Raw genomic sequence first — 49,778 nt, 5'->3', positions numbered from 1 at the left:
GCCGTTTGGCGGCTCCGGCCCCGCGGAACCGCCAACCGGCACGAACCCTGGGGGTGGGGAGGCGTTGGTGGTGCATCTCGGGATGTCGGGGCAGGTGCTGTTACGCGATCCGGCGGCAGCGCGTGATCGGCTGACCCGCATCGTGCTGGATGTCGACCAGCCTTCGCACGGACCGGTGCGGGTGGATTTCGTCGATCAGCGCATCTTCGGGTCGATGGCGCTCGACGCCCTGGTCGACGCGGACGATCACCCCGCGCAGCGCATCCCGAGCCAGGTCGCCCATATCGCTCGCGATCCCGTGGACCCGCTGTTCGACGACGATCTGTTCCTGCGCCGGCTCGCGGCGAAAGACACCGGCATCAAGCGGGCGCTGCTCGACCAGACCCTGGTGAGCGGCATCGGCAACATCTACGCCGACGAGGCGCTCTGGGCGGCGCGCATCCACTACGCCCAGCCGACGCGCACCCTGAGCCGCCCGCGCGCGAAGACCCTGCTCGCCGAGGTGCGCCTTGTGCTCGGCCGCGCGCTCGCCGAAGGCGGCACCTCGTTCGACAGCACGTACGTGAACGTCAATGGCGCGTCCGGCTACTTCTCGCACTCGCTCAACGCCTACGGGCAGCACGGGCTGCCGTGTGCCCGGTGCGGCCGAACGATCGTGCGCGAGAGCTTCATGAACCGCGGGTCGCACTTCTGCCCGTTCTGCCAGCGGCTGCCCCGGCTGCGCGGCTAGAGATTGCGCGGAGGGCGCTGCTGACCGATCAGCCCCGACTTCCGCCGACACGCCGAGCTCCTCGCCGCGTGTCGCGGCGTTCCGGTGTCCAGCGGGCGTCGAGTCGTCACAACTTCTTCTGCCAGGCGCCCTCGTAGGTGAAGGGCACGAAGCCGACCGCTTCGTTCACGTCGAGCATGTGCCGATTTTCTTCGGCGTTGAACGTCGTGATCGACGGGTGCCCCGGGTACCGCTCGGTGAGGTACTGGATGTTGGCGATCTTCAGCAGCATGCCGAGCCGGTGGCCGCGGTGCTCGCGCATCACGATCGTGTCGCCCTGATCCGCCGGGCGCGCCGCATCCGGCGGCACGCTCAACTCGGTGTAGGCGACCAGATGGCCCGACTCGACGTGCTCGACGGCGGCGTAGAGCGTGACTCGCGGGGAGTCCTCCTGCTTGCGTTCCGCATCGCGCCACCGCTCGGGCGTCCAGACGTCTTCCTCTTCGTCGAGACCGCCCGACGGGGCGTCGGTGCTCATCCGGGTCGCGAGCATTGCGAGATCGTCGAGCCACTCATCGGGGGCGATCGCCTCCCAGTGGTGCACGCGATAGCCGCCGGCGCGCTCCTCGGCGACGACGCGACGTTCGGCGAGCAGCTCGGGATCGACGGGCAGCGGCAGCCGGCTGCCGCGCACGACCTGCTCGAGCGAGTAGCCGCGCGCGAGCAAAAACCGCACTTCACGCCCGCCTGCTGGCAGCGAGCCGAAGCCCGTCGGCGGCTCGAGTCGCGGCCCCGGCGCGGGCTGCGATCCGGCGTACACGTGGATCTGCACCTTGCGGTCGTCGGATGCCACCGTCTCGACCGTGTCCGACAGTGCCCGCCCGATGCCACGCTTCGTGAACTCGGGGTGCACCTGCACCTGCAGCCATGCCGTGTTGGCGGCATCCCCTTCTGAACGGGTCTCGTAGCAGCCGCGGGCGACGATGCGACCGTCGACCCGCGCGCCGAACAGTCGTCGGGGCTCATGCACCGACGGCTGCCACCCCGGCAAGATCTCGGTCGCCGGAAAGGAGAGCTCGCTCGTGCCGGTCACGAACTCCTCGGCAGCGTTGCGCGCGTCGACGCTCTGCTCGAAGTCCCGTGCCGCGGGCGAGCCGTCGAGTGTCGCCGGAATGGTGAGTTCTTCGATGGTGAAGGTCATGTCAGATCCTTTCGCCAGGCGCCTTCGACGGCGATGGGGAGGAAGCCGAGCGCTTCGTTGACGGCGAGCATGTGCCGGTTCTCTTCGGCGTTGAAGGTCACGACGCTCGGGTGACCGGGGGATGCCACGGGCAGGTAGTCGAGATTGGCGAGCTTGACCAGCATCCCGAGTCCGTTGCCGCGGTACTCGGGCAGCACCAGGGTGGCGTACTGCATCGCCGCGCGGTGGCTGTGCGGCGGCACCGAGAACTCGGTGAAGGCGACCAGGCGCCCCGTCGGCACGTGCTCGACAGCGCTGGTGACGAGGCGCCGGGGGTTCTCGGCGGCGCGACGGGCGTCTTCGCTGGCGACGCGTTCGGCGGTCCAGACATCCTCGGGAGTCTCGAGCCCGGCATCCGGCGCGTCGATGCTCATGCGGGTGACGAGGGTCGCGATGTCGGCGAGCCAGCGCTCCGGGGTGCCGCCGATCCAGCGGTGGATCGCGAAGTCGGGTCCACTGCGCCCGCGGGCCGCCTCCAGCGATTCGGCGACGGCGGCGACCGGAAGAGCGATGCGGCTCACCCGGTTGACCTGTTCGAGCCGATACCCGTTGGCGTCGAGGAAGCGGGTCGTGCGCGACCCGGCCGCGACCGAGCCGAACCCGGTCGGCGGCACGCGCCGTTCCCCGCCCGTTTCGTGCTCGGACGCGTAGGCGAGGATCTTGCGTCGACCCGCCCGGCGTACGAGATCCTCGATGCCCGCCGCGAGGCCGCGACCGATCCCGCGGCCCTGAACCTCGGGCAGCACCTGCATGACGCTCCATGCGGTGTCGGGGTCGTCGGCCTGCATCTCGACCCACCCGCGGCCGACGATCTCGCCGTCCACTCGGGCGACGAGAAGGTGGGCCGGCTTGTGTGGGTCGTGGAAGCTCGGCAATTCCTCCGCCGGCTCGTAGGCGATGTCCGGGGTGCCGAACGTGATCGCGTCGACCGCGTTGCCGACCTCGACCGCGCGCACGAAGTCGTGCCAGCCGTCGGCACCCGCCGTCTTCGGGATGGCGAGTTCGTCGATCGTGAAAGTCACGACAGATCCTTTCGCCAGGCGCCCTCGTAGCCGATCGGCTCGAAACCGAGCGCCTCGTTGACGTCGAGCATGTGCCGGTTCTCTTCGGCGTTGAAGGTGAGGATGCTGGGGTGGCCGGGGTAGGTCGCGGCAAGGTGAGCGAGGTTGGCGGCTTTGACCAGCATCCCGAGCCGGTGCCCACGGTGCTCCCGCATGACGGAGGGTCGCGTACTGCTGCACCGCGCGGTGTTCCTGTCGCGGCACCGAGAACAACGTGAAGGCGACGAGACGGCCGGAGGGGACGTGCTCGGCGGCGGCGACGAGCGAGCGCCGCGGGTGGGATTCGCGACGGTCGTCGGCGTCGCGCACCCGCTCGACCGTCCAGACGTCAAGCGGGTACTCCAGCCCGGCGCTCGGGATGTCGGTGCTCATCCGTGTCGCCAGCGCTGCACGGTCCTCGAGCCAGCGCTCTGGGGTGCGATCGATCCAGGTGTGCACGCGGTAGTCGGCGCCACTCGCCGCCTCCGCTGCGGCCACGCGGCCGTCGAGATCGGGCACCGGCAACTCGAGTCGGCTGAGTCGTTCGACCTGTTCGAATCGGTACCCCCGGGCGAGCATGAATCGCGTCGCGCGCGCGTCGGCCGCGATCGTGCCGAAGCCGGTCGGCGACGCGAGCCGCTCGCCGTCGTTGTCGCGGCCGGGCACGCAAGCGATCGCCTTGCGGCGGCCGTCGGCCCGCACCGCCGCCTCGACCCGGTCCGCCAGGTCGCGTCCGACGCCGCGACCCTGGAACTCCGGATGCACCGCCACATGCACCCACGACGTGTCGGCCTCGTCGCCGACCGTTGTCTCAATGACGGCCTGCGCGACGATCCGGCCTTCGGATCGCGCGACGAGCATCCGATGCGGCTGGAAGGCGTTGTGGAACTGGGGCAGCTCTTCGGCGGGCTCGTAGACGATGTCAGGCGTGCCGAACGCTTCGACCGCGACGACATTGCCGACCTCGACCGCGTCGATGAAGGCGGCCGCCGACGGGTCGTCGATCGTCGCCGGAACGTCGAGTTCCTCGATCGAAAACCCACTCATGGTGGAACCTGCCTCACGCCACCTCGTGGGCAGCCGACCAGACTACACAGAGCGGGCCGCACGCAACAGAACGGGTACCGTAGGGGCAGTCCCAATGGAAGCGGAGCCGCGTGTATCTGAAGAGCCTGACCCTCAAGGGGTTCAAGTCCTTCGCGACTCCCACGACCTTCGCGTTCGAGCCCGGAGTCACCTGCGTCGTCGGCCCGAACGGCTCCGGTAAGTCGAACGTCGTCGACGCGCTCGCCTGGGTGATGGGTGAGCAGGGCGCGAAGACGCTGCGCGGCGGCAAGATGGAGGACGTCATCTTCGCCGGCACTGCGACCCGCGGACCGCTCGGCCGCGCCGAAGTGCACCTCACGATCGACAACGCGGACGGCGCGCTGCCGATCGAGTACTCCGAGGTCACGATCTCGCGCACCCTGTTCCGCAACGGGGGCAGCGAGTACGCGATCAACGGCGAGCAGTGCCGTCTGCTCGACGTGCAAGAGCTGCTCAGCGACTCCGGCCTCGGCCGCGAGATGCACGTCATCGTCGGGCAGGGTCAGCTCGACGCCGTTCTGCACGCCACCCCCGAAGACCGCCGCGGCTTCATCGAAGAGGCGGCCGGCATCCTCAAGCACCGCCGCCGCAAAGAGAAGACGCTGCGCAAGCTCGAGGCGATGCAGGCGAACCTCACCCGACTCTCCGACCTGGCGGGCGAGATCCGGCGGCAGTTGAAGCCGCTCGGGCAGCAGGCCGAGATCGCCCGCGAGGCCGCGCAGATTCAGGCGACCGTGCGGGATGCCCGCGCCCGCCTGCTCGCCGACGAGGTCGTCTCGCTGCGGGCGGCCGTCGATGATCTCTCGCGCGGCGAGTCGGAGCGCAAGACCGAGCGCCTCGTGCTTCAGGAACAGGTCGACCAGGCCAAGTTGCGGCAGGGGCGTCTCGAGCAGGCGATGGTCGGGGATGCCGTCGATGAGGCCCGGCGGATCGCGTTCGGGCTCGAACAGGTGCAAGACCGGATGCGATCGCTCTACACGTTGGCCAACCAGCGGTTGTCGCTGCTCGGCCAGCAGTCCGAGCTGCCGGGGATGTCATCGACGATCAGCCAGCGCATGGTCGACGACGCACGCGAGGAGATCACGCGTCTCGCCGCCGGGGTCACCGAGGCCGAGGAGTCCCTGGGCCGGGCTTCGGCCGTCACGGCGACGGCCCGGGGCTCGCTGGACTCTCTCGACGAGGAGATCAGCGCGCAGAGCGCCCTCGTCTCGGCACACGACCTCGAGCAGGGCCGCCTCGTCGGCGTCGTGGCCGCGGCCGAGTCGCGGCTCGCGGCGACCCGCGCCGAACTCGACCGCCAGAAGGCCGCGCTGACCCAGGCGGAAGCCCGACGCGACACCGCGCGCGACGAGCTGCTGGCGCTCGAAGGAGACGATGGCGGGGTACGCGAAGACGACTCGCTCGCCGCTGCGGTGACGACTGCCGACAGCGCTGTCGAGACCTTGCGCAGCGAGGTCGAGGCCCTGCGCGAAGAGTTGCATGCGTCGGAGCGCGAGCGCGACGCCCTCGCCGCCCGCACGGGGGCGCTGTCGCTCGCCCTCGACCAGAAGGACGGCTCCGGCGCGATCGTCGGGGCGAAAGGCATCCGCGGCCTCGTCGCCGAGCACATCCAGGTGCGCGCCGGGTACGAGGCCGCGATCGCCGCCGCGCTCGGGTCCCTCTCCGACGCCGTGCTCGCCGACAGCCGGGATGCCGCCCTCGCGGCACTGGACGACGTGCGCGCCGCATCGGCCGGGCGCGTCGAGATCGTCATCGCCGACGCCGCCGAGACCCCCGCGCCGAAGGGACTGCCCGCCGGGGTCGAGTCGGCTGCCGCTCTCGTGACCGGGCCTGACGGCATCCGCGGACTGCTGGCATCCGTCGTCGTCGTCGACGACCTCGCGATCGCGCGGAAGACGTGGCCGGCCGTCGCGAAGCTCGGCGGGCTGACGATGATCACCCGCGACGGCGACGTCATGACCGAGCACGTGCTGCGCGGCGGCTCGGGCGGCGGACGCTCCACCATCGAACTCGCCGCCGAACGGGATGCCGCGCAGGTCAAGCTCACCGAGGTCACGACCGCGATCGAACGGCAGCGGTTCGCACTCACCGGTAAGCGGGAGGCGCTCGACCTCGCGCAGATCGATGCGGCGCAGGCATCCGCCGCCCTCAAGGAGTTCGACACGCGCCTCGCGGAACGCAGCGAAGCCCTCGGCCGGTCGCGGGTCGCCCTCGAAGCCGCCCAGGCCGAGGGGGAGCGGCTCGCCGAGTCGCTGCGCTCCCTGTCGTCGGCCGTCGAAGAGGCGGAGGCGGCCGTCGAGGTCGCCCGCTCCGAGCGCGACGCGCATGCCGCCAACCCCCGCCCGATGCTCGACGTCTCGTCGCGTGATGCGGTGCTCGCCGAACTCGAGACCGCGCGCGCGGCCGAGGTTCAGGCTCGCGTCGAACTCGAGACGGCCCGGGAGCGGGTGCGGGCGCAGCGCGCGCAGGCCGACTCGCTGCAGGCTCAACTCGAAGCCGAGCGCGCCGCCGCCGAAGAAGCGGCACGCATCGCCGTGCAGCGCCAGCACCAGGTCGAGGCGGCGCAGCGGGTGCTCGCCGCCCTGCCGGCGGCTCTGGATGTCGCCGACCGGTCGGTCTCGCAGGCGCGGGTCGCCCTGGCCGCCGCCGAAGCCGCTCGCAGCGCGCAGAACGAGGAGCTCGTCGAGCTGCGCCGCACCGAGAACACGTTGCGCGAGCGCCTGACGGCCCTCAACGACAACGTGCACGGCCTTGAGATGCAGGCCTACGAGAAGAAGCTGCACCTGTCGACGCTGCTCGAGCGCGCCGCCGAAGACCTCGGCCTCGACGAAGACGTGCTCGTCACCGAGTACGGGCCGGATGTCTTGATTCCCATAGAGGAAGCTCACGACCCGACGGCCGAGACGGCCGTCGGCGCGCCCGCGCGCGAAGGCGAGAAATCGCCTTCGCCCGAAGCAAGTGGCCGCGCGTTCGTGCGTGCAGAGCAGGAGGCGCGGCTGGCTAAGGCCGAGCGGAAACTCGGGCAGCTGGGCCGGGTCAACCCGCTCGCGCTCGAGGAGTTCGAGGCGCTCGAGCAGCGGCACCGGTTCCTCACCGAGCAGCTCGCCGACCTCACCGCGACCCGCAAGGATCTGCTGACGATCATCGACGAGATCGACGAGAAGATGCAGGACATCTTCTCGTCGGCGTTCGAAGACACCAAGGCGGCGTTCAACCAGGTGTTCCCGGTGCTCTTCCCGGGGGGCAGCGGCAGCATCCACCTCACCGCGCCGGATGACCTGCTCACCACCGGCATCGAGGTGACGGTGCGACCGGCGGGCAAGAAGATCGAACGGCTGTCACTGCTCTCGGGCGGGGAGCGGTCGCTCGCCGCCGTCGCCCTGCTGATCGCGATCTTCAAGGCGCGGCCGAGCCCGTTCTACATCATGGACGAGGTCGAGGCGGCCCTCGACGACGCCAACCTCGGGCGGCTGCTCACCGTCATGGAAGACCTGCGGGCGCACTCCCAGCTCATCGTGATCACCCACCAGAAGCGCACGATGGAGATCGCCGACGCCCTCTACGGCGTCTCGATGCGCCAAGACGGCGTCAGCGCCGTCGTCGGCCAACGTGTCGCCGCGGAACGCGCCTCCTGACGGCACGTCGCGCGAGCTGACCGAAACCACTACCGTGGCGCTGTGAAGCGCTGGGTGGCCGCCGTCTTGCTCGTGGCACTGTCGATACTCGGGATGCCGTCGGTCACCGCCCACGCGGACGAGGCCGACTGCGCCGACAACCGGTACGTCGGCGCGGGCTACGAGTACTTCGAAGTCGATCGCGACTGGCTGCCGCCACCGATGCGGTCAAGTGGGTGGGATTGCGCCCTCAAGGCCGAGAATCGCGACCTCGATGAAAGCCTTCTGCCCGACGGTCGTTACGCCAGCGCCCTGAACTTCATCCTCTACTACGTCGACATGGACTTCGACGAGATGGTGGCCTTCTTCCGGTCGTTCGAGCAGAGCGGCTTCATGGGCGAGGACGACATCAACATCGTGTGGGATGCCGACGGGGGCACCCAAGACGCGAACATCGGCGCCGACGAGCTCGCCGCCCTCGATCCGGAGCCCGTCTACGTGACCGCGCGGTTCAGTCACCCGCAGGATGTTCCCGCTCCTGGAACGCCGGGCACGAACATCTACTCGATCACCTGGACCGACGGTGTCGTGTATCAGAGCGAGACGGGGATCGTCGGGCGCCCGCAGCTCGTCGCGAACGTCATCGTGACGGTGCCCTTCGTCGACGGCACCGGACTCGACGATCCGAGCACGCTGAGCGGACTGCGCACCATCCAGGAGGCGACTCCGACCGGCGTGCAGTGGGCGATCATCGGCACCGGGTCGCTCATGCTCATGCTCGTCGTGGGGTGGCCGTCGACGCTGCTCAACTCGGTCGTCGGGTCGCGATACCAGTCGATGGTGCAGTGGGTGACATCCCGGTTCCAGCGGAAGAAGGCGGATGCCGCGCCGCCGACCGACGGGACGATCAAACGTTCCGGCCTGCCCGGTTGGCTCATGTGGCCCGGGTTCGCGCTCGCCGCGATCCTCGGTGCCTTCGTCGACCCCGATTTCGGGTTCAACCTCATGTCGCTGCGGCTCGTGGTGACGCTCTTCCTGTCGTTCCTGCTGTTCAACTTCGCGGCGTGGACGATTGTGCGCCGGGTCGCCGTGCGGCTTCAGCCGGAGTCCGACCCGTACCTGCGGTTCCGCTGGGGTTCGCTGCTGCTCGTCATCGTGGCGGTGCTCATCGCCCGGTTGCTGGGCCTGGAGCCGGGCGTGATCTTCGGCCTCGTCGCCGGCATCGCCTACGCCGCCACTTTGCAGGCGGCGAAGAGCGCCGTCGTCACGATCGTCGGCTCGGCGTTCGGGCTCGCGCTCGCGCTCCTCGCCTGGGTCGGCTACTCGCTGCTCGCCCCGGCGCAGATCGACAACTTCGCCTTCGTGTTCCTGGTCGAGTTCCTCGCCGGGGTCACTGTGAAGGGCGTGTCGACCCTGCCGCTCTCGTTGCTGCCACTCGGCAATCTCGAGGGAGCGAAACTGTTCGGCTGGAAGAAGGCGGTGTGGGGCGCCTCGTACGTCGTCGGTCTCGCCGCGTTCATGCTCGCGCTTGCGACGATCCCGAAAGCGTGGGGCGAGATTCCCGACTTTCTGCGCTGGATCTGGATCTTCGGCGCCTACGCCGTCGTCGCGGTCGTCGTGTGGGCCGTGAACGCGCGGATGCTCAAGAAGAAGCCGTTGCCGCCGGAGAGGGAGCTCGGCGACCAGCCCGACGCGATCACGATCGACTGAGCCGCTGCGCTCAGCCGAGTCGGCCGTCGCCCGGGCGGCTGACCCGGAACCAGCGGTAGCCGTAGGCCCCGAGTTCGACCGAGACGTGCCCGCCGTCCAGCGGCATCCGCTCGGGGCCGAGCAGGTCGACGAGGTTCGCGTCCTCGGCTTCGTCATCGAGCCGCAACTGCACGTTCATCGGGCGCTCGGCGAAGTTGTGCAGTGCCACGAATCGACCGAGGTCGCTGCGCATTGAGTGGGCCAGCACGGCCTTCTGGTCGTGTTCGAGCACCTCGAACTCGCCCCAGCCGATCTCGGCCGACGCCCGGTAGCGCGCGATGAGCCGTTGCACGTGCTGAAGCAGCGAGTCGGGATCGTCGCGCTGGGCGACGACGTTGACGTGCTCGGGCGCGTACCCGTCGCCCGGGGGCTGCGCGACGAGTCGCGACGACCGGGCCGACGAGAAGCCGCCGGTCGGCGTGGCATCCCACTGCATCGGGGTGCGCACGGAACTACGTCCCGGGATGTCGGCGTTCTCGCCCATCCCGATCTCTTCGCCGTAGAACAGCACCGGGGTGCCGGGCAGCGAGAACAACAGGCTGTACACCATGCGGATGCGTCGGGGGTCGCCCTCGAGCATCGGGGGCACCCGCCGGGTGATGCCGCGGCCGTAGATGCGCTGTGACTCGTCGGGCGCGAACGCCTCGAACACCTCGTTGCGCTGCTTCTCGGTGAGTTTGTCGAGGGTGAGCTCGTCATGGTTGCGCACGAAGTTGGCCCACTGCGACTCCGGGGCGATCTCGGGCCGTTGCCGTAGCGCCCGAATGAGCGCGGTAGGGTCGCGTCGGGCGAGAGACAGGTAGAGCGACTGCATCCCGATGAAGTCGAACTGCATCGTGAGTTCCGACCCGGCGGCACCGCCGAAGTAGTCGAACTGCTGGCGGTACGGCAGGTTCACCTCGCCGAGCAGCACCGCTTCGCTCGAGCGGCGCTGCAGGAACCGGCGGATGTCGCGCAGAAACTCGTGCGGATCGCCGATCTCGGTGTCTTTCGGGGCCTCGATGAGGAAGGGAACGGCATCCACCCGGAAACCGGATACCCCCATCTGCAGCCAGAATCCGATGGCCTTCGCGATCTCGTTGCGCACCTTCGGGTTGGCGATGTTGACGTCGGGCTGGTGCCGGTAGAACGAGTGTAGAAAGTACTCGCCCGTCTTCTCGTCGAGCTCCCACATACTCGACTCCTCGCCGGGAAAGACGGTGGGCGCGTCGTTCTTCGGCTTCGTCTTCGACCAGACGTAGTAGTCGCGGTAGGGGTTGTCGACGCTCGTGCGTGCCTCGAGAAACCACGGGTGGCGGTCGGACGTGTGATTGACGACGAGATCGACGATGACCCGGATGCCGCGGTCGCGTGCCGTGCGCATGACCTCGACGAAGTCGCCGTGGGTACCCAGGCGCGGATCGACACCGTAGAAGTCGGTGACGTCGTAGCCGTCGTCGCGATCCGGCGACGGGTAGAACGGCATGAGCCACAGGCACGTGATGCCCAGGTCGGCGAGGTAGTCGATGCGGCGGGCGAGCCCGGCGAAGTCGCCCACCCCGTCGCCGTTGTCGTCGAGGAAGGTCTCGACGTCGAGGCAGTACACGACGGCGGTCTTCCACCACAGGTCGCTCGTGTCGGTGATCCTCATGACGCCACCTCCGGCAGACGTTCCCGGAGGGCGGGAAGCAGGTCGGTGCCCGCCATCGTCAGGAACGGCGCCTGATCGCGGCCGACATGGTGCAGGTACGCGCCGTCGAAGCCCGCGTCGACGATGCCGGCGATGCGGTCGGCGAGACGGGTCGGTTCGTGGTCGACGAGCAGGGCATCCCGAATGGCTGCCTCATCGACGTCGGCCGCCCGCCGGTCGAACTCGGCCGGGTCGGCGATGTCCCACGTCTCGGGTGGCTGCACGGCGGGACCGTGGCGCCACTGCTCCAACGCGATCGCGACGGCTTCGTCGTCGGTGGGTGCCCACGAGAGGTGGATCTGCACGACGCAGGGTCCCTGGCCGCCGGCATCCCGGTAGGCACCGATGACGCGTTGCATCTGGTCGCGCGCGCCGACCACCGTGATGAGCCCGTCGGCCCAGGCGGCGGCGCTCGCCGCTGTCTCAGGCGTGACGGCGGCCCCGACGAGCCGGGGAGGCACGTCGGGGCGACTCCACACCTGCGCGCGGTGCGTCCGCACACGACCGTCGGAGGTGACTTCTTCGCCGTCGAGCAGGTCGCGGATGATGTCGACGCTGTCCAGCAGACGCTCCTCACGCTCGTCTTTGGGCGGCCACGGGTCGCCCGTGATGTGTTCGTTGATCGCCTCGCCGCTGCCGAGCGCCGCCCAGAACCGCCCGGGGAACATCAGCCCCAGCGTCGCGATCCCCTGAGCGACGATCGCGGGGTGGTAGCGCTGACCTGGTGCGGTGACCACGCCGAAGGTGTACCGGGTCGTCGCCAGGGCGGCGCCGAGCCAGCTCCACGCGAAGCCCGACTCGCCTTGCCGCGCTCCCCAGGGCGCGAAGTGGTCGGAACACATCGCCGCGTCGAACCCGACCCGTTCCGCGGCCTGGGCCGCGAGCAGCAGCTCGTCGGGAGGGACGTTCTCGTGGGAGCAGTGGTATCCGATGAGGGTCACCCGCTCCACGATTCGCCAGCGACAGCCGATTCGGTAGGGTCTTGCCTTCGCGCCGGATCGTGCCTAGCGCCGCTGGGCTGTGGCGGCATCCTCTCCTTCGCGGGAGGGTTGCCGCGCGGCGTGCTCGATCGGGATCTCGTCGAGCGGGATGCCGTTGACGGTCGCGACCTGCCAGCTCTCGTTCTCGAGGCGCAGCATAGAGATCGAGCCGTTGTCGATTCCCGGCACTGGCCGGCCGGCGAGGCGCGCAAGGGTGTAGCGGATGATCGTGCCGTGGCACACGACGAGAACCGCGCCGTCGGGGATGTCGCGCGCGATCGCGGCGAGCGCCGCCTCGCCGCGGGTGGCGACGGCGTCGAGGGCTTCGGCGCCGGGGTAGTCGCGGTCGGGCCAGCGCTCGATCGCCGCCGCGGCCGAGGTGCCCTCAAGCGGTCCGTAGTCGCGTTCGATGAGCTGCGGGTAGGCCGTGCCGAGTGGAATGTCGAGACCTTCGGCGATGATCTGCGCCGTCTCCCGCGCGCGTTGCAGGGGCGAGCTGACCACGGCATCCCACGGCCGTGACCGCAGGGTCATGAACGCATGGTGCGCCTGCTCGCGACCCGTCTCGTTGAGCGGGATGTCACTCGAGCCCTGAAGCAGACCTCGGCGATTCCATTCGGTCTGCCCGTGCCGGATGAACGCGACGATCATGCGACCATGGTGTCATGGCGGCTGCGTGGTCTCTCGGCTCGGCCCTGCGGGGCATGTTCACACGCGCCACGATCGACGACTCGACCTGGGATGCCCTCGAAGACGCGCTCATCTCGGCCGACTTCGGATCCGACCTGACCGACGCGATCGTCGAGGAACTGCGCGACAAGGTCGCGAAGTACCGCACGACCGATCCGGCGGACCTTCAGCGGATGCTGCGCGAGACGATCGAGGAACGACTCGCCCGCCTCGACTCGACCCTCACGCTCTCGAATCGCCCCGCGGTCGTGCTCGTCGTCGGGGTGAACGGCGTGGGCAAGACGACGACGATCGGCAAGTTCGCGAAGTTCCTCACCAACTACGGCCGCTCGGTCGTCGTCGGTGCGGCCGACACGTTCCGTGCCGCCGCCGTCGAGCAACTCGCCACGTGGGCCGAGCGCGGGGGAGCGTCGATCGTGCGGCCGCAACAACAGGGCCAGGATCCGGCATCCGTCGCGTTCCAGACCGTCGAGAAGGCGCGGGCTGAAGGCATCGAGATCGTGCTCATCGACACCGCCGGCCGGTTGCAGACCAAGAGCGGCCTGATGGATGAACTCTCCAAGGTGCGCCGCGTGATCGAGAAACTCGAGCCCATCGCCGAAGTGTTGCTCGTGCTCGACGCCACGACCGGGCAGAACGGCCTGGCGCAGGCGGAGGCGTTCATCGAACACGCCGGGGTGACCGGGCTCGTGCTGACCAAACTCGACGGATCCGCAAAGGGCGGATTCGTGTTGAGCGTTCAAGAGAAGACGGGCATCCCGATCAAGCTCGTCGGGCAGGGTGAAGGCATCGGCGACCTGACCGGTTTCACCCCGCACGTCTTCGCGCAACAACTCGTCGGCTGAGGCATTAGGCAGCGTCGAAGAACTCCCAGATGGCCGCGGTCGCGTCGAGGGCGTCGCTCGGCTGATCCATCGCACCTTCGCGGGGTACCGATCCCGGCCACTGGTGGCCGGCATCCGCCACCGTCACGAGCACCACGCGACGGTCGTCGGCGCAGTCGCTCGCGCGCGTCGTGACGGGCGGCTCCTCGGTGATCACCGCGGCGTCGCAGGCGCCCGCGGATCGAAACACGTCGACAGCGTCGGCGACCGGCATCCCGTCGACGTCCCCGATGCCGTCGCCGGGCTCGCCGTCCATGCGCACCTGCGAGTCGGTGAGTCCGTGGATGTGCAGAACGGATGTCGGGGCGGGGTTATCGCACGCGGTCACGATGGTGCCGGCAACCGGGGCGATCGCGGCGAAGACGTCGGTCTCGCAGGCCATCCGGTAGGACATCATCGCGCCGTTCGACATGCCCGTCGCGAAGGTGCGGTCGCCGCTCACCCCGAACTCGTTCTGCAACGCCTCGACGAGGGAGGTGATGAACGCGACATCGTCGACCCCGTCGCGGACGGCTCCACCGCAACAGTCGCCGGCGTTCCAGGTGCGGTTCTCACCGTCGGGGTAGGCGACCAGGAATCCGCCCGCATCGGCTTCGTCGTTCCAGCCGTACGCACGCTCGGCCTGTTGGCCAGAACCGACGCCGCCGTGCATCATCACGACCAGGGCCGGGTCGGCGGCGAGTTCGGCGGGGATGTAAAGGCGGTAGGTGCGGGTGACCCCCTCGACCTCAAGCGCCCGACTCTCGGTGCCGGCACGCGGCCCGGGGTCGGGCCGGTCGCTGGGGATACCGCACGCGGTGAGCACGGCGAGCGACGTGACGACGAGAACCACCGAGAGGATGCGACGCGGGCTCATGCCGACAGTCTGGCGCGACCGGTCGCCGGGTCGCGTCCTCTTCTCGCCGCACAGCGGGTACTCCCGCCGGAGTACCCGCTACCCCTAAAGTGACGCCATGAGCGACACCGACGTTTATGTGAGCCCCACCCGCGTTCCCGCCACGACCGCGCTCGTGCTCGCGGTGGTCGGCGCCTCGGTCATGTCGTGGAGTTTCGTCAACGGCATCTCGGCTGCCCTCGACGCGAGCGGGACGGGTGCGACGCCGTACATCATCGCGTTCCTCGCCGCCGCGGTGCTGGTGGTCGCGGCGCTGGTGATCAGCATCGTTTGCCTCGCGCGCGGTCTCGCCCGTGGCATCGCGCTGGTCGCGCTGCTGGTGTCGATCGCGCCGATCGTCGCGGTGATCATCCTGCGGATCGGCGCGACCGCCTGAGCCCTATTCGGCCGCTTTGGCCGCATGACCCGCTTCGCCTGCGGCGTACGACTTCGAGCGCGGCACATACCGCGCCGAGTTGCCGAGCAGCCCGGCGACCTCCTCGTCCGTGAGCTCGCGACGCACCTTCGCGGGCACACCGGCGACGAGCGACCGAGGCGGAATGACGGTGCCTTCGAGCACGAGCGCTCCGGCGGCGACGAGCGAGTTCGCACCGATCACCGCTCCGTTGAGCACCGTCGCGTTCATGCCGATCAGGCAGCCGTCTTCGACGACGCAGCCGTGCACGATCGCGCCGTGCCCGATGCTCACATCGGCGCCAACGATCGTCGGGTTGCCCGACTCGGTATGGATGACCGCGTTGTCTTGCAGGTTGCTGCGCTCGCCGAGCACGATCTCATCGATGTCGCCGCGCAGCACCGCGCCGAACCACACGTTGGCGTCGGCGGCGATGCGCACGTTTCCGATCACCGAGGCGTTCGGGGCGATCCACGCGTCGGGGTCGATCTCGGGGGTGTGTCCGTCGAGGGGCAGGATGAGCGGCATGAGGCCAGGCTAGCTCTGCGCAGGGATCGCCCCGAAGTCGAGTCGGCGGGGATATTCCGCCCGGCCGAGCGAAGCGGCGATCGCCGCGCGTAGCTGCGGTCCGAGGCCGGGATCGGCGTCGACGCGGGCGTGCAGCACCGCGCCGAACAGGTCGTCGGAAACGACGTGCACCTCAGCCGCGTGCCCCCCGCATCCTGGCCCCGCGCCTGATCTCGAGCCCCCAAGGATTCGTGCGAATTGGCGGTTCCCGCGGCATTCAGCCGCCAACTCGCACGAATCGTCGGGATCTGGGCGGCATGCCTCGCTGCTGAGCACCCCCGCCTAAGCTGTCTGGCGACATGGCCACCTTCTCTTCGCTCTCGGATCGCCTCACCGCGACGTTCAAGAACCTCCGCACCAAGGGCAAGCTCACGCCCGCGGACGTCGACGGCACGGTGCGCGAGATCCGTCGCGCGTTGCTGGATGCCGACGTCGCGTTGGAGGTCGTGAAGGACTTCACCGGCAAGGTGCGCGAGCGGGCGCTCAGCGACGAGGTGAACAAGGCGCTCAACCCGGCGCAGCAGGTCGTGCAGATCGTCAATGAGGAGCTGGTCGGCATCCTCGGTGGTGAGCAGCGGCGGTTGGAGTTCGCGAAGAAGCCGCCGACGGTCATCATGCTCGCGGGGCTCCAGGGTGCGGGTAAGACGACGCTCGCGGGGAAACTCGCGAAGTGGCTCAAGAAGGAGGGGCACACGCCACTCCTCGTCGCGAGCGACCTCCAGCGCCCGAACGCCGTCACCCAGCTGCAGGTCGTCGGCGAGCAGGCCGGGGTGCCGGTGTTCGCCCCCGAGCCGGGCAACGGCGTCGGCAACCCCGTGAAGGTCGCGAAGGACGGCGTCAAGGAGGCTGAGCGCAAGCAGTACGACACGGTCATCGTCGACACCGCCGGACGCCTCGGCATCGACGCCGAGCTGATGAAGCAGGCGTCCGACATCCGCAAAGCCGTCGACCCCGACGAGGTGCTGTTCGTCATCGACGCGATGATCGGTCAGGACGCGGTGACCACAGCTCGCGCCTTCCAGGAGGGTGTCGACTTCACCGGCGTCGTGCTCACCAAGCTCGACGGCGACGCTCGGGGTGGTGCGGCGCTCTCCGTCGCGTCGATCACCGGGCGGCCGATCATGTTCGCCTCCACGGGCGAGGGGCTGGATGACTTCGAGCCCTTCCACCCCGACCGCATGGCGAGCCGCATCCTCGACCTCGGCGACATCCTTACCCTCATCGAGCAGGCTCAGGGCGCCTTCGACGAGGAGGAGGCGAAGAAGGTCGCCGAGAAGTTCGCGACCGACACCTTCACCCTCGACGACTTCCTCAAGCAGATGCAACAGCTGCGCAACATGGGCTCGCTCAAGGGCATGCTCGGGATGCTGCCCGGCGCGCGCGGCATGCGCGAAGCCCTCGACAACTTCGACGAGCGCGAGATCGTGCGCACCGAGGCGATCATCCAGTCGATGACCCTCGCCGAACGCACGACCCCGAAGCTGCTCAACGGCTCACGTCGGTTGCGCATCGCGAAGGGTTCCGGCACGACCGTCACCGACGTCAACCAGCTCGTCATCCGCTTCGAGCAGGCGGCGAAGATGATGAAGACCGTCGCCAAGGGCGGGGTGCCGCAGGTGCCCGGAATGGGCCCGATCCCCGGCGGGTCCTACGGCGGCAAGGGCAAGGCTAAGCCGCAGAAGAAGGGCTCGCGCAGCGGCAACCCCGCGAAGCGCGCCGCCGAGGATGCCGCCCGCGCGCAGGGCGTGAAGCCAGCGTCCGGGGGTACCGGCTTCGGTCTCGGTGGTGCCGGAGCTGCGAAGACCCCTCCGACGCCCGAAGAGCTCGCGGCCCTGCAGAAGATGCTCGGTCGCTGACCGGCCCCCACAAGAAGTGACAGAAAGTTCCGTCCGCCCCTCTAGGCTGACGGGATGATCGCACCAGGGATGCGTCACCCCGTCCGCGTGGGCGTACAGGTCTCCAACCAGCACGCCCCCTACCCGCTCATCCGAGACACCATCCGCGAACTCGAAGACCTCGGGGTCGACGTGATCTTCAACTGGGATCACTTCTTCCCGTTGACCGGCGACCGCGACGGGTCGCACTTCGAAGCGTGGACAATGCTCGGGGCGATCGCCGAGCAGACCTCCCGCGTTCAATTCGGCCCTCTCGTGAACTGCAGCGCCTACCGCAACCCCGACCTGCAAGCCGACATGGCCCGCACGCTCGACCACATCTCGGGCGGCCGCTTCATCTTCGGAACCGGGTCGGGCTGGTTCGAGCGCGACTTCACCGAGTACGGGTACGAGTTCGGCACGGCGGGTTCCCGCCTCGACGCGCTCGCGGCCGACCTGCCGCGCATTCGGGAGCGTTGGGCCAAACTCAACCCCGCGCCGACGCGCGACATCCCCATCCTCATCGGGGGCGGTGGCGAGCAGAAGACCCTCAAGATCGTGGCCGAGCACGCCGATATCTGGCACTCGTTCGCCGACCCCGACACGCTCGTGCGGAAGCTCGACGTGTTGCGGCACTGGTGTGAGGAGGCGGGGCGCGACTGCTCCGAGGTCGAACTCTCCACCGGCACGACGGTGCGCGGAATGGGGTCGCTCGACCACGCGTCCCTCGAGAAATATCACGCCCTCGGCGTCCGCCTGTTCGAGACGGCGATCAACGCCGGGGATGACCTGGCCCCGGTGCGCGCGCTGCTCGCCTGGCGGGATTCCGTCGAGAGCTGACCGCCTCGGCCCTGGGCGGGGGGCGGTGGTGCGCCATACCTTGAGCGGGTGACGTCCTCGCGCTGGCTGCTGCTCGGCGCGGTCATCTTCACCTTCCTCGCCTGGGCGAGCGCGTTCGTCGTCATCCGCGGGGTCGGGCCGTATCTCGACGGTGGCCCGCTCGCCCTCGGCCGCCTCGCGATCGGCACGTTCGCCCTCGGCACCGCCGTCCTGCTCGCCCGAAGCTGGGTGTGGCCGACAAAGCGCGAGTGGGGCCAACTGGTGATCGTCGGTGTCGCCTGGTTCGGCGCCTACAACGTCGCCCTGAACACCGCGGAACAGACGTTGGATGCCGGCACCGCCGCGATGATCGTCGGCATCGGGCCGATCCTCATCGCGCTCGGCGCCGGCCTCTTCCTCGGCGAAGGCATCCCGAAGTGGTTGTCGATCGGCGCCGCCGTCGCGTTCGCCGGAGTCGTCCTCATCGGGGTCGGCACGATGCTTGCGCAAGGCGGGGCGCGTCCCCTGGACCTCGTCGGAGCGGTGCTCGCGCTGATCGCCGCCGTCACCTACGCGATCGGGGTCATCGCCCAGAAGCCGGTGACGCGCCACATCCCGGCGATCCAAGCCACATTCCTCGCCTGCGCGATCGGGTTCGTCGTGTGCCTGCCGTTTTCGGGTCTCCTGGTCGCGCAGCTGGCGGTCGCCCCGGCATCCGCCTGGTGGGGGACGGTCTATCTCGGCGTCGTGCCGACCGCGCTCGCCTTCACCACGTGGGCGTACGCGCTGGGTCGGATGCCGGCGGGCCAGCTCGGGATCGCCAGTTACCTGTCGCCGCCGCTCGCGACGGTCATGGGGTTGCTCGCGTTCGGGGAGATCCCGCATCCGCTCGCACTCGCCGGTGGTGTGGTGGGCCTGCTCGGGGTCGCGATCTCGCGCCGCAAGGCCCGGGTGCCTGTCGCGGCTTGAACCGGATGGTCGCCGCGGCGGCGAGAATCTGCCAGAATGGTGGTTTGGGTCCCGGCATCCGACCCTCTATCCGATGCCGATGACCTCCATCTAGAACTTTCCTGCCGAGTGTGCCCCACGCGCACGGGAGCAGTTCGTCCGTCACGCACACACTCTGGAGAAACTCTTGGCTGTCAAGATCCGCCTCAAGCGGCTCGGCAAGATCCGCGCCCCGTATTACCGCATCGTCGTCGCCGACTCGAAGACCAAGCGCGACGGTCGCGTGATCGAAGAGATCGGCAAGTATCACCCCACCGAGGAGCCCTCGTTCATCGAGATCAACTCCGAGCGTGCCCAGTACTGGCTCGGCGTCGGCGCGCAGCCGACCGAGCAGGTCGCCGCGCTGCTGAAGCTCTCGGGCGACTGGGGCAAGTTCAAGGGCGACAAGAACGCGAAGAGCACCATCCGCGTCGCCGAGCCGAAGCCGGTCTTCTCGATCGACGACAAGAAGAAGCCCGTGCTGAAGCCGAAGGCTGAGAAGCCCGCCCCGAAGGCGGAGGCTCCCGTCGAGGAGGCCCCCGCTGCTGAGGCTCCCGCTGCCGAGGCGCCTGCTGCCGAGGTCGAGGCGCCGGTCGAAGAGACCCCCGCCGTCACCGAGGCCGAGGCAGCGGTCGACGAGGCTGTCGCCGCGCCTGCCGACGCGGCTCCTGCCGCCGAGGCTGCCGCCGAAGGCGACGACAAGTAATCATGCTGGCTTCCGCCCTCGAGCATCTCGTCAAGGGGATCGTCGACTTTCCCGACGACGTTCGGGTCGAGTCGTCGACCTCCTCACGCGGAGAGCTGCTCGAGGTGCGGGTCAACCCCGACGACCTGGGCCGCGTCATCGGCCGGTCGGGGCGCACCGCCAAGGCTCTGCGCACGCTCGTGACGGCACTCGCCGACGGTCAGCGCATCCGGGTCGACGTCGTCGACACCGACGAGGCGTGAGCGCCGCGAAGGCTCCGCCCCCGGGCACGACGCAGCTACGCGTCGGACGCCTGACGAAGGCGCACGGACTCAAGGGCGCCCTCAAGCTCGAACTCTTCACCGACGAACCGGAGCGCCGCTTCGTGCCCGGCGCGACGTTCACGCTGCAGGTGCCCACGTCATCCCCGTGGCACGGTAAGACGATCGAACTCTCGGAGCTGCGCTGGTACAACAGCCACGCCGTCGGGTTCTTCGCCGGCATCGACACTCGCGAAGCGGCCGAGACGCTCGTGCGCGCGATCCTCTGGGTCGACCACGACGTCACCGAGCTGCCCGCCGAATCCGACGCTTGGTACGATCACCAGCTCGTCGGGCTGCGGGCGCTCCGCGACGGCGTCGAGGTCGGTCGCGTCATCCGTGTCGACCACCTGCCCGCGCAGGACCTGTTGGCAATCGACACCGGCTCCGGCGAGGTGCTGGTGCCCTTCGTGTCGGCGATGGTGCCGACGGTCGACATCACGGCCGGCACTGTCACCCTCACCCCGCCGCCCGGCCTCTTCGAAGAGCTTCCCGACGACGACGCCGCGCCGACAGACCCGGCACCGGGTTCCTAACTCTCGGGAATGTCCGAGAGTTAGGGACGCGCCGCCGCGCCGATAGCCTGAAACAGTGCGCATCGACGTCGTGACGATCTTCCCCGAGTTCTTCTCGGTGCTCGACGTCTCCCTCCTCGGCCGCGCACGCAGCGGGGGAGTGCTCGACTTCCGCGTGCACGACCTGCGCGAGTACACGCACGACCGCCACCGCACCGTCGACGACACCCCCGCCGGCGGCGGCGCGGGCATGGTGATGAAACCCGAACCGTGGGGTGAAGCATTGGATGCCATCCTCACGCCCGAGAGCACGGTCGTCTTCCCGACACCGGCCGGGGCGCTCTTCACGCAGGGCACGGCCCGCGACCTCAGCGAGAAGCAGCACCTCGTGTTCTGCTGCGGCCGCTACGAGGGCATCGACCAGCGCGTCATCGACCACACCCGCAGCCGTGCCGAGGTGCTCGAACTGAGCCTTGGCGACTACGTGCTCAACGGCGGCGAGGTCGCGGCGATGGCGATGATCGAGGCGGCGGGGAGACTCGTTCCGGGCGTCGTCGGCAATCCCGAGAGCCTCGTCGAGGAGAGCCACGAAGACGGGTTGCTCGAGTATCCGAGCTACACGAAGCCCGCCGTCTGGCGCGGACTCGAGACCCCGTCCGTGCTGCTCGGCGGCAACCACGGCGCGATCGCCGCCTGGCGCCGTGAGCAACAACTCGCACGAACCCGTAGCACGCGCCCCGACCTGCTGCCGAGAGAGGATGCCGATGATGCGTGATCGAGGATGGGTGTGGGCGCAGTTCGCCGTGGCCGGAGTGCTCGCCGCCCTGAGCCTTGTCGGCATTCTGGGTGTCGTGGTGTTCGACGCCGCGGAGTTGGCGTTCTCGTTCGCCGGGGCGATTCACGCGTTCGCGGTGTTCCCCGGACTCGTGGTCTCGCTCGTGGTGAATGCCCTCATCATGCGCGCGCACCGCGAGCTGGGGCTGTCGCTCACCGAGAAGTGGCTGCTCGGCGTGGAGTTCGCGTTCGTCGCGTGGCTGCTGGTGCTGCACTTCTGGTCGCATTCGGGCGATGCGCTCGGCCTGGCGATCATCACCTGGCCGGTCGTCATCATCCTCGCGATCGTGATCGCGATCCTCGCCGCAGCGCGCAACACCTCGAGACCTGCAGTGGCGGCCCCACCGCCGCCGCCTCCGCCCGCCTAAGCCGAGCGAGCGGTCAGCACCACCGGGCCGGCTTCGGTGACGGCGACGGTGTGTTCGGCGTGGGCGCCGCGCGAGCCGTCCTTGCTGCGCAGCGTCCAGCCGTCGGCGTCGGTGTAGATCTTGTCGGTGCTGTGCATGAACCACGGCTCGATCGCGAACACCAGCCCCGGCCGCAGCACGAGCCCGCGACCCGCCCGCCCATCGTTGGGAATGTGCGGGTCGCCGTGCATGATGCGACCGACGCCGTGCCCGCCGAAGTCGAGGTTGACCTTCAGTCGCGCGGCGTGGGCGACGTCGCCGATGGCCGCCGAGATGTCGCCGATCTTGTTGCCGACGACCGTCGCGGCGATCCCGGCGGCGAGCGCTTTCTCCGTCGTCGCGATCAGCGCAAGGTCGGCATCCCGGGGCGTCCCGACGACGATCGACAGCGCCGAATCGGCGACCCATCCCTCGACGTTGGCGGCGAAGTCGAGCGACAGCAGGTCGCCGTCCCGCAGCATGTAGTCGTGGGGCAGCCCGTGCAGTACCCCGTCATTCACCGACGTGCAGATCACCTTGCCGAACGGTGAGCCGCCGAACGACGGGTGGTAGTCGATGTAACAGCTCTCCGCCCCCCGGGCACGGATCATGTCGTGGGCGAGCGCATCCAGCTCGAGCAGGTTCACGCCGACGTCCGCCGCATCCCGCGTCGCTTCGAGAACGCTCGCGACGAACGAGCCGGCGGCCCGCATCTCGTCGATTTCGGCGGGGGTGCGCAGTTCGATCACCGCAGAAGCCTAGCTGGATGCCGACACCCGTTCGGTTGGCCCGAACCGTCGCGCTGTGGCAAGATGGTCGATTGTGCCCGGCACGGTTCTGCCTCAGAGGAACCGTCAGTGCCTACCCGGTCCGGGTCAGGGCACGATCTCGAAGAATCCACATTGAACCGCGCCCGATCTGAGGCGGTCGCAGAGAGCGAAATCCCATGCACATCCTCGACGACGTCGACTCCGCTTCTCTTCGGTCGGACATCCCCGACTTCCGCCCCGGCGACACCGTCAAGGTGCACGTGAACATCGTCGAAGGCACGCGCTCGCGTATTCAGGTGTTCCAGGGCGTCGTGATCGCTCGCAAGAACGAGGGCGTGCGTGAGTCGTTCACGGTGCGCAAGGTCTCGTTCCAGGTCGGCGTCGAGCGCACGTTCCCCGTGCACTCGCCGGTCATCGACCACATCGAGATCGTCACCCGCGGTGACGTGCGCCGCGCGAAGCTCTACTACCTGCGCAACCTTCGCGGCAAGAAGGCGAAGATCAAGGAAAAGCGCGACGCCTGAGTCGCGCGTGCGCGTTCAGATCTGAACTGTTGAGCGTCGAGCGCGTCGCGTTGTAGGAACCGTCGGGCGACATATGCTGTCACGGAACCCAGGGGTGACATGACAGAGCAGGAAGCGCCGCTGGCGCGCGAGGGCACCGTGCCCGACCAGATCGACTCGGCCTCCGACGCCGACTCCGCGGCCGGTGCGACCGACCAGACGCGGGCGCGCCCGAAGCGCAAGAAGCTCACGGGCTGGCGTGCGTTCCTGCGCGACGTCGCCCTCATCCTGGTCGCCGCGATCGTCATCTCGTTCCTGATCAAGACGTTCCTGATCCGCTCGTTCTACATCCCGTCGCAGTCGATGGAAGACACCCTTCTCATCAACGACCGCATCATCGTGAACGAGCTCGTTCCCAACGTGATGCCGATCGAGCGCGGCGACATCGTCGTGTTCCGTGACCCGGGCGGCTGGCTCGCCCCGGTGCCCGAGGTCGAACAGAACCCGGTGGTGGCGGCGGTCGACTGGCTGTTGTCGATCATCGGGCTCACCGCCCCGGACTCCAACGATCACCTCATCAAGCGGGTCATCGGCCTGCCCGGAGACGTGGTCGAGTGCTGCAACGAGTTCGGCCAGATGTCGGTCAACGGTGTGCCGCTCGACGAGGTCGGCGCGTATGTGCTGCTGCCCGACGGTGTCACGAAGGTGTCGCGTGACGACTTCGAAGTCACCGTGCCCGAGGATTCGCTCTGGGTGATGGGCGACAACCGCTATAACTCCGCCGACTCGCGGTACAACCAAGACGGACCGACTGACGGCTTCGTGCCGTTCGACCACGTCGTGGGTCGCGCCATCGTCGTCTCGTGGCCGATCGACCGCTGGACCTGGCTCGAGAATTACCCGATCGTCTTCTCGGGGGTCGACGAAGGCAACGGCACGCCGCAACCCACCCCGGAATCGACTCCCAGCCCCAGCGGATGACCTCCACCGTTCCGACGCTGAGGCACGAGCGCATCCTGCTGCGGGAGGGCGCGCGGCTGGTGATCGGCATGGATGAGGTGGGTCGCGGCGCGATCGCCGGCCCGGTCGCGGTGGGGCTGAGCATTGTGGATGTCGACACCCGCACCGCGCCGGAAGGCCTCAAGGATTCCAAGCTGTTGCCCGAGCCGAAGCGCGAGGAGCTGCACCCGAAGGTCGCCCGGTGGTCGCGGTACGCCGCCGTCGGCATGGCGTCGAACGAACGCATCGAGCAGATCGGCATCATCGCCGCGCTCGGACTCGCCGCTCGCCGTGCGATCGACGCGATCCGCGAGCAGGGCGTCGACCTGAGCGGCGCCGTGGTCCTGCTCGACGGTTCGCACGACTGGCTGTCGCCGGCGATCGGCGGGGCGATCCCGGTGACGATGAAGGTGAAAGCCGACCGCACTTGCGCTGCTGTCGCCGCGGCATCCGTTCTGGCGAAGGTGCAACGCGATCGGCTGATGATCGACAACGACCTCGTGCACCCCGGGTACGTGTGGACGTCGAACAAGGGCTACGCGAGCGCCGAGCACTACGCGGGCATCGAGCGGGTCGGGGCAAGCCCCCTCCACCGGTGGAGTTGGCTCAAGCAGCCCGGACTGTTCGCGCTCGACGCCCTCGGCGCATAGCCGCCATCTGCTGCTCGACCCTCCCCGCGGGCGTGAACTGCGCGGTGAGGGGCAGCGTGTTCAGTCTCGCGGCCACGGTCGATGCGGTCGCGCAAGCGGCCGGACGGGTCAATGCTGCGCACCCGAGTCCGGACGATGCCAGCTCTGCTTGCGTTACTGTGCGAGACTATGTACTGTGTACGACATGGTAACCCCGGCCGACACCGCGAAGCACGAGCACGACCTCCGCAAGGGCGTCCTCGTGCTCGCCGTGCTGTCGCAGCTGCGCACCCCGCAGTACGGCTACTCGCTACGGCAGGCGCTCGGCGAGCGCGGCATGCCGATCGAGGAGGGCACGTTGTATCCACTGCTCCGGCGGCTCGAGGCGCAGGGGCTGCTCGACTCGCGCTGGCAGGCCGACGGCGGACCGCCGCGCCGCTATTACGAGCTCAGTGCCGGTGGCACCGAGCTCTTCCGCGAACTCACCGCCGCGTGGGGCTCACTCACGACGGTCATGGATCACCTGTTGGAAGGACCGACCTCATGAACCCCGAAGCCATCATCGACACGTACGTCGACGACGTGGTCCGCCGCCTCCCGCGAGGCAAGCGGGCTGATGTCGCGTTCGAGCTGCGCTCGCTGCTGGGCGAGGAGCTGCAGGGACGGGCATCCGATGCCGGCCGACCGGCCGACGCCGCGATGGCCGACGAGCTGCTGAAGGGGTTCGGCGCTCCAGTCGACGTGGCTGACCGGTACCGGCCGGCGGGCTTCACGATCATCCGTCCCGCCGACGCTCCCACGTTCGCCTGGGTCGCCCTCGTCGGGGTGGGGGTGCAATGGATCCTGACGCTGATCGCCACCTTCGCAACCCCAATGGATGCCTCGGCGCCCGGCGGAGACTGGCTGAGCCGTCTCGGCAGCTGGTGGCTGAGTTGGGGTCTCGGCGCATTCTGGTGGCCGGGTTTCATCGTGACGATCACCATGATCGCGGCGCTCATCGCCTCGCGCCGCAAGCAGACCGACGCGGTTCGACCGCCGAAGACGGCGGTCATCGACCGCGACCGGGTCAAGCGGCCCGTGGTGGCGCTCTACATTGCGCTCGGCGTGCTCGGGGCGGCGATCGCGCTCGCGCTGCCGACTCTTTCGCGATGGGCGCCCGGTCTTCCCCAACCCGTTGTGGACGCGTTCGCCTTCGATGGAACCTTCCTCGCCGTAAGGGCGGGCTGGGTGATCCTGTTGTGGCTCGTCATCCTCGCGATCGGGATCGCTGTGCTGATCGCCGGTCGCTGGAGCACCGTGACCCGCAGGATGGCGCTCGCGTCCAATGTCGCCTGGCTCGCGCTCCTGCTGTGGTGGCTGCTCGCCGGACCCATCTTCGTGTCGCCGGCCGCGGACTCGGTCACGAAGGGATGCCTCGTCCTCGTCGGGTTGTTGTTCGTGCTCGACGTCGTGCTGTCGGTGCGGCGGATGTCCAGGACGGTTCCCGTTCCCTCGACGTAGTGCGAACATGGCCGACGAAGCGCGCCGCGAGGGTCGGGCCCAGCGAAGCTAGACTCGTCGGAATGGACGAGGACGACTTCGAAGACTACGACCGCGAGGTCGAGCTGGCGCTCTACAAGGAGTACCGCGACATCGTCGGCCAGTTCCGCTACGTCGTGGAGACCGAGCGACGGTTCTATCTCGCCAATGAGGTGACGCTCGAGCGCAAAGACACCGAGCACGACTTCTACTTCGAGCTCACGATGAACGACGTGTGGGTGTGGGATGTCTACCGCTCCGACCGCTTCGTGAAGAGCGTGCGCGTGCTCACCTTCAAAGACGTCAACGTCGAGGAGCGCGCCGACAAAGATCTCGAGCTGCCGAAGGAACTCGCGCTCGACGAGTAAAGCCCGCCCCCGGCACTGAGCGCCGAGGACGGGCCGTCCCACCGCTTCGGGTCAGACCCCGAAGGTTGCGAGCCAGTCGGCGACGACGGGGATGTCGAGCCGCTGGTAGCCGCCGAGATAGCGGCAGTTGGCGGTGTAGCCGTAGCTCGTCACGGCGACGATCTCACCGTTCAGGTACACCGGTCCGCCCGAGTCGCCGAAGCAGGTGCCACCGGTGCCGTGCTGATCGTTCGGGTTGCCGTTGGTCTGCAGAATCTGCGGCGTGAGCTTCTGGCCGGGCATCTCGACGTAGCGGCGCAACAACGGGTACGTCATCGGCTGCGGCTTCTGCGGGCCCGAGTCGGGCTTGCGCATCTCGGTGCCGTAGCCGACGGCGGTGAACAGCGTCTTCGAGATATCGCTCTTCTTGATGGCGTCGAGGGTGCCCAGGGCGGCGATGTCGGCGTACCCGTCACCGAAGGAGGCCACCGGCTCATCGAGCACGATGACGCCGACGTCGTTCCAGTTGTCGAGGTCGGTGAAGCCCGAGTACTGCGGGTGCGTGTACGCGGTGCCCGAGATGTAGCCCGCCGCAGCGAGCTCAGCCGGGGTATAGCCGACCGTCGGGTCGGCGGCGAGGGGGAACCCCGACGGCGGCTCTTCGGCGATGACCGATTCGAAGGTGACGAGGGTCGACCCGAGGGTTCCCTCGGTGCAGTGGGCGGCGGTGACGACGACCGTCGGCGACACCAGTGTCGCGCTACAGCGGTAGCGGCCGTCTTCGGCGTAGAACAGGATGAGCCCGACATCCGGGTGCAGGTCGCCGTCGGGCTCCCCTCCCGTCGTCGCGTTCGCGGGTGCGACGCCGAGCCCGAGGCTCGCGATCGCGACCAGTCCGGTGAGACCGGCGATGAGGCGCTTGTTCATGGATTCCCCCTTCGTGGATATCCGGACGGCTCTTGTGGATGTCCGGATGCTTCGGTCTGAGTCTCACCCGCGCCCCCCGTTCGGGGGTAGACAGATGAGAGCACTCTCATCTTTTGCGTCCTTCCCAGCGGTGGGCAGTTTCGGTTGTGCGCACCCGACGGGCCGACGTCGACCCGAGCCTCACGTCATCCGCGACCCTTACGGCATGGCAGCGAAAGACGACCTCGGCCGACGCGGTGAGCGCATCGCCGAACGCGCTCTCACGGGGCGCGGCTACGAGATCCTCGACCGTAACTGGCGCTGCCCCGAGGGCGAGATCGATCTCGTCGCGCTCGACGGCGAGGCTCTCGTCTTCATCGAGGTGAAGACCCGCACGTCCACGGCGTTCGGGCATCCGTTCGAGGCGATCACGCCCGGCAAGTTGTCGCGGCTGCGTCGGCTCGCCGCGGCCTGGCTCGCGGCGCGCGGCCCCGTGCGACGAGCGACCCGGCTGCGTATCGACGCGATCGGCGTCATCGCGCCGCGCAACGCCCCGGCCAGCATCGAGCACCTCGAGGGGATCTTCTGATGAGTGGCAGCCTGACGCGCGTCGCCCGCACCCACGCGATCGCCCTGCTGGGGCTCGACGGCACCGTCGTCGACATCGAGGCCGACATCTCGAATCAGCTGCCCGGATTCGTGCTCATCGGGCTGCCCGATCTCGCCCTCGGGCAGGCGCGCGAGCGGGTGCGGGCGGCGGCGGCGAACGCCGGATGTCCGATCACCCACCGCAAGCTGACGATCAACCTCTCGCCCGCCGCCCTGCCGAAGCACGGAACGACGTTCGATCTCGGCATCGCGATGGCGGCACTTGCCGCCGACGGGATCGTGCCGCGCGAGAGCGTCGATCGCGTCGTGCATCTCGGTGAACTCGCGCTCGACGGGCGGCTACGACCGACCCCCGGCATCCTGCCGTCAGTTCTCGCGGCGGCCCGGGCGGGGTTCCGCACCGTGCTCGTGCCGGCGGGCAATGCGGCCGAGGCGGCGTTAGTCGACGGCATTGCGGTCGTCGGGGTCGCGTCAGTGCGCGAAGCGGCGATCTGGCACGGCGCGGCACTCGAGCCGCTCGAGGTCGACCCCCTACTGCTTCCGTCGCTCGCCGTTGCGGCGGCGACCGACGAAGGCGACCTCGCGGATGTCGTCGGCAATCGGGATGCCGTGGAGGCACTGCAGGTGGCGGCCGCGGGCGGGCACCACCTCTTCCTACTGGGGCCGCCCGGGGCCGGCAAGACGATGCTGGCGAGCCGGCTGCCCGGCATCCTTCCCGATCTGCCGACCGAAGCCGCGCTCGAAGTCTCGTCGCTGCGGTCACTGTCGGGACTGCCGGTCGGCGATCGACTCGTGACCCGTCCACCTCTCGAGGCGCCGCACCACACCGCCTCACCCGCGGCTATCGTCGGGGGAGGCAGCGGGATGCTGCGGCCCGGTGCCGCTGCTCGCGCCGCACATGGCGTGCTGTTCCTCGATGAAGCGCCGGAGTTTTCACCGCACGCGCTCGACGCCCTGCGGCAGCCGCTCGAGTCGGGCGTCATCACGGTTTCGCGGGCGGCGGGCACGGCGCGCTTCCCTGGGCGGTTCCAGCTCGTGCTCGCAGCCAACCCGTGCCCGTGCGGCAACGCCGGGTCGCGTGATCAGGAGTGCCTATGCACGCCGTTCGCGCAGCGCCGCTACCTCGGTCGGCTGTCCGGTCCGCTGCTCGACCGGGTCGACATCCGCCTGCGCGTCGAGCGCATCACGGCCGCCCAGTTGCGCACCGCCGACGAGGGGGAGCGGGTCGACTCGGCTACCGCGCGCGGCCGGGTTGAACGCGCGCGGGCGGTGGCCGGGCAGCGGCTCGCGGCGACACCCTGGCGGCTCAACGCTCAGGTTCCCGGCACTTGGCTGCGGTCGCCCGCCGGGGTTCCGGCTCGAGGCGCGACGGCCGTACTCGACAGGGCGCTGGAGCGCGGCGGAATCACCATGCGCGGGTACGACCGCGTGCTCCGGATGGCTTGGACGCTCGCGGATCTCGACGACGCCGCGCGCCCCGACGCAAGTCATGTGGGCCGTGCCTTGCTGTTGCGGAGGGCGGCGGCATGATCGCCCGGGTTCCCGCCGCCGAGGCAGCTGCCCTGGTGCGTGCCGTCACGCCCGACCGCGAGCTCGACCGCGACGCGATCGCCGAACGGTTCGCGCGGGCACGCTGGTCGGCGATCGCCGAACCGGGGGATGCCGACGCCGGGCGTCTGATCGCGGCCACCGGTGTGACGCAGAGTGTCGAGCATCTCGCCATCGGCACAGCGGCAACCACGCTCGACGAGGTCGCGGGCGGCTCGTTTGCCGAGGCACTCGACCGGTGGCGTCCGCGTGTCCGCCAAGTCGACACGGCGCTGCACCTGCGGCAGGCCGCCCGATTCGGGGCGCGACTCGTGATCCCGGGCGACCCGGAGTGGCCGGTGGGCCTCCACGATCTCGGGGTCCACGCGCCGCCGGCGCTCTGGGTGCGCGGCGACGCATCTCTGCTCGGGAGACTCGAACGGTCGATCGCGATCGTCGGAGCGCGTGCGGCGACCGGCTACGGCGAACACGTCACCATCGAGGCCGCGAGCGGGCTCGTCGACCGGGGATTCGCGATCATCTCAGGGGCGGCATTCGGGGTGGACGGTGCCGCCCATCGCGCGGCTCTCGCGAGTGGTGGGGCGACGATCGCGTTCCTCGCCGGGGGAGTCGATCGCTTCTACCCGAGCGCGCACGAGACGCTGCTCACCCGCATCGTCGAGCGCGGTGCGGTCGTCTCCGAGGTGCCGCTCGGCACCGCTCCGACGAAATGGCGGTTCCTGCAGCGGAATCGGCTCATCGCGGCCGCTGCCAGCGCCACAGTCGTCGTCGAGGCGGGGTGGCGGTCGGGGTCGCTCAACACCGCCGGGCACGCCGCCCAGCTCGGCCGCCCGCTCGGCGCGGTGCCGGGCCCGGTCACGTCGTCGGCATCCGCGGGATGTCATCGCCTCATCCGCGAATACGACGCCGTCTGCGTCACCACCGCGCAGGAGATGGCCGAACTCGTCGACCCCTCGGGCGCGCCGACGCTCTTCACGGGCGACCCGAGCCCCGAACGCATCCGCGTGCTCGACGCCCTCACTCGCTCCGGCCGCTTCGTGCCCCAGATCGCCGCCATCTGCGGGATGTCGATCGACGCGGTGCGCGCCGAGCTCGGGATGCTCGAACTCGATGGGCTCGCCGTCGCGGGTCCGACCGGCTGGCGTCGGGTGTCGAGTTGAGGGTCACCATGGGAGCATTGGGCATCACAGTCGCGCTCCGAGTCGAGCGGCCGTCGTGACCCGCGCCCTGGAGCGCGATCGGCGACGGCGTCTCGCCCTCGCCGATGTCGAGATCTTGACGCGCACGGGTGGCTCCGTCCGGTGCTCGTTCTCACCCGCGAACTCGTGCGGCCACATCTTCGCCGGGTGACGGTCGCGCCGATCACCTCGATCGTGCGGGGGTTGTCCACCGAGGTCGTCGTCGGCGCGCGCAACGGTCTCGAACACGGCTCCGTGGTCAACCTCGACAACATCCTGACGATCCCCGCGACGGACCCCACCGCGTAGAGTGCGCGCATGGTGCAACTGGGCCAATTCCCCCCGGCGCGGCACGTGATCGCGCACATCTCCGACACCCACCTGCTCGGCGGGCGCCGCCCGCTCTACGGAAGCGTCGACACCGACCCGCCGCTCGTGCACGCACTCGAACTGCTCGGCCGGTCGAATCTGCCCATCGAGGCCCTCGTCTTCACTGGCGACCTCGCCGATCTCGCCGAGCCCGACGCCTACGCGCGCCTCCGCAGCATCGTCGAACCGGCCGCCGCGAAGATCGACGCGAAGATCGTCTGGGTCATGGGAAACCACGACGAGCGCCCCGAATACTCGGCGGGTCTGTTCGGCGAAGAGACCACCGCCCCGCAAGACCGCGTTGAGACGGTTGGCGGGCTGCGCATCATCTCGCTCGATTCCACCGTGCCGGGTCACCACCACGGCGACCTGCTCGACAGCCAGCTCAGTTGGCTGTGTGACGTGCTCGCGGAACCCGCGCCCGACGGCACGATCCTCGCCCTGCACCACCCGCCGCTGCCCTCGCCGGTCGAGATCATGGCCATCCTCGAACTGCAGGGCATGCACCGGCTGGCCGACGTCATCCGCGGCACCGACGTGCGCGCCATCCTCGCCGGACACCTGCACCATGCGATGTCGGGGATGTTCGCCGGCGTCCCGGTGTCGGTCGCGGCGGCCACCTGCTACACGATCGATCCGAGTGCGCCGGTGGGCAGCCTGCTCGGGGTCGACGGGGCGCAGTCGATCAACCTGGTGCACGTCTACGACGACCAGATTCTGCACTCCGTCGTGCCGGTCAGCGAGACCCGGCCGGTGTCGGGGTTCCCCGACTCGGTGCTCGAGCGCCTCGCCCAGCTGACCCACGACGAGCGCATCGCGGCGTTCTCGAGCAAGACCTCGACGTTCAACCTCGCCGAAGTGGAGTCGAGCGCGGCAGGGGCATAGGCGGCGGGGCACTCCGGCTTCGTCACCGGTTGGCGCGACGATTGCCCTGTGGATCTCCGCGCCGCGATGGACGGGTACGCCCGACACCTCGAACTCGATCGCGGCTTCAGCGTGCACACCATCCGCGGCTACCGCACCGACCTCGCCGACCTCGCCGGCTTCGCCGAGAGCACCGGCGTCGATGACACCGGCGGCCTCGACCTCGAGCTGCTGCGCGGCTGGCTGTGGCGTGGCTCCACGGCGGGCCTCGCGAAGTCGACCCTCGCCCGGCGTAGCGCCGCCGCCCGCGGCTTCACCAAGTGGCTCGCGACGACCGGAACAGCGGATGCCGACCCCGGCGTGCGCCTGAAAGCCCCGCGCCCCGATCGGCACCTACCGCGCGTGCTCACCCGCCACCAGGTCGACGAACTGCTCGACGACCTCGCCGCCCGAGCGAGCACCACCGAGCCGAACGCCGTACGCGACCTCGCCCTGATCGAACTGCTCTACGCGTCCGCGCTGCGGGTGAGCGAACTCGTCGGAGCGCGGGTCGCCGATCTCGACCGGGAGCGGATGACCCTCCGGGTGACCGGCAAAGGCGACAAGCAGCGCGTGGTGCCGTTCGGCATCCCAGCCCGCCGTGCGCTCGACGGCTACCTCGACGACGCGCGGGCCGCGCTGCTCGACGGTCGCGACGACCCGGGCACGATCTTCGTCAGTGCCCGCGGCCGGCCGCTCAGCACGCGAGCGGTGTACGAACTCGTGGCGCGGCTGCTCGCCGACCTGCCCGGCTCCGGTCCGGCCGGCCCGCATGCGTTCCGGCACACCGCCGCGACGCATCTGCTCGACGGGGGAGCTGACCTGCGGGCGGTGCAAGAGCTACTCGGCCACGCGAGTCTCGCGACGACACAGATCTACACCCACGTCTCGGCCGAACGCCTCAAGGAGTCGTACCAGCTCGCCCACCCGCGGGCCTGACGCTCACGAGAGCTCGCGCACCTCGACGGTGCGGTCGCCGCCCGCGTCGCCGGTGTTGACGGTGCCCCGCCGCTCGACGAGCACGACGTGGGTCTCTTCGTCGGCGCGTGGGCAGTGCTCCACCCCGCGCGGCACGACATAGAGGTCGTTGGGGCCGAGTTCGACGTCAGCGTCGCGCAGCTGGATCGTCAGTCGCCCCGATACGACGAGGAAGAGTTCGTCGGTCTCGGGGTGGGTGTGCCAGACGAACTCGCCCTGCACCTTCACGACCTTCACGTCGTAGTCGTTGATGCTCACCACCCGGTGGGCCGACCAGTGGTCGGTCACCTGCGAGAGGGCTTCGATGAGGTTGCGCACGCCGTCGGTCATCCAGCCACCGTAGCCTCGGGTCGCCACGCGAGGGCCTGCCAGATCGTGACACCGTTCAGCAAGATCCCGACAACGATGAGCATGTTGTCGTAGAAGCCTTCGTACGGTAGCCCGGAGAGGTTGAAGATGACCAGGAATCCGGCCACGATCACGGTGATCCACACGAGCGGCGTCGCGGGCACGAGCAGCGAGACCAGGATCATCACGATCGGCAGCAGCATCACGACCGCGGCGACCGTCCACATCCACCCGGCGGCCTCCCGGCCCGCCATGCGACCCGGCGTGAAGTGCCCTGCGAAGATGCGCAGCACGTCGCCCAACAGGTAGATCAGCATGAGCGAAACCCAGCAGGCGGCGAGCACGATGCGCGTCGGGTCCATCAGGCACCCGGCCGCACGACGATGTTGCCCACCTTGCGGCCCGAGTCGACCCGCCGGTACGCATCGACGATTCCCCCGAGCGGATGCGACGCCTCGATGAGCGGGTCGAGCACCCCGCCCGCCGTCAGCTCCAGCACCGTTTCGATGACCTCGCGACTTTCGGATGCCGGGCCGGCCTTCACCGGCCCGCGCGCCGCGAGCATCTCACCAAGCCCCGCGACGGCGAGCAGCAACACGCCGCCTTCGGCCAGCAGCGCGCGGCCGGACGCCGGGCTGACGTTGCCGACGGTGTCGAACACGACGTCGAAACGCTCGCCCCGGGCCTGCAGCACGTCGAGCGACGTTCGGCGGTAGTCGATCGTGCGCTCGGCCCCCAGGCGCTTCACGAGCTCCGCATTCGCGGCGCTCGTCATTCCGGTCACCTTCGCCCCGAAGTGCCGTGCGAGCTGCACCGCGCTCGTGCCGACCGCGCCCGAGGCGCCGTTGACGAGCACCGTCGCACCGGCCGTGAGCCCCGCCTTGTCGCGCAGATAGTCGAGGGCGGTGATGCCGCCGAACAGCACCGCGGCTGCCGCATCGTGCGTGACGGACGCGGGGGTGGCGACGAGCTTCGCGGGCGTCGTCACGAAGAACTCGGCGTGGGCGCCCATCCGCGATCCGGTCATGCCCGACACGCGGTCGCCCACGGCAAAACCGCGCACGCCCTCACCGAGCGCCGCGACCTCACCCGAGAAGGCGACACCGAGGATGCGGTGGCGCGGCCCGCGAACACCCATCACCACGCGGGCTGGCACGGCGAAACCCTTGGGGAAGCGGCCGGAGCGCAGACGGGCGTCGCCGCTCGTCACGGGAGCCGCCATCACGCGCACGAGCACCTCACGCGCCCGCGGGCTCGGGGTGGGCACCTCGCGCATCTGCGCGATCTCGGGGGGGCCGTACCGCTCGACGACGACTGCACGCATTCGCTTCTCCTTACGCCTGTAAGTCACTGTTGAGGTACCGTAGCCTTACAGACGTAAGAGTGCAACTCGGGAGGGCGCATGGCGGCACGAACCCCCCTCACGCGCGAGCGCATCGTGGATGCGGCAGCCGCCGTCGCCGACGAGAGCGGCCTGGCCGGCGTCAGTATGCGCAGCGTCGGCAAGCGACTCGGCGTCGAGGCGATGTCGCTCTACCACCACATCGCGGCCAAAGAGCAGCTCCTCGACGAGCTGGCCGACTGGGTGTTCGGCCGTATCGGATCGCCGTCGCCGCAGGCGGGGTGGCGTGACGGGATGCGCGCGCGAGCCCACTCCGCCCGCGAGGTGCTGTCGGCGCATCCCTGGGGGCTCACCCTCGTCGAGTCGCGGCGCGCCGCCGGGCCCGTGCTGCTGGAGCACCACGACGCCGTGCTCGGATGCCTGCGCCGCAACGGTTTCAGTGTCGTGCTCGCCGCGCACGCATTCTCGGTCCTCGACGCGTACGTGTACGGATTCGTGCTCACGGAGCAGAACCTGCCGTTCAAGCCGGGCGAGCGGGTCGAGGATTTCGTGGCCGAACTCCCGACGTTCGACGAGCGCTACCCCTACATGCTTGAGATGGTCAACGAGATGATCGTCGGGCAGGACTACGCGTACGGCAACGAATTCGATCACGGGCTCGAGTTGATCCTCGACGCCCTGACCGCGCGGCTCGCGACAGAGGCGGGTCACTCGAGCGGGTAGAGCACGGCGTGCTCGATCCCGCCGAGAAAGAGCAGCGGGTTGACGTACTCCCCGTCGACGCGGGCGCCGAGGTGCAGGCACGGGGTGGCGCAGTGTCCGGGCAGCAGGGTGCCGATGACCTCCCCCTGTGCCACCCGATCGCCGGTCGCGACGACCGGCTCGACCGGCTCGAACGACGACAGCACTCCGCCGGCGTGCCGGATGGAGATGACCGGTCGGTCGACGACGAACCCGGCGAAGTGCACGACTCCCGCGGCGGGCGCACGCACCTCGACCCCGGCATCCGCCCGGATGTCGAGCCCGCGATGACCCGCCGTGTACGGCGTCTCGGGCGCGATGAACGGCCGGGCGATCGGATGCGGTGCCGGTACCGGCCACGCCCACAGCTGCGAGGAGCCGAGGGTGAGAACCACCGCGAGGGCTGCGAGAAGGCGAGGCGGTCGCATCCGTTCAGGGTGTCGCCCCCGTCCGAGCCGCGCACGGCGACGGCCTCGGACGGGGGAGCGACCCGCCACTGTCAGGCTGGGGAGGACGTCAGGCGGCGGCGTGCTCCGGCCGCGGTGCGACGGGCGCGACGTCGAAGGCGCCGCCGCGCGGGAACCCGATGAGAAGCCCCACGACGAACAACGGCGGCAGGAACAAGGCGGTGGATGCTTGCGCCACCGTCAGCAGGCCGGTCGCGATGAATGCCAGGGTCGTGACCCAGTCGATGGCCTGCACGCCGATCATCGCGACGATCCACGAGCGGTGACGGACGGGATCGCGGAAGGCGAGCACCAATCCGTACGCGAACCCCAGGGCGCGGGCGCCGAACATGGCGAATATCCATGGCACCCAGGCGGGCACGGGGTCGAGGCCGACCGCGGCGACGAACGGACCCGAGGCGAACGTGAAGATGAGGGCGAGTGCGACCTGGAACGCGGTCACGACGACCAGGGTGATGCGGAGGATGGTGCGACGCATGGCGTCTCCCTTCGAGGGCTCCGACCGTCGGAGCGGAGACCAGCTTCACCACCGGCAGTTCACAAAGTAAAGTAGTTACAAAATAGTGGAGTAGTTTCCGCCACGAAACTAAGAAGGGTGGAATCCATGGGTTCACCAGGGTGCCCGATCGATCGCGCCGTGCGCATCCTCGACGGCAAGTGGACGCTGCTCGTGCTGCGTGAGTTCTTCGAGCGCGGCACCCGTCGGTTCGGCGAACTCCGGGATGCGCTCCCGGGGGTCAGCCCGAAGACCCTCACCGAACGCCTCCGCACGATGGAGCAGCAGGGAATCGTGCACCGCGAAGTCTTCCCGGTCATCCCGCCCCACGTCGAGTACTCGCTCACCCCCCTCGGACGTTCCCTCGCTCCGGTCATCGACACGCTGCGCGAGTGGGGGTCGACCTCCGGGGTCGCGGTCGAGGAACTCTTCGAGTCGGCAACGTCACCGGGCCGCTGACCTCACAGCAGTTCCGCCACCGCCTGCGCGAACAGCTCGCCTCCGTCGCAGCGGTGGCCGCGCCGCGTGAACCAGTCGCAGACGTTGCGGCAGTCGCGCTCGAGCAGAGCCATCCCGTTCGGGTTGGCCACGACATCCACCAGTTGCGGCAGATCGATGGCCACGACGCGCCCCTCGTACACGAGCAGGTTGTACGGCGACATGTCACCGTGCGCGCACCCCTCGTGGGCCAGGGCGAGCACGATCGCGGCGACCTGCGCGTACAGGTCGGCGAGCTCGGTGCCGGTGGCGGGGGATGCCGACAGTCGCGGCGCCGCCGACAGCCCGTCGCCGATGAACTCCATGAGCAGCTCGGTGCCGTTGACCTGTACCGGGTAGGGCACCGGTATCCCGATCCCGTGCAGCCGCGACAGCGCCTCGAACTCGGCGTACGACCACGCGGCCGCCGCCACCCGCCGCCCGTAGCTGCTGCCGCGTTCGACGGCTCGCTGGTCGCGGCTCTTCTTCTCGACGCTGCGGCCCTCGCGGTAGACGCTCGACCGGTGGAAGTCGCGGTGATCCGGTGATCGGTAGCGCTTCGCCGCGAGGATGACGCCCGGTTCCCCGGGAATCGCCCGCTCGATGAGGAACACGTCGGCCTCCTTGCCGGTTTTCAGCACCCCGAGTTCGGTGTCCATCGCCGCCCGCGCCGTGACGACCCAGTCGGGCCACGGCTGAGGACCGCGCTCGCTCGGCGTGATCGCCGGCCACGTGGACCAGCGTTGACCGACACCGGGTTCGACGTCGGCAAAGGTGAAAGTGGGGACGACGAAATCGTCGCCGAAGATATGGCTCAATGAAGTGGCTTCCGGATGAGGAGGCCACGCCGAGTCAGGTCAGGCGGTGGCCTCGAGGATGAGGGGTCGGATCGCGGTCACGACAGAGTCGGTGTTCATCGGATCCTCCAATCTCATCAGGGCCGGTACCCGGACAGGGGCCCAGCGTAGTCCTTCAATCGCCCGCGCTGCTACACTCGAACCCGCACTTCCCTTGTGGGAGTGACTTCGCGTGCCCACGCAGCGCTAGCTGCGAGACACCGGCCCAATTCCTTCAGTCCTCTCTCGGAAGAGAGCGGCGGATGCGCGCCCGGGCACTAGGGATCACGGCATCCGCCAGATGATCAGACAACTGAGAAAAAGGAGTACGGCCATGGCCGTCGTCACCATTCGCCAGCTGCTCGACAGCGGCGTTCACTTCGGACACCAGACCCGCCGGTGGAACCCGAAGGTCAAGCGCTTCATCCTGACCGAGCGCTCCGGCATCCACATCATCGACCTGCAGCAGTCGCTCGCGTACATCGACAAGGCGTACGAGTTCGTCAAGGAGACGGTCGCCCACGGCGGCACCGTGCTCTTCGTCGGCACCAAGAAGCAGGCGCAGGAGACCGTGGCCGAGCAGGCGCAGCGCGTCGGCCAGCCCTACGTCAACCAGCGTTGGCTCGGCGGGCTGCTCACCAACTTCCAGACGGTCTCCAAGCGCCTCGCGCGCATGAAGGAGCTCGAGGAGGTCGACTTCGAGGACACCACCAAGGGGTTCACGAAGAAGGAACTGCTCATCAAGAAGCGCGAGCTCACCAAGCTGCACAAGTCGCTCGGCGGTATCCGCAACCTGACGAAGACCCCGAGCGCGATCTGGGTCATCGACGCCAAGCGCGAGCACCTCGCGGTCGACGAGGCCACGAAGTTGGGCATCCCGATCATCGGCATCCTCGACACCAACGCCGACCCCGACGAGCTGCAGTACCCGATTCCGGGTAACGACGACGCGATCCGCTCGGTAGCCCTGCTCACCCGCATCATCGCGGATGCCGCTGCCGAAGGTCTCGTGCAACGTCACGCCGCGCCGGCCGCCGAAGGCAACGTGTCGGCCGTCGAGCCGCTCGCCGAGTGGGAAGCCGAACTGCTCGGCGCCTCCGAAGCTGCGGCGCCCGCCGCCGTCGAAGAGACCGCTGCCGAGGAGCCCGTCGCGCCCGCTGCTGAGGAGCCTGCCGCCGAAGCTGACGTTGCCGAGGCGCCCGCTGGGGCCCCCGCCGAGGCCGAGGCCGAAGCTCCCGCTGAGGCTGAAGCCGAGAAGCCGGCCAAGAAGCCGGCAGCGAAGAAGCCCGCCGCGAAGAAGACCGAGGAGCCGGCTGACCAGGCCGAGGCTCCGGTCGCCGAATAACCAGACGACAAGCACGAGAAGTTAGGAAACATCCATGGCCATCAGCCTGGAAGACGTGAAGGCGCTGCGCGAACGGCTCGGCACCGGAATGGTCGACACCAAGAACGCGCTCGTTGAAGCCGACGGTGACATCGAGAAGGCCGTCGAGATCCTGCGGCTCAAGGGTGCGAAGGGCAACGCGAAGCGTGCCGACCGCTCCACGAGCGAAGGCCTCATCGCCGTCGTCGAATCCGCCACCGCGGTCACGATGATCGAACTCGCGTGCGAGACCGACTTCGTCGCCAAGAACGAGAAGTTCATCGCGCTGGCCGACCAGGTCGTGCGGGCGCTCGCCGACTCCGGCGCCGAGACCGTGGATGCGGCGCTCGCCGTCACCACCGGCAGCGGCACCGTCGGCTCGCTCATCGAAGACCAGGCCGCCATCATCGGCGAGAAGGTCGAACTGCGTCAGGTCGCCCGGGTCGCTGGCGAGAAGTTCGCCGTCTACCTGCACCGCACGAGCAAGGACCTGCCGCCGCAGATCGGTGTCGTCGTCGCCTACACCGGTGACGACGCCGAGACCGCGCGGGGCATCGCCCAGCACATCTCGTTCGCCGCGCCGATCTACCTCACGCGCGACGAGGTGCCGCCGGCCGAGGTCGAGAACGAGCGCCGCATCGTCGAGCAGATCAGCCGCGACGAAGGCAAGCCCGAAGCCGCCTTGCCGAAGATCGTGGAAGGTCGCCTCGGCGCCTTCTTCAAGCAGGTGTCGCTTCTCGAGCAGGAGTACGCCCGCGACAACAAGCTGATCATCGCGAACGTCGCCAAGGATGCCGGGCTCACCATCAGTGGGTTTACCCGGTTCAAGGTGGGCGCCTAGCTTTACGCGGCACGGGAGGCTGGTGGCCTTTCTGAAAGTCAAGAGCGGGGACCCCTCCCCCGATTGACTTTCAGAAAGGCCACCAGCCTCCCTCGTCTTTGCTGAGACTTGGGGGCTTGTCCTCCCCAGCTGCTCCTTGGCGCCGGGATGCACAATCCGGGACTGCGCTTCGGGCCGAGCCATCCGGGGCGTTGGAGAGTCGGGGGATGCCGATCTCTCCGTTTGATGACGTGGCCGATATTTCGCTCGCTACCGACGAGGCGCTGCTCGAGAGGGTGCGCGATCTGGTTGAGGGCGCCTATCGCCAGCAGCTGTGGTTCATGTTCCTCGATGCGGGCGACCGCCAGCTGCCGCTCCTGATCCCTTTCGACGTGCCGGATCGCCCGGACGAGGAGCATCACGACCGGCTCGATCCGTTTGTCGCCGATCTCGTCGACGAGGTGCGACCTCGCAGCATCGTCGTCGTGCTTGAGCGGCCCGGCCGCCACGAACTGACCCCGGGCGATCGGGAGTGGTTCGCCGTCGTCGACCGGGCATGCCGCGCGGCCGGGGTGGTGCGGCGCGGGCCGATCCTGGCGCACGACGACGGGTTCCGGTGGATCGCGCCTGAAGACCTGGCCGGCACGAGGTGAACCAAGTAAACTTGGTCAACATGGCCGAGCAGGTGAATGTGCAGGATGCGAAGACCCGACTGTCCGAGCTACTGGCCCGCGTCGAGCGGGGCGAAGAGATCACCATCGCGCGCGCGGGTCGTCCCGTCGCCCGGCTGATCGCGATCGTGGAACCGCCGAGACGCGAGCTGGGGTTTCTGAAGCTTGGCCCCGTCCCTGATTCAGTTTTCTTCGACCCGCTGCCCGACGACGAACTCGAGCTCTGGGAGGGCGGCGGCCTATGAGGCTTCTGCTCGACACCCATGTCGTGTGGTGGGCGCTCTACGATTCGGCGCGCCTTTCAGCAACGGCGCGCGACGCGATCAGCGATGCGAGCAATGACCTTGTGTTCTCGCCGGTCACGCCATGGGAGATCGCGATGAAGCATCGGATCGGGCGATTCCCTGAGGCGGCGACGCTCGTCGCGACGTTCCCAGAAAGTGTCGCAAAGCTCGGGATGGTCGAGCTGCCCATCGCGAGTCGCCACGGCCTGCTGGCCGGTCGCCTGGAATGGGAGCACCGTGACCCGTTTGACCGGATGCTCGCGGCCCAGAGCATCCTCGAAGGTGCTCGCCTCGTCACCGCGGATCGGGCGTTCTCGACGCTCCCCGGGGTCGACATCTTCTGGTAACGCGCGCCCGTTACGCTGGGGATCGTGCCCAAGAAGAAGCAGAAGCGTCGTCGCGTACTTCTGAAGTTGTCGGGTGAGGCGTTCGGTGGGGGGATGCTCGGGGTCAACCCCGACGTCGTCAGCGCGATCGCCCGCGAGATCGCCGCAGCCGCGCCGAAGAACTCATCCGACGAAGGCGGGGTCGAGATCGCGGTGGTCGTCGGCGGCGGCAACTTCTTCCGCGGCGCGGAGCTCAGCCAGCGCGGCATGGACCGCGGCCGGGCCGACTACATGGGCATGCTCGGCACGATGATGAACGCCCTCGCTCTACAGGACTTCCTCGAGCAGGCCGGAGCCGGCGTGCGGGTGCAGTCGGCGATCGCGATGACGCAGGTCGCCGAGCCCTACATCCCGCTGCGGGCCGAGCGGCATCTTGAGAAGGGCCGCGTCGTGATCTTCGGCGCCGGCGCCGGGCTGCCGTACTTCTCGACCGACACGGTGAGCGCCCAACGCGCACTCGAGATCGGCGCGGATGCCGTGCTGGTCGCGAAGAACGGCGTCGACGGGGTCTACGACGACGACCCGCGCACCAACTCGAAGGCGAAGAAGCTCGACGAGATCTCGTACCAAGAGGCGCTCGTGCAGGGCCTCAAGGTCGTCGACTCGACCGCGTTCAGCCTCTGCATGGACAACGGGATGCCGATGGTCGTGTTCGGCATGGAGCCCGCCGGCAACATCACGAGGGCGCTCAAGGGCGATCGGTTGGGGACACTGGTCCGCGCGTGACCGATCGCTACGGCGAGGACGTTCTCGCCGGTGACTGGCGCGCCGCGGGCCGCCCGGTCGTTCCCGAGGTGCCGGCCGACCGCGATCTCGTCGTCGAACGTGCCGACGGCTTCGTGGGCGCGGTCGTCGGCGTTGCGAAGCAGACCGTCGAACTCGAAGACCGCAAGGGGCGCGTGCGGGCGTTCCCGCTGGGCGCCGGCTTCCTCGTAGATGGCGAGCCCGTCATCCTCGTCGCCCCGCGTGCCGCGCCCGCGCCGACAGCCCGTACGGCATCCGGAAGTCGCGCGGTGTCGCAGCAGCGTGCCCGCGTCGCCCGCGAGAGTCGCCTTTACGTCGAGGGCCGCCACGACGCCGAGCTGATCGAGAAGGTGTGGGGCGCCGACCTGCGGGTCGAGGGCGTCGTCGTCGAGCTCCTCGACGGCGCCGACAACCTGTCCGATGCCCTCACCGACTTCGAGCCGGCGCCCGGCCGCCGCGCGGGCGTGCTCCTCGACCACCTGGTCGCCGGCTCGAAGGAGAGCCGCATCGCCGCGCAGGTGGCGAGCCCCGACGTGCTCGTCGTCGGGCACCCGTTCGTCGACGTCTGGCAGGCCGTCAAACCCGCACGGCTCGGGCTCGCGGCGTGGCCGGTGATCCCGCGCGAGGTCGAGTGGAAGCACGGCGTCTGTGCAGCCCTCGGCTGGCCGCACGACGATCCAGCGGCGGTCGCGGCGGCCTGGCAGCGCATCCTCGACCGGGTGCGCGGCTACGGCGACCTCGAACCCGAGCTGCTCGGTCGCGTCGAGCTGCTCATCGACTTCGTGACGGCCCCGGAATGACCAGCCAGTCGTGGTCGTGCTGCTCGACCCGCTTCGTGGCCCGACGAATTGGACTGCGGCGCGGGGGTTCCGTGGGGGCTGCCGGGTTGGCGCTCATCCCGATCCTGCTGCACGCCGGAACCAACCTCGTCGAGGCTGTGCTGCGGGCATCCCCGCCGGGCGGCCGTGGGGCGTCGTACGCGCCACCGTGCGCACCCACTGGCGCGAGGTACTCGTCGTCGCCGTGCTGCCGCCGACGGCGTATCCCTGCATCCTCTTCGCCCTACAGCTCGCGCCGGTCGCCGTCGTCGCTCGCGCGCGCGAGATCAGCGTCGTGTTCGTCGGTCTGGCCGGAATCGCCGTGCTGGCCGTCGCGCGCTAGACATCCGCGCGAACGCCTAAGCTCGGGAAACGGATGCGAAGGAGTGTGCCGTGACGATCGCCGATGTCCTCACCGAAGCCCGCGACAAGATGGACCGAGCGGTCGAGGTCGCCAAAGACGACTTTTCGACGGTACGCACGGGGCGTGCCAACCCCGCCCTGTTCCAGAAGATCCTCGTCGAGTACTACGGCACTCCGACCCCGCTCGCCCAGCTCGCGAGCCTGCAGAACCCCGAGGCGCGCACCCTCATCGTGACACCGTACGACAAGTCGGCGCTCAAAGAGATCGAGCGCGCGATCGCCACCTTCCCCAACCTCGGCGCGACGCCGACCAACGACGGCGCGATCATTCGCGTGACCATGCCCGAGATGACCGAAGATCGCCGCAAGGAGTACATCAAGATCGTGCGTGGCAAAGGCGAAGACGCCAAGGTCGCGATCCGCAACGTGCGTCGCAAGGCGAAGGACGATTTGGATGCCTTCGGCAAAGAGGTCGGCGAAGACGAAATCGCGCGCGCCGAGAAGGAACTCGACGCCGCAACGAAGCATCACGTCGACGCGATCGACGACGCCCTCAAGCGCAAGGAAGCCGAGCTGCTCGAGGTCTGATGGCTGAGACTCCGCCTCCCCAGACTCCGCCGGCCAAAAGGCCCACCCCGTTCGACGACCTCGAACATCGCGTCGAAGAGGCGCGCGCCCAGTTCGATGAAGCCAACGCCAAGATCAACGCGCGTACCGGGCGCAACCTGCTCGCCGCGATCGGCATCGGGCTGACCCTCGGCGGACTTTTCCTGGTGAGCCTCATCCTCCTGAAGTGGCTGTTCATGATCCTCGCGGCGGTGTTCATCGCCCTCACCGTCTTCGAGCTGGCGAGCGCCCTGCGGTATGCGGGCCGCGACGTGCCGCGGGTGGTGTCGACCGTGGTCGCCGTCGCGACGGTGCCCGTTGCCTTCTTCTTCGGGGTCGAAGGGCTCTGGCTCGCGCTGCTCGCCGGCATCGTGATCGTCTCGCTGTGGCGCCTGGGCGAGCAGCTGCGACCCAGCCACCGGGCGGGCGCGAGCGGCCTGTTCGGCGACATCGGGGCCGGCGCCTTCGTGCAGGTGTACGTGACCTTCATGGCGGGTCTGTACGTCGTGCTCGTCGGACTCGAGGGCGGCGAGTGGTGGACGCTCGCGTCGATCGTCATCGTCGTCGTCACCGATATCGGCGCCTACGCGTCGGGCCTCGCCTTCGGCAAACACAAGCTGGCGCCGACCATCAGCCCCGGCAAGACCTGGGAGGGCTTCGCCGGCTCGGTCGTCGCCGCCGTGGTCGCCGGCATCCTGTTCGGGTGGCTCATGCTGGGCCAGCCCTGGTGGGTGGGCCTGGTGATCGGGGTGCTGCTCGCCCTCGTCGGCACGATGGGCGACCTCACCGAGTCGCTCATCAAGCGCGACCTCGGGGTGAAAGACATCTCCACCTGGCTGCCGGGACACGGCGGGTTCCTCGACCGCCTCGACTCGATCCTGCCGTCGGCCGCCGTTGCCTATGTGATCTACCTCGTCGTGACCAGCCTCGCCTAGGCGAATTCGCATCCGAGCGCCCCGTAGCATGGAGGTCGTGAGCACGACCTTTCCCCGCGTGAAGCGCGGTTCCGGGTATGACATCGACGAGGTCGAGGACTTTCTCGAGGACGCGCGTCGCGCGTACACCGGCGACCGGGGATCAGCTCAGGTGGTGACGGCCGCCTCGATTCGCCAGATGGGCTTCACCATGAAGCGCGGCGGCTACTCGCCGGCCGACGTCGACTCCGCGCTGGAACGGCTCGAAGACGCCTTCGCCGCCCGGGAACGCGATCGAGCGCTCGCCGAACTCGGCAACCAGGGCGCCTACCAGCGGGCGCGTTCCGAGGCGCAGGTGCTTCTCGACCGCTGCACCCGGCCGCGCGGCCACCGCTTCGATCGCGTCGGCATCCTCACCGGTGGCTACTCGGTGCGCGACGTCGACGCGTTCGCCGACCGCATCGTGCGCTACCTCCAGCAGGGCACCCCGCTGACGGTCGCCGACGTGCGCGGCGTCGTCTTCGCGGCCCAGCGGGGCGGCTACCTCGAGACGCAGGTGGATGTCGTGCTCGACGCCGTCGTCGACCTCCTACAGGCGGTCAAGACCCCGTAGCGGGATGCCGCGACCAGGATGCGGTGGCCGGTCCCCCGGGTTGGGTTCTGCCTTTTGTCGGGTGCGCCGCGTAAGCTCGGCCAACTGTGAGCGGCTATCGCCGGCGGGGGGCACCGTTTAGTCCCCGTGTGCCGGAACAGATCGTGGAGCGCCATGTGCGCTCCAGCTGGTCGCTGCCCTCATTCGCGTCGATCGTGACGCTGGCGTTTCTCGCAGTCTCGTCGCTGTCGGCGGTGTCGTCGTTCACCCAAGGGGAGGGTGCGCAGGCCGCTCCCGCGTCATCCGTTCAGCCCGGCCAGGGCTTCGCGCTCGGCGACCCCGAGAACCCCGGGGCCGCCCGCGACGGCTTCAGCGTCAGCCGCATCCGAACCGCCCCGGCTGTCGGTGTGCCGGATGCCGGAACGGCGCAGGCGATCGCCTACGACATGGTGCTCGCCTACGGCTGGGATGAGAGCGAGTACGAGTGTCTCGTCGCGCTGTGGAATCGTGAGTCGCGGTGGAACGTCTACGCCAACAACCCGTCGAGCGGGGCCTATGGCATTCCGCAGGCCCTCCCCGGCGACAAGATGGCCAGCGCGGGCGCCGACTGGCAGACCAACCCGGTCACGCAGATCACCTGGGGCCTGGGTTACATCGCCGGGCGCTACGGCACGCCCTGTGGCGCATGGGAGCACAGCGAACGCAGGGGCTGGTACTGAGCCGCTGGTACTGAGCCGCTGGTGCTGATCCGCCACCGGTCGTTTTAGGGTGGGGTCATGCCTCGTTCCAACCGCCGTCGCGAGGAGCAGGCAGAGCTCGACTTCGAGCGGGCACTCGCGGGCCGGTTGCGCAGCGAGGTCAAGCGCGACGGGGCGTGGAACGTGCAGCCGCAGTCGGCATCCTCGGCCATGAAGAACTATCTCTGCCCCGGCTGTGGGTTGGAGATCGAACCGGGCACCGCCCACCTCGTGACCTGGCGCGCCGACGGCATCATGGGGGAGGCCGACGACCTCGCCGCCCGGCGACACTGGCACTCGCACTGCTGGAAGATCCGCAGTTGAGGGGCGCGGCGTGACGATCGAGATCCGGGCCGGGGTCGAGCTGCCCGCCCGCCGGGAAGACATCGAACTGCACACCGACGACGGGCTCACACTCGTCGGCGAGTTGGCGCTGCCGCTCGAGACGCACCCGGTCGCGACGCTCGTCTGCCTGCACCCCCTGCCGACGCACGGCGGCTTCATGGATTCCCACGTCATCCGCAAGATGGCGGCCCGGCTGCCCGCTCTCGCCGACCTCGCCGTCCTGCGCTTCAACTTTCGCGGGGTCACGTCGCCGCGCGGCACGTCGCAGGGCAGTTTCGGTGACGGTATCGACGAACGGCTCGACCTCGCCGCGGCGATGGCGTTCGTCGCGGAGCGGGGCCTGCCTCATCCCTGGCTCGTCGGGTGGTCGTTCGGTACCGAGGTCGCGCTCAAGCACGGGTTGCCGTTCCCGATCGAGGGCGTCATCCTGCTGTCGCCGCCGCTGCGGCGCACGACGCCCGAGGAGCTGGCGCGATGGGCCGACCGCGGTGTTCCCGTGGTCGCGCTCGTGCCCGAACTCGACGACTTCCTCAAACCCGACGCGGCGCGCGAGAAGTTCGCGGTGCTGCCGGATGTGCAGCTCGTCGCCGTCGATGACGCGAAGCACCTCTGGGTGGGCGAGACCCACACCGCGCGAGTGCTGAGCGAGATCGTGCAGCGCGTGAACCCGGCCGCGCTGCCGCTGCCGACGACCTGGGGCGAGTGACCCGAAGGTCCTTTTCGGGGGAAGTCGATCCCGGCTGTCGTCGTTCGCGTCCTGAGTAGGAGGCTCATCGCTCGAGTGGGCCGCCCGCGCTCCGCTCGGAGCCGGGTCGACGCTCGAGACGTGCTGCTGAAGAAGGCCTCGTCGTTGGTCGAGTAGCGCCGCAGCGCGTATCGAGACCTACAGCTCGTTCTGCCGCGGGATGATGACCTGCTTGATGATGAGCAGGATCGCCGCCGCGACAGGGATCGCGATGAGGGCCCCGAGCACGCCGAGCAGCGTGCCGCCGGAGAGCGCGGCGACGACGACGACGACGCCGGGCACCTTGACCGCGCGGTTCATGACCTTCGGGCTGATCAGGTACGCCTCGACCTGCATGTAGACGAGGTACCAGATGCCGACGACGAGAACGGCCGGCCAGCCGTCGAACGCCCACACGGCGAGGGTGATGATGATCGACCCGGTGATCGTTCCGACGAGCGGCACGAGCGAGAACAGGAAGGCCAGGAAGGCCAGCAGCACGGCGTACTCCATCGGGTCGCCGAGGATCCAGCCGAGCACGGTCAGGAAGATGATCGAGAGGATGCCGTTGACGAGGCCCATCGACACCTGACCGACGACGAAACGCCCGACGGAGTCCATGATCTGCTCGGCGATATCGATGAACTTCTCACGCTTCGTCGCCGGTACGAGTTGGTAGAGACCCCGCTTGATGCTCGCCAGCGAAGCGACGAAGTACAGCATCAGGATGAGCACGATGACGGCGCCGAACGCGCCCGCCGCGATTCCGACGACGGTGGTCAGGACGCCGCCCGTGATCGTTGCGAGGTTGTCGTTGAAGAAGTCGGTGATGTTGGTGACGACGTCGGCCCAAGGCAGCCAGGGCAGGGTCTGGTCCCACCAGATCTCGAGCGCACGCTGGCCGACCAGTTCGTCGAAGATGCCCGGGGCACGCTCGATCAGGGTGCTCACCTGATCGGCGATGACGGGGATGATGGCGAGCACGAAACCGGCGACGATCGCGAGGATTCCGGCGAGTACCACGAGGATCGCAACGGGGCGCTTCCAGCCGTGCTTCTCGAGCCACGAGACCAGCGGGTCGACACCGAGAGCCAGGAACAGTGCCGCGCCGACGTAGGTGAGGATGGTCGCGAGCGACCCGAGCGCGGCGCCGATGCCGATCGCCACAAGGACGCCGAGGCCGCCGAACAGCCCGAACCGGAACGCGTTCTGGATCTTCACGAACGCAAGGCTAGCGGCTCCTGGCCCTACCCCGGCCGCGCCACGAAGGCGGCGGGTCAGCCCGCGTGCTCGCGCTCGCGCGTGTCTTCGTCGACCTCGCCGGCATCCGCCTCGTCCGCCTCGTTGGCGGTGTCGTTGGCGGTGTCGTCGGCATCCGCCGCCTCGACGGCGAGCGGCTCGTCGTCGGGCACCCCGGCCGGGAAGCCGTGGTCTTCGGCGATCTTCTCGGCCGACGCGAGAACACCGCGCAGGCTCTGGATGTAGCCGGCGACCGACTCGCGCTCGAGGCGGATCTGCACGAGACGCTCCTCGGCGTCGCCCAACAGTTTCGACGCCCGCTGTTCGGCGTCGGAGATGAGATCCTTCGCGCGTTTCTCGGCCTCATCGACGCGGCTCTTGGCGTTCGCCTTCGCGTCGTCGAGCAGGGCCTTCGCCTCGGCCTTGCTCGTAGTGGCGAGTCGCTGCGCCTCGGCGCGCTGCTCGGCGGCCGCGTTCGTCGCCTCGGCGAGCTGTGCTTGGGCCTCATCGAGGTACTTCTGGGTCGCCTCGGCGGCTTCCTGGTGCTTGCGCACGTACTCCTTCTCGGCCTCGTCGCGACGCGCGGTCAGCTCGACCTCGAGGTCGGCACGCGCCTGCTCGGCGGTCGCCAGCAGTTTCGCCTGGAGACCCTCGGTGTCGTGCTGGATGCGCGCCCGGGTCGTTTCGACCTCCTGGGCGATCTGGGCGCGCTGCTTCGCGATTTCGCGGGCGAGGTCGGTGCGCTGCTTCTCGACCTCCGACGCGAGCGTGGCGCGCGCCTGGGCGATCTCGTTCTCGGCCTCGGAACGGGTGTGCGCGAGTTCGGCCTCGAGCGCGCTGCGCGCCCCGCTCGACTCCGCATCCCACGCCTCGCGGGCGCCGCTGAGCTCGGCGTCGAGCGCGGCGCGGCCGCTGGTGATCTCCGCCTCGAGTTCGGCGCGAACCCGGGCAGCTTCGGCGGTGAGCGCCGCCTGCGAGGCTTTCGTCGACGCCTCGAGTTCCGCGCGGGCGCGTTGGGTGTCGGCATCCAGTGCTTCGTTCGCGGCCTTCGTGTCGTTCTCGAGGGCGATGCGGGCGTCGGCGGTGTCGCGTTCGAGGTTGGTGCGTGCCTCCTCCAGCTCGCGCTCGAGATCCGACCGCAGGCGGGAGCTCTCGGCCTCGAACTCGGCGCGCGTGCGTTCCGTCTCGCGGGCGAGGGCGGCGGCGGCTTCGCGGGCATCCGCGACCTCGCGCTGAGCGGCGGTGCGGAGTTCGGCCAGTTCGTGCTCGAC

General features: G+C 69.1%; 58 protein-coding genes and 1 pseudogene. 41 read left to right on the top strand and 18 right to left on the bottom strand.

Annotation, left to right across the window (positions count from 1 at the left end):
• Window positions 1–730 (top strand): bifunctional DNA-formamidopyrimidine glycosylase/DNA-(apurinic or apyrimidinic site) lyase (gene mutM / locus WBL06_RS06155; RefSeq protein ID WP_424455096.1); only part of this gene is annotated, 730 nt, incomplete at its 5' end.
• 106 nt (window positions 731–836) lie between these two features.
• Here the strand turns inward: mutM and WBL06_RS06150 are convergent.
• Both WBL06_RS06150 and WBL06_RS06145 read right to left on the bottom strand, forming a co-directional pair.
• The gene (locus WBL06_RS06150) at window positions 837–1,910 is read right to left on the bottom strand and encodes a GNAT family N-acetyltransferase (protein WP_424455095.1); all 1,074 of its coding nucleotides are present in this window, start codon (window positions 1,908–1,910) and stop codon (window positions 837–839) included.
• Window positions 1,907–4,036: a GNAT family N-acetyltransferase gene (locus WBL06_RS06145; RefSeq protein ID WP_424455094.1), complete on the bottom strand. Its 2,130-nt coding sequence runs from the start codon at window positions 4,034–4,036 to the stop codon at window positions 1,907–1,909. The genes WBL06_RS06150 and WBL06_RS06145 overlap by 4 nt, the downstream gene beginning before the upstream one ends.
• Window positions 4,037–4,146: 110 nt before the next feature.
• Between WBL06_RS06145 and smc the strand changes: the two genes are divergently transcribed.
• A complete protein-coding gene (smc, locus tag WBL06_RS06140) occupies window positions 4,147–7,710 on the top strand; it encodes a chromosome segregation protein SMC (RefSeq protein WP_424455093.1) in 3,564 nt (1,187 codons plus the stop codon).
• Between the two features lie 42 nt (window positions 7,711–7,752).
• The gene (locus tag WBL06_RS06135; protein ID WP_424455092.1) at window positions 7,753–9,399 is read left to right on the top strand and encodes a hypothetical protein; all 1,647 of its coding nucleotides are present in this window, start codon (window positions 7,753–7,755) and stop codon (window positions 9,397–9,399) included.
• A 10-nt stretch (window positions 9,400–9,409) separates the two neighbouring features.
• Here the strand turns inward: WBL06_RS06135 and WBL06_RS06130 are convergent, their stop codons facing one another.
• The 3 genes from WBL06_RS06130 to WBL06_RS06120 all read right to left on the bottom strand — a co-directional run bounded on the left by WBL06_RS06130 (window position 9,410) and on the right by WBL06_RS06120 (window position 12,738).
• Entirely contained in the window at window positions 9,410–11,068 is a 1,659-nt protein-coding gene (locus WBL06_RS06130; RefSeq protein ID WP_424455091.1) for an alpha-amylase family protein, read from the bottom strand.
• Window positions 11,065–12,048, bottom strand: a complete 984-nt coding sequence (locus tag WBL06_RS06125) for a TIGR03885 family FMN-dependent LLM class oxidoreductase (RefSeq protein ID WP_424455090.1) — start codon at window positions 12,046–12,048, stop codon at window positions 11,065–11,067. The genes WBL06_RS06130 and WBL06_RS06125 overlap by 4 nt, the downstream gene beginning before the upstream one ends.
• 63 nt (window positions 12,049–12,111) lie before the next feature.
• A complete protein-coding gene (locus WBL06_RS06120) occupies window positions 12,112–12,738 on the bottom strand; it encodes a histidine phosphatase family protein (RefSeq protein ID WP_424455089.1) in 627 nt (208 codons plus the stop codon).
• A 14-nt stretch (window positions 12,739–12,752) separates the two neighbouring features.
• On the opposite strand from WBL06_RS06120, the gene ftsY reads away from it, so the two are divergent.
• Window positions 12,753–13,622, top strand: coding sequence for a signal recognition particle-docking protein FtsY (ftsY, locus tag WBL06_RS06115; RefSeq protein ID WP_424455088.1), 870 nt, complete (start codon window positions 12,753–12,755; stop codon window positions 13,620–13,622).
• 4 nt (window positions 13,623–13,626) lie between these two features.
• Here the strand turns inward: ftsY and WBL06_RS06110 are convergent, their stop codons facing one another.
• Window positions 13,627–14,517, bottom strand: a complete 891-nt coding sequence (locus WBL06_RS06110; protein WP_424455087.1) for an alpha/beta hydrolase family esterase — start codon at window positions 14,515–14,517, stop codon at window positions 13,627–13,629.
• A 97-nt stretch (window positions 14,518–14,614) separates the two neighbouring features.
• On the opposite strand from WBL06_RS06110, the gene WBL06_RS06105 reads away from it, so the two are divergent.
• A complete protein-coding gene (locus WBL06_RS06105) occupies window positions 14,615–14,932 on the top strand; it encodes a hypothetical protein (protein ID WP_424455086.1) in 318 nt (105 codons plus the stop codon).
• A gap of 3 nt (window positions 14,933–14,935) precedes the next feature.
• Here the strand turns inward: WBL06_RS06105 and WBL06_RS06100 are convergent, their stop codons facing one another.
• A complete protein-coding gene (locus WBL06_RS06100) occupies window positions 14,936–15,478 on the bottom strand; it encodes a gamma carbonic anhydrase family protein (RefSeq protein ID WP_424455085.1) in 543 nt (180 codons plus the stop codon).
• 9 nt (window positions 15,479–15,487) lie between these two features.
• On the bottom strand, window positions 15,488–15,649 hold the full coding sequence (locus WBL06_RS06095) for a hypothetical protein (protein ID WP_424455084.1): 162 nt from the start codon (window positions 15,647–15,649) through the stop codon (window positions 15,488–15,490).
• A gap of 167 nt (window positions 15,650–15,816) precedes the next feature.
• Here WBL06_RS06095 and ffh point away from each other — a divergent pair, with 167 nt between their 5' ends.
• From ffh to WBL06_RS06055, 8 genes are all read left to right on the top strand, one after another.
• Window positions 15,817–17,373 (top strand): signal recognition particle protein, encoded by a 1,557-nt coding sequence (ffh, locus tag WBL06_RS06090; RefSeq protein ID WP_424455083.1) that lies wholly within the window; start codon window positions 15,817–15,819, stop codon window positions 17,371–17,373.
• A gap of 54 nt (window positions 17,374–17,427) precedes the next feature.
• Complete coding sequence (locus WBL06_RS06085) at window positions 17,428–18,231, top strand: LLM class F420-dependent oxidoreductase (RefSeq protein ID WP_424455082.1); 804 nt, start codon at window positions 17,428–17,430, stop codon at window positions 18,229–18,231.
• Window positions 18,232–18,279: 48 nt separating this feature from the next.
• Window positions 18,280–19,179: a DMT family transporter gene (locus WBL06_RS06080; RefSeq protein WP_424455081.1), complete on the top strand. Its 900-nt coding sequence runs from the start codon at window positions 18,280–18,282 to the stop codon at window positions 19,177–19,179.
• Window positions 19,180–19,345: 166 nt separating this feature from the next.
• Entirely contained in the window at window positions 19,346–19,903 is a 558-nt protein-coding gene (gene rpsP, locus WBL06_RS06075; RefSeq protein ID WP_424455080.1) for a 30S ribosomal protein S16, read from the top strand.
• 2 nt (window positions 19,904–19,905) lie between these two features.
• Complete coding sequence (locus WBL06_RS06070) at window positions 19,906–20,145, top strand: RNA-binding protein (RefSeq protein ID WP_424455079.1); 240 nt, start codon at window positions 19,906–19,908, stop codon at window positions 20,143–20,145.
• Window positions 20,142–20,738: a ribosome maturation factor RimM gene (gene rimM / locus WBL06_RS06065; protein ID WP_424455078.1), complete on the top strand. Its 597-nt coding sequence runs from the start codon at window positions 20,142–20,144 to the stop codon at window positions 20,736–20,738. Before WBL06_RS06070 ends, rimM begins: the two co-directional genes overlap by 4 nt.
• 55 nt (window positions 20,739–20,793) lie before the next feature.
• Complete coding sequence (gene trmD / locus WBL06_RS06060) at window positions 20,794–21,492, top strand: tRNA (guanosine(37)-N1)-methyltransferase TrmD (RefSeq protein ID WP_424455077.1); 699 nt, start codon at window positions 20,794–20,796, stop codon at window positions 21,490–21,492.
• A complete protein-coding gene (locus WBL06_RS06055; protein WP_424455076.1) occupies window positions 21,482–21,919 on the top strand; it encodes a hypothetical protein in 438 nt (145 codons plus the stop codon). Before trmD ends, WBL06_RS06055 begins: the two co-directional genes overlap by 11 nt.
• On the opposite strand, the gene map is transcribed toward WBL06_RS06055, so the two are convergent.
• Entirely contained in the window at window positions 21,916–22,686 is a 771-nt protein-coding gene (gene map / locus WBL06_RS06050; RefSeq protein ID WP_424455075.1) for a type I methionyl aminopeptidase, read from the bottom strand. The two genes, WBL06_RS06055 and map, sit on opposite strands and share 4 nt — an antisense overlap.
• Before the next feature lie 197 nt (window positions 22,687–22,883).
• Here map and rplS point away from each other — a divergent pair, with 197 nt between their 5' ends.
• The 6 genes from rplS to WBL06_RS06020 all read left to right on the top strand — a co-directional run bounded on the left by rplS (window position 22,884) and on the right by WBL06_RS06020 (window position 26,724).
• A complete protein-coding gene (gene rplS, locus WBL06_RS06045; RefSeq protein ID WP_424455074.1) occupies window positions 22,884–23,231 on the top strand; it encodes a 50S ribosomal protein L19 in 348 nt (115 codons plus the stop codon).
• 99 nt (window positions 23,232–23,330) lie between these two features.
• Entirely contained in the window at window positions 23,331–24,191 is an 861-nt protein-coding gene (gene lepB, locus WBL06_RS06040; protein WP_424455073.1) for a signal peptidase I, read from the top strand.
• Window positions 24,188–24,859, top strand: a complete 672-nt coding sequence (locus tag WBL06_RS06035) for a ribonuclease HII (RefSeq protein ID WP_424455072.1) — start codon at window positions 24,188–24,190, stop codon at window positions 24,857–24,859. Before lepB ends, WBL06_RS06035 begins: the two co-directional genes overlap by 4 nt.
• Window positions 24,860–25,043: 184 nt before the next feature.
• On the top strand, window positions 25,044–25,385 hold the full coding sequence (locus WBL06_RS06030; protein ID WP_424455071.1) for a PadR family transcriptional regulator: 342 nt from the start codon (window positions 25,044–25,046) through the stop codon (window positions 25,383–25,385).
• Window positions 25,382–26,338: a hypothetical protein gene (locus WBL06_RS06025; RefSeq protein ID WP_424455070.1), complete on the top strand. Its 957-nt coding sequence runs from the start codon at window positions 25,382–25,384 to the stop codon at window positions 26,336–26,338. The genes WBL06_RS06030 and WBL06_RS06025 overlap by 4 nt, the downstream gene beginning before the upstream one ends.
• Before the next feature lie 62 nt (window positions 26,339–26,400).
• Window positions 26,401–26,724 (top strand): DUF2469 family protein, encoded by a 324-nt coding sequence (locus tag WBL06_RS06020; protein WP_424455069.1) that lies wholly within the window; start codon window positions 26,401–26,403, stop codon window positions 26,722–26,724.
• 51 nt (window positions 26,725–26,775) lie between these two features.
• Here WBL06_RS06020 and WBL06_RS06015 read toward each other — a convergent pair whose 3' ends face one another.
• Window positions 26,776–27,630 (bottom strand): trypsin-like serine protease, encoded by an 855-nt coding sequence (locus WBL06_RS06015; protein WP_424455068.1) that lies wholly within the window; start codon window positions 27,628–27,630, stop codon window positions 26,776–26,778.
• Between the two features lie 205 nt (window positions 27,631–27,835).
• Between WBL06_RS06015 and WBL06_RS06010 the strand changes: the two genes are divergently transcribed.
• The 6 genes from WBL06_RS06010 to WBL06_RS05985 all read left to right on the top strand — a co-directional run bounded on the left by WBL06_RS06010 (window position 27,836) and on the right by WBL06_RS05985 (window position 33,155).
• Window positions 27,836–28,198 carry a YraN family protein gene (locus tag WBL06_RS06010; RefSeq protein WP_424455067.1) on the top strand — a complete coding sequence of 121 codons (363 nt, stop codon included), beginning with the start codon at window positions 27,836–27,838 and terminating at the stop codon, window positions 28,196–28,198.
• Window positions 28,198–29,748 (top strand): YifB family Mg chelatase-like AAA ATPase, encoded by a 1,551-nt coding sequence (locus WBL06_RS06005; protein WP_424455066.1) that lies wholly within the window; start codon window positions 28,198–28,200, stop codon window positions 29,746–29,748. The genes WBL06_RS06010 and WBL06_RS06005 overlap by 1 nt, the downstream gene beginning before the upstream one ends.
• Window positions 29,745–30,926 carry a DNA-processing protein DprA gene (gene dprA, locus WBL06_RS06000; RefSeq protein WP_424455065.1) on the top strand — a complete coding sequence of 394 codons (1,182 nt, stop codon included), beginning with the start codon at window positions 29,745–29,747 and terminating at the stop codon, window positions 30,924–30,926. Before WBL06_RS06005 ends, dprA begins: the two co-directional genes overlap by 4 nt.
• Window positions 30,927–31,067: 141 nt before the next feature.
• Entirely contained in the window at window positions 31,068–31,253 is a 186-nt protein-coding gene (locus WBL06_RS05995; protein WP_424455064.1) for a hypothetical protein, read from the top strand.
• Window positions 31,254–31,262: 9 nt separating this feature from the next.
• Window positions 31,263–32,198, top strand: coding sequence for a phosphodiesterase (locus WBL06_RS05990; protein ID WP_424455063.1), 936 nt, complete (start codon window positions 31,263–31,265; stop codon window positions 32,196–32,198).
• A gap of 48 nt (window positions 32,199–32,246) precedes the next feature.
• On the top strand, window positions 32,247–33,155 hold the full coding sequence (locus WBL06_RS05985; RefSeq protein WP_424455062.1) for a tyrosine recombinase XerC: 909 nt from the start codon (window positions 32,247–32,249) through the stop codon (window positions 33,153–33,155).
• 3 nt (window positions 33,156–33,158) lie between these two features.
• Here the strand turns inward: WBL06_RS05985 and WBL06_RS05980 are convergent, their stop codons facing one another.
• The 3 genes from WBL06_RS05980 to WBL06_RS05970 are packed head-to-tail and all read right to left on the bottom strand — an operon-like array spanning window position 33,159 to window position 34,866.
• On the bottom strand, window positions 33,159–33,524 hold the full coding sequence (locus tag WBL06_RS05980) for a cupin domain-containing protein (RefSeq protein WP_424455061.1): 366 nt from the start codon (window positions 33,522–33,524) through the stop codon (window positions 33,159–33,161).
• Entirely contained in the window at window positions 33,521–33,904 is a 384-nt protein-coding gene (locus tag WBL06_RS05975) for a hypothetical protein (RefSeq protein WP_424455060.1), read from the bottom strand. The genes WBL06_RS05980 and WBL06_RS05975 overlap by 4 nt, the downstream gene beginning before the upstream one ends.
• Window positions 33,904–34,866 (bottom strand): NAD(P)-dependent alcohol dehydrogenase, encoded by a 963-nt coding sequence (locus WBL06_RS05970; RefSeq protein ID WP_424455059.1) that lies wholly within the window; start codon window positions 34,864–34,866, stop codon window positions 33,904–33,906. Before WBL06_RS05970 ends, WBL06_RS05975 begins: the two co-directional genes overlap by 1 nt.
• A 78-nt stretch (window positions 34,867–34,944) precedes the next feature.
• On the opposite strand from WBL06_RS05970, the gene WBL06_RS05965 reads away from it, so the two are divergent.
• Window positions 34,945–35,607, top strand: a complete 663-nt coding sequence (locus WBL06_RS05965) for a TetR/AcrR family transcriptional regulator C-terminal domain-containing protein (RefSeq protein ID WP_424455058.1) — start codon at window positions 34,945–34,947, stop codon at window positions 35,605–35,607.
• On the opposite strand, the gene WBL06_RS05960 is transcribed toward WBL06_RS05965, so the two are convergent.
• Window positions 35,592–36,053 carry a M23 family metallopeptidase gene (locus tag WBL06_RS05960; RefSeq protein WP_424455057.1) on the bottom strand — a complete coding sequence of 154 codons (462 nt, stop codon included), beginning with the start codon at window positions 36,051–36,053 and terminating at the stop codon, window positions 35,592–35,594. The two genes, WBL06_RS05965 and WBL06_RS05960, sit on opposite strands and share 16 nt — an antisense overlap.
• A gap of 88 nt (window positions 36,054–36,141) precedes the next feature.
• A complete protein-coding gene (locus WBL06_RS05955) occupies window positions 36,142–36,570 on the bottom strand; it encodes a hypothetical protein (protein WP_424455056.1) in 429 nt (142 codons plus the stop codon).
• 126 nt (window positions 36,571–36,696) lie between these two features.
• Here WBL06_RS05955 and WBL06_RS05950 point away from each other — a divergent pair, with 126 nt between their 5' ends.
• Entirely contained in the window at window positions 36,697–37,047 is a 351-nt protein-coding gene (locus WBL06_RS05950; RefSeq protein WP_424455055.1) for a winged helix-turn-helix transcriptional regulator, read from the top strand.
• A 2-nt stretch (window positions 37,048–37,049) separates the two neighbouring features.
• Here WBL06_RS05950 and WBL06_RS05945 read toward each other — a convergent pair whose 3' ends face one another.
• The gene (locus WBL06_RS05945; RefSeq protein WP_424455054.1) at window positions 37,050–37,883 is read right to left on the bottom strand and encodes a serine protein kinase RIO; all 834 of its coding nucleotides are present in this window, start codon (window positions 37,881–37,883) and stop codon (window positions 37,050–37,052) included.
• Between the two features lie 352 nt (window positions 37,884–38,235).
• On the opposite strand from WBL06_RS05945, the gene rpsB reads away from it, so the two are divergent.
• From rpsB to WBL06_RS05875, 14 genes are all read left to right on the top strand, one after another.
• On the top strand, window positions 38,236–39,246 hold the full coding sequence (gene rpsB, locus WBL06_RS05940; protein ID WP_424455053.1) for a 30S ribosomal protein S2: 1,011 nt from the start codon (window positions 38,236–38,238) through the stop codon (window positions 39,244–39,246).
• A 34-nt stretch (window positions 39,247–39,280) separates the two neighbouring features.
• Window positions 39,281–40,105, top strand: a complete 825-nt coding sequence (tsf, locus tag WBL06_RS05935) for a translation elongation factor Ts (RefSeq protein WP_424455052.1) — start codon at window positions 39,281–39,283, stop codon at window positions 40,103–40,105.
• 206 nt (window positions 40,106–40,311) lie between these two features.
• Complete coding sequence (locus WBL06_RS05930) at window positions 40,312–40,737, top strand: hypothetical protein (RefSeq protein ID WP_424455051.1); 426 nt, start codon at window positions 40,312–40,314, stop codon at window positions 40,735–40,737.
• A gap of 20 nt (window positions 40,738–40,757) precedes the next feature.
• Window positions 40,758–41,000: a type II toxin-antitoxin system Phd/YefM family antitoxin gene (locus WBL06_RS05925; protein ID WP_424455050.1), complete on the top strand. Its 243-nt coding sequence runs from the start codon at window positions 40,758–40,760 to the stop codon at window positions 40,998–41,000.
• A complete protein-coding gene (locus WBL06_RS05920; RefSeq protein WP_424455049.1) occupies window positions 40,997–41,386 on the top strand; it encodes a type II toxin-antitoxin system VapC family toxin in 390 nt (129 codons plus the stop codon). The genes WBL06_RS05925 and WBL06_RS05920 overlap by 4 nt, the downstream gene beginning before the upstream one ends.
• Before the next feature lie 24 nt (window positions 41,387–41,410).
• Window positions 41,411–42,151, top strand: a complete 741-nt coding sequence (pyrH, locus tag WBL06_RS05915; protein ID WP_424455048.1) for a UMP kinase — start codon at window positions 41,411–41,413, stop codon at window positions 42,149–42,151.
• Window positions 42,148–42,969 carry a DUF3097 domain-containing protein gene (locus WBL06_RS05910; RefSeq protein ID WP_424455047.1) on the top strand — a complete coding sequence of 274 codons (822 nt, stop codon included), beginning with the start codon at window positions 42,148–42,150 and terminating at the stop codon, window positions 42,967–42,969. The genes pyrH and WBL06_RS05910 overlap by 4 nt, the downstream gene beginning before the upstream one ends.
• 187 nt (window positions 42,970–43,156) lie before the next feature.
• A complete protein-coding gene (locus WBL06_RS05905; protein WP_424455046.1) occupies window positions 43,157–43,330 on the top strand; it encodes a hypothetical protein in 174 nt (57 codons plus the stop codon).
• A gap of 89 nt (window positions 43,331–43,419) precedes the next feature.
• Window positions 43,420–43,938: a ribosome recycling factor gene (frr, locus tag WBL06_RS05900; RefSeq protein ID WP_424455097.1), complete on the top strand. Its 519-nt coding sequence runs from the start codon at window positions 43,420–43,422 to the stop codon at window positions 43,936–43,938.
• Window positions 43,938–44,891, top strand: coding sequence for a phosphatidate cytidylyltransferase (locus tag WBL06_RS05895; RefSeq protein WP_424455045.1), 954 nt, complete (start codon window positions 43,938–43,940; stop codon window positions 44,889–44,891). The genes frr and WBL06_RS05895 overlap by 1 nt, the downstream gene beginning before the upstream one ends.
• Window positions 44,892–44,919: 28 nt before the next feature.
• On the top strand, window positions 44,920–45,483 hold the full coding sequence (locus WBL06_RS05890; RefSeq protein WP_424455044.1) for a DivIVA domain-containing protein: 564 nt from the start codon (window positions 44,920–44,922) through the stop codon (window positions 45,481–45,483).
• A 128-nt stretch (window positions 45,484–45,611) separates the two neighbouring features.
• Window positions 45,612–46,181, top strand: coding sequence for a lytic transglycosylase domain-containing protein (locus WBL06_RS05885; protein WP_424455043.1), 570 nt, complete (start codon window positions 45,612–45,614; stop codon window positions 46,179–46,181).
• Between the two features lie 57 nt (window positions 46,182–46,238).
• Window positions 46,239–46,523 (top strand): hypothetical protein, encoded by a 285-nt coding sequence (locus WBL06_RS05880; protein WP_424455042.1) that lies wholly within the window; start codon window positions 46,239–46,241, stop codon window positions 46,521–46,523.
• A gap of 10 nt (window positions 46,524–46,533) precedes the next feature.
• Window positions 46,534–47,250: an alpha/beta hydrolase gene (locus WBL06_RS05875; RefSeq protein ID WP_424455041.1), complete on the top strand. Its 717-nt coding sequence runs from the start codon at window positions 46,534–46,536 to the stop codon at window positions 47,248–47,250.
• 177 nt (window positions 47,251–47,427) lie between these two features.
• Here the strand turns inward: WBL06_RS05875 and WBL06_RS05870 are convergent, their stop codons facing one another.
• Both WBL06_RS05870 and WBL06_RS05865 read right to left on the bottom strand, forming a co-directional pair.
• Entirely contained in the window at window positions 47,428–48,489 is a 1,062-nt protein-coding gene (locus tag WBL06_RS05870) for an AI-2E family transporter (RefSeq protein WP_424455040.1), read from the bottom strand.
• Window positions 48,490–48,545: 56 nt separating this feature from the next.
• Window positions 48,546–49,778 (bottom strand): annotated as a pseudogene (locus WBL06_RS05865) (hypothetical protein); the annotation flags it as partial.

Origin of the sequence: Pseudolysinimonas sp., from assembly GCF_049651805.1 — a bacterium.
GTDB lineage: Bacteria > Actinomycetota > Actinomycetes > Actinomycetales > Microbacteriaceae > Pseudolysinimonas_A.
The sequence above is the reverse complement of the archived record's forward strand: the minus strand, read 5'-3'. Positions and strand labels throughout refer to the sequence as shown.

Excerpts from the sequence above, each read along its gene's own strand:
- WBL06_RS06070 (WP_424455079.1), top strand. The coding sequence starts at position 19,906 with ATGCTGGCTTCCGCCCTCGAGCATCTCGTCAAGGGGATCGTCGACTTT.
- WBL06_RS06145 (WP_424455094.1), bottom strand. The coding sequence starts at position 4,036 with ATGAGTGGGTTTTCGATCGAGGAACTCGACGTTCCGGCGACGATCGAC.
- WBL06_RS05960 (WP_424455057.1), bottom strand. The coding sequence starts at position 36,053 with ATGCGACCGCCTCGCCTTCTCGCAGCCCTCGCGGTGGTTCTCACCCTC.
- WBL06_RS05975 (WP_424455060.1), bottom strand. The coding sequence starts at position 33,904 with ATGGACCCGACGCGCATCGTGCTCGCCGCCTGCTGGGTTTCGCTCATG.
- tsf (WP_424455052.1), top strand. The coding sequence starts at position 39,281 with ATGGCCATCAGCCTGGAAGACGTGAAGGCGCTGCGCGAACGGCTCGGC.
- WBL06_RS06020 (WP_424455069.1), top strand. The coding sequence starts at position 26,401 with ATGGACGAGGACGACTTCGAAGACTACGACCGCGAGGTCGAGCTGGCG.
- WBL06_RS06010 (WP_424455067.1), top strand. The coding sequence starts at position 27,836 with ATGGCAGCGAAAGACGACCTCGGCCGACGCGGTGAGCGCATCGCCGAA.
- WBL06_RS05920 (WP_424455049.1), top strand. The coding sequence starts at position 40,997 with ATGAGGCTTCTGCTCGACACCCATGTCGTGTGGTGGGCGCTCTACGAT.
- WBL06_RS05880 (WP_424455042.1), top strand. The coding sequence starts at position 46,239 with ATGCCTCGTTCCAACCGCCGTCGCGAGGAGCAGGCAGAGCTCGACTTC.
- WBL06_RS06005 (WP_424455066.1), top strand. The coding sequence starts at position 28,198 with ATGAGTGGCAGCCTGACGCGCGTCGCCCGCACCCACGCGATCGCCCTG.
- dprA (WP_424455065.1), top strand. The coding sequence starts at position 29,745 with ATGATCGCCCGGGTTCCCGCCGCCGAGGCAGCTGCCCTGGTGCGTGCC.
- WBL06_RS06030 (WP_424455071.1), top strand. The coding sequence starts at position 25,044 with ATGGTAACCCCGGCCGACACCGCGAAGCACGAGCACGACCTCCGCAAG.
- rplS (WP_424455074.1), top strand. The coding sequence starts at position 22,884 with ATGCACATCCTCGACGACGTCGACTCCGCTTCTCTTCGGTCGGACATC.
- WBL06_RS06035 (WP_424455072.1), top strand. The coding sequence starts at position 24,188 with ATGACCTCCACCGTTCCGACGCTGAGGCACGAGCGCATCCTGCTGCGG.
- WBL06_RS05895 (WP_424455045.1), top strand. The coding sequence starts at position 43,938 with ATGGCTGAGACTCCGCCTCCCCAGACTCCGCCGGCCAAAAGGCCCACC.
- WBL06_RS06120 (WP_424455089.1), bottom strand. The coding sequence starts at position 12,738 with ATGATCGTCGCGTTCATCCGGCACGGGCAGACCGAATGGAATCGCCGA.
- WBL06_RS06025 (WP_424455070.1), top strand. The coding sequence starts at position 25,382 with ATGAACCCCGAAGCCATCATCGACACGTACGTCGACGACGTGGTCCGC.
- WBL06_RS05955 (WP_424455056.1), bottom strand. The coding sequence starts at position 36,570 with ATGCGTCGCACCATCCTCCGCATCACCCTGGTCGTCGTGACCGCGTTC.
- WBL06_RS05965 (WP_424455058.1), top strand. The coding sequence starts at position 34,945 with ATGGCGGCACGAACCCCCCTCACGCGCGAGCGCATCGTGGATGCGGCA.
- frr (WP_424455097.1), top strand. The coding sequence starts at position 43,420 with ATGGACCGAGCGGTCGAGGTCGCCAAAGACGACTTTTCGACGGTACGC.
- ftsY (WP_424455088.1), top strand. The coding sequence starts at position 12,753 with ATGGCGGCTGCGTGGTCTCTCGGCTCGGCCCTGCGGGGCATGTTCACA.
- WBL06_RS05930 (WP_424455051.1), top strand. The coding sequence starts at position 40,312 with ATGCCGATCTCTCCGTTTGATGACGTGGCCGATATTTCGCTCGCTACC.
- WBL06_RS05970 (WP_424455059.1), bottom strand. The coding sequence starts at position 34,866 with ATGCGTGCAGTCGTCGTCGAGCGGTACGGCCCCCCCGAGATCGCGCAG.
- WBL06_RS05990 (WP_424455063.1), top strand. The coding sequence starts at position 31,263 with ATGGTGCAACTGGGCCAATTCCCCCCGGCGCGGCACGTGATCGCGCAC.
- WBL06_RS05890 (WP_424455044.1), top strand. The coding sequence starts at position 44,920 with ATGGAGGTCGTGAGCACGACCTTTCCCCGCGTGAAGCGCGGTTCCGGG.
- ffh (WP_424455083.1), top strand. The coding sequence starts at position 15,817 with ATGGCCACCTTCTCTTCGCTCTCGGATCGCCTCACCGCGACGTTCAAG.
- rpsB (WP_424455053.1), top strand. The coding sequence starts at position 38,236 with ATGGCCGTCGTCACCATTCGCCAGCTGCTCGACAGCGGCGTTCACTTC.
- WBL06_RS06110 (WP_424455087.1), bottom strand. The coding sequence starts at position 14,517 with ATGAGCCCGCGTCGCATCCTCTCGGTGGTTCTCGTCGTCACGTCGCTC.
- WBL06_RS06015 (WP_424455068.1), bottom strand. The coding sequence starts at position 27,630 with ATGAACAAGCGCCTCATCGCCGGTCTCACCGGACTGGTCGCGATCGCG.
- WBL06_RS06150 (WP_424455095.1), bottom strand. The coding sequence starts at position 1,910 with ATGACCTTCACCATCGAAGAACTCACCATTCCGGCGACACTCGACGGC.
- lepB (WP_424455073.1), top strand. The coding sequence starts at position 23,331 with ATGACAGAGCAGGAAGCGCCGCTGGCGCGCGAGGGCACCGTGCCCGAC.
- WBL06_RS06085 (WP_424455082.1), top strand. The coding sequence starts at position 17,428 with ATGATCGCACCAGGGATGCGTCACCCCGTCCGCGTGGGCGTACAGGTC.
- WBL06_RS05980 (WP_424455061.1), bottom strand. The coding sequence starts at position 33,524 with ATGACCGACGGCGTGCGCAACCTCATCGAAGCCCTCTCGCAGGTGACC.
- WBL06_RS05950 (WP_424455055.1), top strand. The coding sequence starts at position 36,697 with ATGGGTTCACCAGGGTGCCCGATCGATCGCGCCGTGCGCATCCTCGAC.
- WBL06_RS05925 (WP_424455050.1), top strand. The coding sequence starts at position 40,758 with ATGGCCGAGCAGGTGAATGTGCAGGATGCGAAGACCCGACTGTCCGAG.
- WBL06_RS06130 (WP_424455091.1), bottom strand. The coding sequence starts at position 11,068 with ATGAGGATCACCGACACGAGCGACCTGTGGTGGAAGACCGCCGTCGTG.
- WBL06_RS06105 (WP_424455086.1), top strand. The coding sequence starts at position 14,615 with ATGAGCGACACCGACGTTTATGTGAGCCCCACCCGCGTTCCCGCCACG.
- WBL06_RS06100 (WP_424455085.1), bottom strand. The coding sequence starts at position 15,478 with ATGCCGCTCATCCTGCCCCTCGACGGACACACCCCCGAGATCGACCCC.
- WBL06_RS06055 (WP_424455076.1), top strand. The coding sequence starts at position 21,482 with ATGATGCGTGATCGAGGATGGGTGTGGGCGCAGTTCGCCGTGGCCGGA.